The organism is Natranaerobius trueperi (genome assembly GCF_002216005.1).
GTDB classification, from domain to species: Bacteria; Bacillota; Natranaerobiia; order Natranaerobiales; family Natranaerobiaceae; genus Natranaerobius_A; species Natranaerobius_A trueperi.
Window position 1 is genome coordinate 1 of record NZ_NIQC01000014.1, and the last position, 57,671, is coordinate 57,671.

Annotated in this window: 58 protein-coding genes, 5 tRNA genes, 1 rRNA gene, 1 other RNA gene, 1 pseudogene and 1 other annotated feature (1 of these 67 running past the window's edge); of the genes and pseudogenes, 59 read left to right on the top strand and 7 right to left on the bottom strand. The window is 33.7% G+C overall.

Features of this window, described 5'->3' with window-relative positions; translation table 11 throughout:
* The first annotated feature begins 15 nt into the window (after positions 1-15).
* The 24 genes and pseudogenes from rrf (at position 16) to nifJ (ending at position 17,447) form a co-directional block, all read left to right on the top strand.
* Positions 16-132, top strand: a 5S ribosomal RNA gene (gene rrf / locus CDO51_RS07245).
* An 85-nt stretch (positions 133-217) separates the two neighbouring features.
* On the top strand, positions 218-1,807 hold the full coding sequence (locus tag CDO51_RS07250) for a putative polysaccharide biosynthesis protein (protein WP_089023636.1): 1,590 nt from the start codon (positions 218-220) through the stop codon (positions 1,805-1,807).
* A 172-nt stretch (positions 1,808-1,979) separates the two neighbouring features.
* Entirely contained in the window at positions 1,980-2,348 is a 369-nt protein-coding gene (locus tag CDO51_RS14205; protein ID WP_205842142.1) for a GTP-binding protein, read from the top strand.
* Positions 2,349-2,381: 33 nt separating this feature from the next.
* Positions 2,382-2,807, top strand: coding sequence for a hypothetical protein (locus CDO51_RS14210; protein WP_205842143.1), 426 nt, complete (start codon positions 2,382-2,384; stop codon positions 2,805-2,807).
* 509 nt (positions 2,808-3,316) lie between these two features.
* The gene (locus CDO51_RS14215; protein ID WP_205842144.1) at positions 3,317-3,508 is read left to right on the top strand and encodes a hypothetical protein; all 192 of its coding nucleotides are present in this window, start codon (positions 3,317-3,319) and stop codon (positions 3,506-3,508) included.
* A pseudogene (gene fusA / locus CDO51_RS14645) lies at positions 3,481-3,689 on the top strand (elongation factor G); the annotation flags it as partial. The gene CDO51_RS14215 and the pseudogene fusA, both read left to right, overlap by 28 nt.
* A gap of 114 nt (positions 3,690-3,803) precedes the next feature.
* Positions 3,804-4,046, top strand: a complete 243-nt coding sequence (locus tag CDO51_RS14650) for a hypothetical protein (protein ID WP_240503520.1) — start codon at positions 3,804-3,806, stop codon at positions 4,044-4,046.
* Between the two features lie 135 nt (positions 4,047-4,181).
* Positions 4,182-5,273: a D-alanine--D-alanine ligase family protein gene (locus CDO51_RS07260; protein WP_089023637.1), complete on the top strand. Its 1,092-nt coding sequence runs from the start codon at positions 4,182-4,184 to the stop codon at positions 5,271-5,273.
* A 103-nt stretch (positions 5,274-5,376) separates the two neighbouring features.
* The gene (pdxS, locus tag CDO51_RS07265) at positions 5,377-6,258 is read left to right on the top strand and encodes a pyridoxal 5'-phosphate synthase lyase subunit PdxS (RefSeq protein WP_089023638.1); all 882 of its coding nucleotides are present in this window, start codon (positions 5,377-5,379) and stop codon (positions 6,256-6,258) included.
* Between the two features lie 184 nt (positions 6,259-6,442).
* Positions 6,443-6,637: a type 1 glutamine amidotransferase family protein gene (locus CDO51_RS07270; RefSeq protein ID WP_089023639.1), complete on the top strand. Its 195-nt coding sequence runs from the start codon at positions 6,443-6,445 to the stop codon at positions 6,635-6,637.
* Positions 6,638-6,898: 261 nt separating this feature from the next.
* Positions 6,899-7,106, top strand: a binding site (T-box leader).
* Positions 7,107-7,173: 67 nt separating this feature from the next.
* Positions 7,174-8,436 (top strand): serine--tRNA ligase, encoded by a 1,263-nt coding sequence (gene serS, locus CDO51_RS07275; RefSeq protein WP_089023640.1) that lies wholly within the window; start codon positions 7,174-7,176, stop codon positions 8,434-8,436.
* A gap of 64 nt (positions 8,437-8,500) precedes the next feature.
* Positions 8,501-8,592: transfer RNA gene (locus CDO51_RS07280), tRNA-Ser, on the top strand.
* Between the two features lie 5 nt (positions 8,593-8,597).
* Positions 8,598-8,691: transfer RNA gene (locus CDO51_RS07285), tRNA-Ser, on the top strand.
* 6 nt (positions 8,692-8,697) lie between these two features.
* Positions 8,698-8,775, top strand: a tRNA-Arg gene (locus tag CDO51_RS07290).
* Positions 8,776-8,905: 130 nt separating this feature from the next.
* A complete protein-coding gene (locus CDO51_RS07295) occupies positions 8,906-9,367 on the top strand; it encodes a nucleoside deaminase (RefSeq protein ID WP_205842145.1) in 462 nt (153 codons plus the stop codon).
* Between the two features lie 17 nt (positions 9,368-9,384).
* A tRNA-Ser gene (locus CDO51_RS07300) sits at positions 9,385-9,476 on the top strand.
* A gap of 24 nt (positions 9,477-9,500) precedes the next feature.
* Positions 9,501-9,595: transfer RNA gene (locus CDO51_RS07305), tRNA-Ser, on the top strand.
* Between the two features lie 63 nt (positions 9,596-9,658).
* An RNA gene (gene ffs / locus CDO51_RS07310) (signal recognition particle sRNA large type) lies at positions 9,659-9,925 on the top strand.
* Positions 9,926-10,064: 139 nt separating this feature from the next.
* Positions 10,065-11,774 (top strand): DNA polymerase III subunit gamma/tau, encoded by a 1,710-nt coding sequence (gene dnaX / locus CDO51_RS07315; protein ID WP_089023641.1) that lies wholly within the window; start codon positions 10,065-10,067, stop codon positions 11,772-11,774.
* Between the two features lie 11 nt (positions 11,775-11,785).
* Positions 11,786-12,103 (top strand): YbaB/EbfC family nucleoid-associated protein, encoded by a 318-nt coding sequence (locus CDO51_RS07320; protein WP_089023642.1) that lies wholly within the window; start codon positions 11,786-11,788, stop codon positions 12,101-12,103.
* Entirely contained in the window at positions 12,104-12,703 is a 600-nt protein-coding gene (recR, locus tag CDO51_RS07325; protein ID WP_089023643.1) for a recombination mediator RecR, read from the top strand. It begins immediately after the preceding gene.
* 211 nt (positions 12,704-12,914) lie between these two features.
* Positions 12,915-13,271 carry a DUF2508 family protein gene (locus tag CDO51_RS07330; RefSeq protein WP_240503521.1) on the top strand — a complete coding sequence of 119 codons (357 nt, stop codon included), beginning with the start codon at positions 12,915-12,917 and terminating at the stop codon, positions 13,269-13,271.
* Between the two features lie 32 nt (positions 13,272-13,303).
* Complete coding sequence (locus CDO51_RS07335; protein ID WP_089023645.1) at positions 13,304-13,573, top strand: pro-sigmaK processing inhibitor BofA family protein; 270 nt, start codon at positions 13,304-13,306, stop codon at positions 13,571-13,573.
* A gap of 358 nt (positions 13,574-13,931) precedes the next feature.
* A complete protein-coding gene (gene nifJ, locus CDO51_RS07340) occupies positions 13,932-17,447 on the top strand; it encodes a pyruvate:ferredoxin (flavodoxin) oxidoreductase (protein ID WP_089023688.1) in 3,516 nt (1,171 codons plus the stop codon).
* A gap of 51 nt (positions 17,448-17,498) precedes the next feature.
* Here the strand turns inward: nifJ and CDO51_RS07345 are convergent, their stop codons facing one another.
* Entirely contained in the window at positions 17,499-18,809 is a 1,311-nt protein-coding gene (locus tag CDO51_RS07345; RefSeq protein ID WP_089023646.1) for a helix-turn-helix domain-containing protein, read from the bottom strand.
* A 714-nt stretch (positions 18,810-19,523) separates the two neighbouring features.
* On the opposite strand from CDO51_RS07345, the gene CDO51_RS14980 reads away from it, so the two are divergent.
* From CDO51_RS14980 to CDO51_RS07380, 8 genes are all read left to right on the top strand, one after another.
* Positions 19,524-19,658, top strand: coding sequence for a hypothetical protein (locus CDO51_RS14980; RefSeq protein WP_276207006.1), 135 nt, complete (start codon positions 19,524-19,526; stop codon positions 19,656-19,658).
* A gap of 261 nt (positions 19,659-19,919) precedes the next feature.
* Positions 19,920-21,377 carry an IMP dehydrogenase gene (gene guaB, locus CDO51_RS07350; RefSeq protein WP_089023647.1) on the top strand — a complete coding sequence of 486 codons (1,458 nt, stop codon included), beginning with the start codon at positions 19,920-19,922 and terminating at the stop codon, positions 21,375-21,377.
* A 193-nt stretch (positions 21,378-21,570) separates the two neighbouring features.
* Positions 21,571-22,923, top strand: coding sequence for a sodium-dependent transporter (locus tag CDO51_RS07355; RefSeq protein WP_089023648.1), 1,353 nt, complete (start codon positions 21,571-21,573; stop codon positions 22,921-22,923).
* A gap of 153 nt (positions 22,924-23,076) precedes the next feature.
* Positions 23,077-24,513, top strand: coding sequence for an aminotransferase class I/II-fold pyridoxal phosphate-dependent enzyme (locus tag CDO51_RS07360; protein ID WP_089023649.1), 1,437 nt, complete (start codon positions 23,077-23,079; stop codon positions 24,511-24,513).
* A 41-nt stretch (positions 24,514-24,554) separates the two neighbouring features.
* Complete coding sequence (locus tag CDO51_RS07365) at positions 24,555-25,919, top strand: AAA family ATPase (protein WP_240503519.1); 1,365 nt, start codon at positions 24,555-24,557, stop codon at positions 25,917-25,919.
* A complete protein-coding gene (gene tmk, locus CDO51_RS07370; protein ID WP_158212373.1) occupies positions 25,906-26,538 on the top strand; it encodes a dTMP kinase in 633 nt (210 codons plus the stop codon). The genes CDO51_RS07365 and tmk overlap by 14 nt, the downstream gene beginning before the upstream one ends.
* A gap of 1 nt (position 26,539) precedes the next feature.
* The gene (locus tag CDO51_RS07375; protein WP_089023651.1) at positions 26,540-26,869 is read left to right on the top strand and encodes a cyclic-di-AMP receptor; all 330 of its coding nucleotides are present in this window, start codon (positions 26,540-26,542) and stop codon (positions 26,867-26,869) included.
* A 2-nt stretch (positions 26,870-26,871) separates the two neighbouring features.
* The gene (locus tag CDO51_RS07380) at positions 26,872-27,348 is read left to right on the top strand and encodes a YaaR family protein (protein WP_089023652.1); all 477 of its coding nucleotides are present in this window, start codon (positions 26,872-26,874) and stop codon (positions 27,346-27,348) included.
* Between the two features lie 24 nt (positions 27,349-27,372).
* On the opposite strand, the gene CDO51_RS07385 is transcribed toward CDO51_RS07380, so the two are convergent.
* Entirely contained in the window at positions 27,373-28,116 is a 744-nt protein-coding gene (locus CDO51_RS07385; protein WP_089023653.1) for a ZIP family metal transporter, read from the bottom strand.
* 72 nt (positions 28,117-28,188) lie between these two features.
* Here CDO51_RS07385 and CDO51_RS07390 point away from each other — a divergent pair, with 72 nt between their 5' ends.
* From CDO51_RS07390 to CDO51_RS07400, 4 genes are all read left to right on the top strand, one after another.
* Positions 28,189-28,404, top strand: a complete 216-nt coding sequence (locus tag CDO51_RS07390; protein WP_089023654.1) for a hypothetical protein — start codon at positions 28,189-28,191, stop codon at positions 28,402-28,404.
* Positions 28,405-28,485: 81 nt separating this feature from the next.
* Positions 28,486-28,710 carry a hypothetical protein gene (locus CDO51_RS13790; protein ID WP_158212374.1) on the top strand — a complete coding sequence of 75 codons (225 nt, stop codon included), beginning with the start codon at positions 28,486-28,488 and terminating at the stop codon, positions 28,708-28,710.
* 101 nt (positions 28,711-28,811) lie between these two features.
* Positions 28,812-29,768 carry a DNA polymerase III subunit delta' gene (gene holB, locus CDO51_RS07395; protein WP_158212375.1) on the top strand — a complete coding sequence of 319 codons (957 nt, stop codon included), beginning with the start codon at positions 28,812-28,814 and terminating at the stop codon, positions 29,766-29,768.
* The gene (locus CDO51_RS07400; protein ID WP_089023656.1) at positions 29,761-30,666 is read left to right on the top strand and encodes a PSP1 domain-containing protein; all 906 of its coding nucleotides are present in this window, start codon (positions 29,761-29,763) and stop codon (positions 30,664-30,666) included. The genes holB and CDO51_RS07400 overlap by 8 nt, the downstream gene beginning before the upstream one ends.
* 2 nt (positions 30,667-30,668) lie before the next feature.
* Here CDO51_RS07400 and CDO51_RS07405 read toward each other — a convergent pair whose 3' ends face one another.
* A complete protein-coding gene (locus CDO51_RS07405) occupies positions 30,669-32,189 on the bottom strand; it encodes a Mur ligase family protein (protein WP_089023657.1) in 1,521 nt (506 codons plus the stop codon).
* Between the two features lie 94 nt (positions 32,190-32,283).
* Between CDO51_RS07405 and rsmI the strand changes: the two genes are divergently transcribed.
* Positions 32,284-33,150, top strand: a complete 867-nt coding sequence (rsmI, locus tag CDO51_RS07410; RefSeq protein ID WP_089023658.1) for a 16S rRNA (cytidine(1402)-2'-O)-methyltransferase — start codon at positions 32,284-32,286, stop codon at positions 33,148-33,150.
* Positions 33,151-33,255: 105 nt separating this feature from the next.
* Here rsmI and CDO51_RS14985 read toward each other — a convergent pair whose 3' ends face one another.
* Positions 33,256-33,504 carry an AbrB/MazE/SpoVT family DNA-binding domain-containing protein gene (locus CDO51_RS14985; RefSeq protein WP_089023659.1) on the bottom strand — a complete coding sequence of 83 codons (249 nt, stop codon included), beginning with the start codon at positions 33,502-33,504 and terminating at the stop codon, positions 33,256-33,258.
* Between the two features lie 287 nt (positions 33,505-33,791).
* Between CDO51_RS14985 and metG the strand changes: the two genes are divergently transcribed.
* The 6 genes from metG (at position 33,792) to CDO51_RS07445 (ending at position 39,140) form a co-directional block, all read left to right on the top strand.
* Positions 33,792-35,753, top strand: coding sequence for a methionine--tRNA ligase (metG, locus tag CDO51_RS07420; RefSeq protein WP_089023660.1), 1,962 nt, complete (start codon positions 33,792-33,794; stop codon positions 35,751-35,753).
* Positions 35,754-36,524 (top strand): TatD family hydrolase, encoded by a 771-nt coding sequence (locus CDO51_RS07425; RefSeq protein ID WP_089023661.1) that lies wholly within the window; start codon positions 35,754-35,756, stop codon positions 36,522-36,524. It begins immediately after the preceding gene.
* Between the two features lie 715 nt (positions 36,525-37,239).
* A complete protein-coding gene (locus CDO51_RS15365) occupies positions 37,240-37,305 on the top strand; it encodes a hypothetical protein (RefSeq protein WP_420811486.1) in 66 nt (21 codons plus the stop codon).
* Between the two features lie 99 nt (positions 37,306-37,404).
* Positions 37,405-38,268: a 16S rRNA (adenine(1518)-N(6)/adenine(1519)-N(6))-dimethyltransferase RsmA gene (gene rsmA / locus CDO51_RS07435; RefSeq protein WP_089023662.1), complete on the top strand. Its 864-nt coding sequence runs from the start codon at positions 37,405-37,407 to the stop codon at positions 38,266-38,268.
* Positions 38,269-38,296: 28 nt separating this feature from the next.
* Positions 38,297-38,773, top strand: coding sequence for a ribonuclease H-like YkuK family protein (locus CDO51_RS07440; protein WP_089023663.1), 477 nt, complete (start codon positions 38,297-38,299; stop codon positions 38,771-38,773).
* Between the two features lie 100 nt (positions 38,774-38,873).
* Positions 38,874-39,140, top strand: a complete 267-nt coding sequence (locus CDO51_RS07445) for a Veg family protein (protein ID WP_089023664.1) — start codon at positions 38,874-38,876, stop codon at positions 39,138-39,140.
* A gap of 8 nt (positions 39,141-39,148) precedes the next feature.
* On the opposite strand, the gene CDO51_RS07450 is transcribed toward CDO51_RS07445, so the two are convergent.
* Positions 39,149-39,610: a hypothetical protein gene (locus CDO51_RS07450; RefSeq protein WP_089023665.1), complete on the bottom strand. Its 462-nt coding sequence runs from the start codon at positions 39,608-39,610 to the stop codon at positions 39,149-39,151.
* Between the two features lie 210 nt (positions 39,611-39,820).
* Between CDO51_RS07450 and CDO51_RS07455 the strand changes: the two genes are divergently transcribed.
* Entirely contained in the window at positions 39,821-41,353 is a 1,533-nt protein-coding gene (locus CDO51_RS07455; RefSeq protein ID WP_089023666.1) for a DUF3794 and LysM peptidoglycan-binding domain-containing protein, read from the top strand.
* A gap of 75 nt (positions 41,354-41,428) precedes the next feature.
* On the opposite strand, the gene CDO51_RS07460 is transcribed toward CDO51_RS07455, so the two are convergent.
* Positions 41,429-41,701, bottom strand: coding sequence for a TMEM165/GDT1 family protein (locus CDO51_RS07460; RefSeq protein WP_089023667.1), 273 nt, complete (start codon positions 41,699-41,701; stop codon positions 41,429-41,431).
* A 132-nt stretch (positions 41,702-41,833) separates the two neighbouring features.
* Between CDO51_RS07460 and CDO51_RS07465 the strand changes: the two genes are divergently transcribed.
* From CDO51_RS07465 to CDO51_RS07525, 13 genes are all read left to right on the top strand, one after another.
* Positions 41,834-43,072: a D-alanyl-D-alanine carboxypeptidase family protein gene (locus CDO51_RS07465; protein ID WP_089023668.1), complete on the top strand. Its 1,239-nt coding sequence runs from the start codon at positions 41,834-41,836 to the stop codon at positions 43,070-43,072.
* A 36-nt stretch (positions 43,073-43,108) separates the two neighbouring features.
* Positions 43,109-44,149 carry a nicotinate phosphoribosyltransferase gene (locus tag CDO51_RS07470; RefSeq protein ID WP_089023669.1) on the top strand — a complete coding sequence of 347 codons (1,041 nt, stop codon included), beginning with the start codon at positions 43,109-43,111 and terminating at the stop codon, positions 44,147-44,149.
* A 109-nt stretch (positions 44,150-44,258) separates the two neighbouring features.
* Entirely contained in the window at positions 44,259-45,077 is an 819-nt protein-coding gene (locus CDO51_RS07475; protein ID WP_089023670.1) for a cyanophycinase, read from the top strand.
* Complete coding sequence (gene cphA, locus CDO51_RS07480; protein ID WP_089023671.1) at positions 45,077-47,758, top strand: cyanophycin synthetase; 2,682 nt, start codon at positions 45,077-45,079, stop codon at positions 47,756-47,758. Before CDO51_RS07475 ends, cphA begins: the two co-directional genes overlap by 1 nt.
* A 39-nt stretch (positions 47,759-47,797) precedes the next feature.
* A complete protein-coding gene (gene ispE, locus CDO51_RS07485; RefSeq protein ID WP_158212376.1) occupies positions 47,798-48,685 on the top strand; it encodes a 4-(cytidine 5'-diphospho)-2-C-methyl-D-erythritol kinase in 888 nt (295 codons plus the stop codon).
* 1 nt (position 48,686) lies between these two features.
* Complete coding sequence (locus CDO51_RS07490) at positions 48,687-49,469, top strand: nucleotidyltransferase family protein (RefSeq protein ID WP_158212377.1); 783 nt, start codon at positions 48,687-48,689, stop codon at positions 49,467-49,469.
* Between the two features lie 21 nt (positions 49,470-49,490).
* Positions 49,491-50,327, top strand: a complete 837-nt coding sequence (gene purR / locus CDO51_RS07495) for a pur operon repressor (RefSeq protein ID WP_089023674.1) — start codon at positions 49,491-49,493, stop codon at positions 50,325-50,327.
* Between the two features lie 65 nt (positions 50,328-50,392).
* Complete coding sequence (spoVG, locus tag CDO51_RS07500; protein ID WP_089023675.1) at positions 50,393-50,641, top strand: septation regulator SpoVG; 249 nt, start codon at positions 50,393-50,395, stop codon at positions 50,639-50,641.
* A 102-nt stretch (positions 50,642-50,743) separates the two neighbouring features.
* Complete coding sequence (gene glmU, locus CDO51_RS07505; RefSeq protein ID WP_089023676.1) at positions 50,744-52,120, top strand: bifunctional UDP-N-acetylglucosamine diphosphorylase/glucosamine-1-phosphate N-acetyltransferase GlmU; 1,377 nt, start codon at positions 50,744-50,746, stop codon at positions 52,118-52,120.
* A 14-nt stretch (positions 52,121-52,134) separates the two neighbouring features.
* Positions 52,135-53,082: a ribose-phosphate diphosphokinase gene (locus tag CDO51_RS07510; protein WP_089023677.1), complete on the top strand. Its 948-nt coding sequence runs from the start codon at positions 52,135-52,137 to the stop codon at positions 53,080-53,082.
* A 97-nt stretch (positions 53,083-53,179) separates the two neighbouring features.
* On the top strand, positions 53,180-53,797 hold the full coding sequence (locus tag CDO51_RS07515) for a 50S ribosomal protein L25 (RefSeq protein WP_089023678.1): 618 nt from the start codon (positions 53,180-53,182) through the stop codon (positions 53,795-53,797).
* A gap of 71 nt (positions 53,798-53,868) precedes the next feature.
* Positions 53,869-54,432 carry an aminoacyl-tRNA hydrolase gene (pth, locus tag CDO51_RS07520; protein ID WP_089023679.1) on the top strand — a complete coding sequence of 188 codons (564 nt, stop codon included), beginning with the start codon at positions 53,869-53,871 and terminating at the stop codon, positions 54,430-54,432.
* A gap of 104 nt (positions 54,433-54,536) precedes the next feature.
* On the top strand, positions 54,537-56,090 hold the full coding sequence (locus CDO51_RS07525; protein WP_089023680.1) for an AbgT family transporter: 1,554 nt from the start codon (positions 54,537-54,539) through the stop codon (positions 56,088-56,090).
* Positions 56,091-56,130: 40 nt separating this feature from the next.
* On the opposite strand, the gene CDO51_RS07530 is transcribed toward CDO51_RS07525, so the two are convergent.
* Complete coding sequence (locus CDO51_RS07530; protein ID WP_089023681.1) at positions 56,131-56,676, bottom strand: manganese efflux pump MntP; 546 nt, start codon at positions 56,674-56,676, stop codon at positions 56,131-56,133.
* Between the two features lie 128 nt (positions 56,677-56,804).
* On the opposite strand from CDO51_RS07530, the gene CDO51_RS07535 reads away from it, so the two are divergent.
* Both CDO51_RS07535 and mfd read left to right on the top strand, forming a co-directional pair.
* The gene (locus tag CDO51_RS07535) at positions 56,805-57,209 is read left to right on the top strand and encodes a hypothetical protein (RefSeq protein ID WP_089023682.1); all 405 of its coding nucleotides are present in this window, start codon (positions 56,805-56,807) and stop codon (positions 57,207-57,209) included.
* Positions 57,210-57,293: 84 nt separating this feature from the next.
* Positions 57,294-57,671, top strand: the 5' portion of a protein-coding gene (gene mfd, locus CDO51_RS07540) for a transcription-repair coupling factor (RefSeq protein WP_158212378.1). 3,204 nt of this gene lie beyond the right edge of the window; 378 of the gene's 3,582 nt are visible here — the first part of the coding sequence; it begins with the start codon at positions 57,294-57,296; its stop codon lies off the right edge, out of view.

Here is a 57,671-nt window from a genome sequence, read left to right on the forward strand (position 1 = left end):
ATATTTGATTTCTAGCCCGGTGAAAATAGCGGAGGGGATACACCTGTTACCATGCCGAACACAGCAGTTAAGCCCTCCTGCGCCTATGGTACTGGGAGCGAAAGCTCCTGGGAGAGTAGGTCTTCGCCGGGCTTTTTTTGTGTTTATAAACATGAGTAAAACAACTTTATTTTGGAATAATATTTTAAGTAAAAAACTTTTATAGTAGGTGAATTTAATGCAAAAAGATTCTTTAGTAAAAGGTACTGCAGCTTTAAGTGTAGGTATGTTAATTGCTAAAGTTTTTGGACTTATATATAGATTAATTTTACCCAATATGATTGGTACTAAAGCTATGGGTCTATATGGTATGGCTTATTCCGTTTATACTATACTCTTAACAGTATCTATGGCGGGTATTCCTGTTGCAATTTCAAAACTAATAAGTAATGAGATAGCTGTTAACAATTATAAGAATGCATTAAAAGTATTTAAAACAGCTTTTATAGCTATTTCATTAACTGGTTTGATTTTCTCTATAATATTATTTTTTGGAGCATCTTTTTTTGCCGAAAGAATCACTGGTGATTCTAGAGCTTATTTAAGTTTGAGGGCTGTAGCGCCGGCGATTTTATTAGTTTCATTGATGTCTTCAATTAGAGGGTACTTTCAAGGTTTAAGAAAGATGACTTATACTGCTGTCAGTCAGCTATTAGAACAATTATTTAGAGTTTTTGGTATAATACTATTTGCTTTTTTATTATTACCTTATGGTGAAACTTATGCTGCTGCGGGAGCAGCTTTTGGTAATGTTTTAGGTGCTTTTGTTGGATTACTTTATTTAAGTTGGAACTATTTTAATATTGAGTTTCCAAAAACTGATCAGTTGGTACCGAATTTTGGATCAAACCTTGAGATAATAAAACAGATTTTTTATTTATCTTTTCCAATAATAATTGGTAACTTAATAATGCCAATCATGAATCTTATTGACGCAACAGTAGTTGTAAATCGCCTTATTTATTCTGGTTTCAGTCAAGATCAAGCTACTACTATGTTTGCTCATCTTACTCAATATGCGAATCCTTTAATTATGTTTCCGGGGACTCTTGGTATGGCTCTTGCCATGAGTTTAGTACCTGTTGTTTCAGAAAATTATACACAAGGTGATGTGGATAAGTTAAATTTTATAGCAAACTTATCGTTACGCCTTTCTATTATAATTGGAGTTCCCTCTTTTATAGGACTATTATTTTTAGCAGGACCAATTGTAACCTTAATTTTCCCTAATGATCCAGAAGCATCAATTCCATTACGTTATCTATCTCCAGTAGTAGTATTTTTAATCATTAAGTTTGCTACGACTGGTATACTACAAGGATTAGAAAAAACCATGGTTCCTGTAAGGAATCTTTTCAAAGGTGCTATTTTTAAATTTATAATTACTTTTTTATTAACATCACTACCTGTACTAAATATCAGAGGTGCTGCTATCGGGACTTTAGTGTCATATATTGTCGCTACGGCTTTTAACCTAAAAGATGTACGTAAGTATATTCATTTTGGATTTTCGGTGAATAAAGATATTATAAAGCCTTTAATTGCTAGTATTATTATGGGATGTATATCATATTTTACTTATGAGTTTTTGATACAATTTATTGGAACAAGATTCTCCACCTTAATGGCAGTTATTATTGGTGTAATTACATATTCAATTTTAATGTTATCTTTAAAAGTAGTAACAACATCTGAAATAGAATTTATCCCTAAAGTAGGCCCAAAAATAGTACGATTATTGAATAAATTTAACTATTTTAAAACCTAATTAGGCATACCTATTTTAATTTGATCATATTGTAGTTTACCTGTGATAAAATCAAATTCTTAATTACTTAATTTTTCAGAAAATTATTTATATTTAAGAAAGATGCGTGGTTTTAGAGCGAATTTGTTTAGCGATAAGGTTTAATCTATTAAAAGTTGTTTAAGGGGGGGTCATGAAAAATTACCAACCTAACCAAATTCGAAATGTGGGAGTATGCTCTCATGGTGGGGCTGAAAGGACCTCTTTAACAGAAGCATTATTGTACTCTTCAGGAGAAATAAGCAGATTAGGCAAGGTAGAAGAGGGAACTACAACTACTGATTATGATAAAGAAGAAATAGAACCTAATATAACAATTCATACGTCGGTTGCTCCATGTACCTGGAAGGATAAAAAAATAAATATTGTGGATACCCCTGGGTATTATGATTTCATAGGAGATGTAAAGAGTTCACTTAGAATTGTAGATGGTGCACTGTTGGTTGTTTGTGCTGCTTCTGGGGTACAAGTAGGCACTGAACAGGTGGAAGTATGCAAATGATTTTGAATTACCTAGATTAGTATTTATAATAAAGTGGATAGAGAAAATGCTAAATTTGAGAAAGTACTAAATCAATTGCGTGAAAAGTATGGTGATCAAGTAACTCCAGTTATGACTCCCATTGGAAGTGAGGAAAACTTTGAAGGTATAATTAATTTAGTCACTATGAGAGCTATCTACCCAACTAGTAATGAAATAGGAAATAGTGAAAATGAGATATCAAGTGATTATAAAAAAAGAGCAGAAGAATATCGAGAGATATTAATGGAATTGGTAGCAGAATGTGATGATGAGATGTTAGAAAAATACTTAGAAAGTGAACCCTTAACTGAAGAAAAAGTAATAACAGGGGTTAAAAAGTTTACGAAATTAGGTGAACTTGTTCCAGTGCTTTGCGGTTCAGCTATACAATATAGGTATTTCACAATTATTGGATTGTTTAACTTATTATATACCTAGTCCGATCAAATCTGAAACATTTACTGGAACTGATGTTTCATCAGGTAAAGAGAAAAAAATCACATGTTCCCCAGATGAGCCATTCAGTGCTTTTTTTTAAGACTATAGCTGATCCATATGTAGGTAAATTAAATTACTTAAGAGTATATTCAGGACAACTATCAGATCATCAAGGCATCATAATTCTAACTCAAAAACTGAAGAACGTATTGGTAAACTTTATTATTTAAAAGGGAAAGAACAGATAACAGTTAATAAAGTTAACGTAGGTGATATTGCTGCTGTTAGCAAACTACAAAAAACTTCCACAGGTGAAACTCTATCAGCCCCCAAAACTCCTATACTCCTTCCTAAAACTGACCTTCCTGATCCAGTATATCTTTTTCATTAGTAACTCAAGACAAAGGAGAAGAAGGAAAGGTTAGAACTAGTTTAACTAACTTTTTAGAAGAGGATCCGATACTTAAGTTAGAAAAAATAGTGACACCAACGAAACACTGATATCTGGTATGGGGGAAGTGCAGTTAGAGTTTATAATAAGTAGAATGACTAAAAAATATGGAGTCGATGTTGAGTTAAAAACTCCTACAATCCCTTATAAAGAAACAATAACAAAACTGTTAATGCTGAAGAAAAGTATAAAAAACAGTCCGGTGGTAGAGGTCAATATGGCCATGTTTTCATTGAGTTTTCTCCATTAGAAGAAGGACAAAACTTTGAATTTGAGAATAACATAGTTGGAGTGTTATACCTAAACAATACATTCCTGCAGTTGAGAAAGGTGTTTTAGATGCAATGGAAACTGGGGTTTTAGCAGGATATCCTGTTATAGATGTCAAGGCCAACCTATATGATGGTTTCTATCATAGTGTTGATTCCTCGGAAAATGCATTTAAAATGGCTGGTAGTAATGCCCTTAAAAAAGGGATGCAAAAAGCAGAGCCAGTTCTACTTGAACCAGTATTAGAAATTGAAATTATAGTGTCAGAAAGGTTCATGGGTGATGTTATTGGAGATCTTGATAGTAAGCGAGGTAAGATATTAGGGATGGATCTTGTTGGTGAAAACCAGATTATTAAAGCTTATGTGCCTAAAGCTGAAGTACAAAGGTATGCAATCGATTTAAGATCAATTGCTCAAGGAAGAATAAAATTCAAAACTGAATTCAGCCATTATCAACAAGTACCTGAAGAAGTCCAAGAGCAAATTATTGAACAAATTTATGACTCGAAAGGATAATAGAAAAATTATTCCGGAGGTTATTACCTCCGGAATAATTTTTCTACAGGAATTTTTCAAGTTGAAGACGAAATCAAATATAGTAAATTGCATATGATAATTCAATAAAGGAGAATTCAATTGGAGGTGCAAACATTGCATAAAATAAAAATAGGTGTAATTTTTGGTGGAAAGTCAGGGGAACATGAGGTGAGCCTTAAATCTGCTAAATCAGTTATATACGCTTTAGACAAGAATAAGTTTGAGATTATTCCTATTGGGATAAAGAAAGACGGAACATGGATATCAGGTGAGAAACCTTTAGAGGAACTTGAAAAAGGGAAAAGTTTTGAAGAAAATTTTTCTGTGACAATGATGCCTGATCCAACAAAAAAAGGATTATGGAAGCTTGACCCTTTTGAAAAATTTGCAGATATAGATGTAGTTTTTCCAGTATTACATGGAACATATGGTGAAGATGGTACTCTTCAAGGTTTTTTAGAGTTGTGTGATATTCCATACGTTGGTTCTGGAGTATTAGGTTCTTCACTAGCTATGGATAAAGTGATGATGAAACAGGTTTTAAAAAATTATGGTTTAAAAGTAGCCAATTATCAATCTTTTTTTAGATTTGAATGGGAATCAAATCACATTAAGTTAATTCAACAAATTGAAAGTAGTATTAAATATCCTATGTTCGTTAAACCTGCTAATTTGGGATCGAGTGTAGGAATCTCAAAAGCAAATAAAAGGAGTGAACTGATTGAAGCTATCAATTTAGCAACTCGTTATGATATGAAATGTTTAGTTGAAGAGTATATACCTGGTAAAGAAATTGAGATTAGTATTTTAGGTAATCAATATCCCAAAGCCTCTATTACCGGGGAAATAATTCCTGCAAATGAATTCTATGATTATGAATCAAAGTATCTAAATGATCGTAGTGAGTTGTTAATACCTGCTTCAATATCAGAAAACTTAGCGTCTAGCTTACAAAAAGCAGGAATTGCTGCTTATCAAGCTCTCGAATGCCGTGGATTATGTAGAGTTGACTTTTTTGTATTAGAAGAGACGCAAGAAGTATATATCAACGAGTTAAACACTATGCCAGGTTTTACGGAGATAAGTATGTATCCAAAACTTTGGAAAAATTCAGGGATACCGTATTCTAAATTATTAAGTGAATTAGTAGAATTGGCAATTAATCATCAAAAAGAGAAGGATAAAAATTTAACGGAATTTCAGTAAGTTATCTTAAACTTGTGAAGGTATGATTATTGTAGTAAAATTTAAGTTGGAATCATCCTAAATCTATTATGCTAATAAGATTAGCATTGAAGGGGGATTAGATATGAAAAAAGGAAGTGAAACAGCAAAAAAAGGAATGGATCAAATGCAAAAGGGTGGGGTGATCATGGATGTTACAACACCTGAACAAGCTAAAATTGCGCAAGAAGCTGGGGCAGTAGCTGTTATGGCACTAGAAAAAGTACCAGCCGACATAAGAGCTGGTGGCGGTGTTGCTAGAATGGCAGATCCAGAAGTAATCAAGAATATAATTGATGTTGTAACGATTCCGGTTATGGCAAAAGCACGGATAGGTCATTTTGTTGAAGCTAGAATTTTAGAAAGTTTAGGCGTAGACTATATAGATGAAAGTGAAGTATTAACTCCTGCTGATGACTTTTATCATATTGACAAAAACAAATTTACTGTACCTTTTGTATGCGGAGCAAGAAATCTAGGGGAAGCCTTAAGAAGAATTGGAGAAGGTGCAAAAATGATGCGAACCAAAGGAGAAGCAGGAACAGGAAATGTAGTTGAAGCTGTTAAACATATGAGAACAGTAATGGATGATATAAGAAAGGTGAAAAATATGCCAGATGATGAGCTTATGACTGAAGCTAAAAATTTAGGAGCTCCATATGAGCTATTAAAAGAAGTGAAACAACTAGGAAGGTTACCTGTAGTTAATTTTGCAGCAGGTGGTGTAGCAACGCCCGCAGATGCAGCATTAATGATGCAACTAGGATCTGATGGTGTATTTGTAGGATCAGGTATTTTTAAATCTGGCGATCCTGAAAAAAGAGCGAAAGCAATTGTTGAAGCTACCTTGAATTATGATAACTATGATACTTTAGCGAAAGTATCTGCTGGTTTAGGGGAAGCAATGGTTGGAATTAATGTGTCTAATTTAGAGGGAAATGATAGACTTCAAGAACGTGGTTGGTAAAAATAACAGGAGTCGAAATAAATAATAGAAGTATACTTAGAATATAAGATGCACTTATTAAGCATATAGACATGCTCTCGAAATAAAATGTAAATCCAGTTAAACCAATTGAAGTGAAAAAAGAAATATTTTAACGGATTTTGATTAATTATACCCGAAGATAAATTGCTATTATTAGAAAATTATGTATAAACCTAATTTGGTAAAACATTTAGAAGAATGTGTTGCAGCAAATGAACCTATAATTGAGACTTGTTCGGGTAGGATCTCGTTGTCGCAGAAAATTTTGGAGATAGATCGGATAGTCGCCTCATTAGACCTTTTAAATATTGAAGATAATAGAAATGAATTTGGTAGTCAAGATGATAGCTGTAAGTAACTTGAAAGTTGGACAAAATGGGTGAGCTCTCTTATGGTGGATTGTTATTAGAGCTCTATATGTATTTGGTAAACTATCATGAAGTTGAAGTGTTAGGTAAAACATTGTAGCAGTACAAAGTAATAATATTATAGTTCCTTGTCATCTCTAACTAAGTCATGATGGTCGGTTACACGAATATTTTATTCTTTAGCAAAAAAGTTGATAAGACTTGATTTTTAGTTTTAAAATTTATATAATATATTATTAACAAGAATAAAATAAAACCCTATGATAGGGGAAAGTAATTGAGCAGAGATTTACAGAGAGTCGATGGTTGCTGGGAATCGATAATTTTTGCTTAACGAATCCTCCCTTGAGGGGGCCACCGAAATATAGTAAGTGGCATCGCTAACCTAGCGTTAACAGGTTTGAGTTGGAGTATTATTGCTCAACTAGGGTGGTAACGCGAGTAACCCTCGTCCCTATATAGGTGACGGGGGTTTTTGTATTTTTAAACTTAAAAAAGAAAAAATAAAGATAAAGGGGGATTTCTCATGTTAGATGTGAAGTATGTAAGGAATTACCCAGACCAAGTTAGGGAAGCATGTCGAGTAAAGGGTGAAGAAGATCAAGTAGATGAAGTGTTAAAGTTAGATGAAAGAAGAAGAGAAATTTTACAAGAAGTTGAGGTTCTTAAAAATAAACGTAATACTGTATCTAAAGAAATAGGAGAACTAAAAAAATCTGGGGAAGATGCTCAAAACAAAGTTGCTGAGATGAAAGAAGTTTCAGCTAAAATTAAAGAAATGGATGAAGAATTAAAAACAGTTGAAAAGAATATGAATTATTATTTACTTTGTCTACCTAATATTCCACATTCAGATGTCCCTATTGGAGCAGATGACGAAGAAAATGAAATTGTTAAACAAAAAGGTGAAGCAAGGAAAGAAAGTTATATGAAGCCTCACTGGGAAGTTGCTGAGAATTTAGGTATTATAGACTTTCAAAGGGCAGGAAAAATAACAGGAACAAGATTTGTTAATTACATAGGAGCTGGTGCTAGACTTGAAAGAGCTCTAATTAATTTCATGATAGATATTCATGTAGAAGAACATGGGTATCAAGAAATGCTGCCTCCTTTTATAGTTAATCGAGATTCTATGACAGGAACAGGGCAACTTCCGAAGTTTGAAAATGATATGTATAAGTTAGAGGATTTAGAGTATTTCTTAATACCAACTGCTGAAGTTCCATTGACAAATTTATATCGTGATGAGATTATGTCTAAAGAAGAAGTACCTAAATATCTAGTAGCTTTCACACCATGCTTTAGAAAAGAAGCAGGAGCACATGGTAGAGACACTCGTGGTTTAATAAGACAACATCAATTTAATAAAGTTGAACTTATTAAATTTGTAGCTCCAGACAATTCTTATAATGAGTTAGATGCTTTAGTTTCGAATGCAGAAAAGGTTTTAAAGATGCTAGAACTTCCATACCAGGTTTCTTTAATGTGTTCAGGAGATCTAGGTTTTGCAGCAGCAAAAAAATATGATATAGAAGTGTGGCTTCCGAGTTATGATACATATAGAGAAATTTCCTCGTGTAGTAACTTTGAAGACTTCCAAGCAAGAAGAGCTAATATTAGATACCGAGATGAATCAGGGCAGACTAAATACGTTCATACACTAAATGGTAGTGGGTTAGCTATAGGTAGAACAGTAGCAGCTATATTAGAAAATTATCAAAATCAAGATGGTACAGTAACGATACCAGAAGCGCTTAGACCATATTTTGGCAAACAAATCATTTCGTGATATTTTGTTGACAGCTATATTTTATTGTGTTATACTTTTTATTGTCCTGACAACAGAAGGAAATGGAGGGGTGGCCGAGTCCGGCTGAAGGCGCTGGACTTGAAATCCAGTGACACTCTCTGAGTGCCGGGGGTTCGAATCCCTCCCCCTCCGCCATATATGGAGAGATGGCCGAGTTTGGCTGAAGGCGCTCGCCTGCTAAGCGAGTAGACGGTCTAAACCGTCTCGAGGGTTCAAATCCCTCTCTCTCCGCCATTTTTTGCGCCCGTAGCTCAGTCCGGATAGAGTAGCTGACTACGAATCAGAAGGTCGGAGGTTCGAATCCTCCCGGGCGCGCCATACATAGGTGAGATTATAAGCCACAAATTGTGGCTTCATTTTTTTAAAAGAACTTTACAATCTCATATATGTATGTTACAGTATTATAGTGCAAAACTCATAAACTGTTTTGCAAAGTGGGTTGTAAGTAATGACTAAAAACAAAGAACTTTTTTGGATGAAAGAGGCGTTGAAACAAGCTAAAGAAGCGTTTGTTATTGGAGAAGTTCCTATTGGTGCAGTTATCGTAAAAGATAATGAGTTAATTGCATCAGGTCACAATAAAAGGGAAAGAGAACAAAATGCTATAGATCACGCTGAAATAATTGCTATAAAAAAAGCGTGTAACACACTGAATAGCTGGAGATTGAATAATTGTGAATTATATGTCACAGTAGAACCCTGTCCAATGTGTGCAGGCGCAATTATTCAATCAAGAATCAGTAGAGTTATCTTTGGTACTCCAGATCCTAAAGCGTGGGGTGACCTTGAAATAGAACAAGTCTTAAAAAATCCAAACCTCAATCATAGAGTTGAGTTAGTATCAGGAATATATAAAGAAGAATCAAGAGAATTATTACGCAGTTTTTTTAAGAGATTGAGAAACAAATAATCTTCCTTAATAATGGCGGAGAGATGGCCGAGTCTGGCTGAAGGCGCTCGACTCGAAATCGAGTAGGCAGTTATCTGCCTCGTGAGTTCAAATCTCACTCTCTCCGCCATTATTAGGGGGTAACTTAAAACATGGAGAGATGGCCGAGTCCGGCTGAAGGCGCTCGCCTGGAAAGCGAGTAGACGGGCAAACCCCGTCTCGAGGGTTCGAATCCCTCTCTCTCCGCCATTTTAAAAAACTAAATGATGGTATTTGAAATAAATTTTCAGTATGTTATAATGAAAACACTGGCCGTGCTAGACGGGGAGGTAGCGGTGCCCTGAACCTGCAATCCGCTATAGCAGGGTTGAATTCTCGGGCTGAGGCTCTGTTCGGTCAGAGTCTGGCCTGGATAAGTGGTGTTGAAGGCCGGGTCCTATGCGACGCAGACCCATGAATTCCGTCAGGTCCGGAAGGAAGCAGCGGTAAGTGGGCTTCTTGCGGGTGCCATGGGGTCACCTGGCCGGAGCTAACTGTTCGGGTAACGTCTGACCGAAAGAGTCGATGCCGAGTGCACGGCCTTTATATTTAGATAACTATAATAACCCATTCAAGGGTTATTTTTTTTACCAAATAACTATAGATACCTTAAATTCAATTAACTTTATGATATAATGAATTATATAATTTTGTTCTAACTAAGGAGATTGAGAGGGATATGGGATATCAAGCATTATATCGAGAATGGAGACCAAAGTCTTTTGATGATTTAGTAGGTCAAGAACATATAGTAACTACTCTCAAAAATGCTGTTAACTTGGATCGTATAGCTCATGCTTACCTATTTTCAGGTCCTAGAGGAACTGGGAAAACTAGTGTAGCAAAGGTATTTGCTAAATCCTTGAATTGTGAATATGGACCTACAGATAAACCATGTGGCGAATGTACTCGGTGCAATGAGCATGACAAAGGTCAATTTATGGATTTAATGGAGATTGATGCAGCGTCAAATAGGGGTATAGATGAAATTAGAGAATTACGCGATAATGTTGCCTATCCTCCTTCTGAGGGTAGATATAAAGTTTATATTGTAGATGAAGTGCATATGTTAACCACAGAAGCTTTTAATGCCCTTTTAAAAACTCTAGAAGAACCACCTCGAAATGTAATATTTGTTTTAGCAACTACTGAGCCACATAAACTCCCTATGACAGTCCTATCAAGATGTCAAAGGTTTGATTTTAATAGAATTTCTATCTCTGATATTGAAAATAGGCTTAGTGAAGTTGTTGAAAATAAAGAAATGGATGCTACACAAGAAAGCTTATTTATAATTGCAAAAAAATCCGATGGCGGCATGCGAGATGCGCTTAGTTTACTAGATCAATGTTTATCTTTTGTTAAGCCAGGTGAAACTTTGAAACAAGATCATGTACTTGAAGTCACTGGATCAGTTTCAGAAGAAATTTATAAAGAATTAATGTCTGCAGTGCAAAACGCAGATTTAAATAATATACTGAAAATAACCCAGAAAATCTCTGATGATGGAAAAGATTGGGGGCAGTTTCTTAATGATCTGATTCTATATATGAGAGACCTATTACTGGTTACGATTGATAATGCAACTGATCATCTGTTATTAGGATCTAGACAAACTTTAGAGAGTTTAGCAAATGAGTTTGAAAAATATGAGGTACTTTCTATGATTGATTTTTTATCAGAAAAACAAAATGAACTAAAATGGTCTCAAAATCATCGATTAGTGGTAGAAATGTCTCTGTATCGTCTAGTTAAAAGAGAAGGTATCTATCAGAAATTAGAAGATAGAATAAGTCATTTAGAAAAACTTCTTCAAGAAGGAAAATATACTAATATTCAAAAACCAAAAGAAATAGTTCGTAGTAAACACCAAGACAATAACTCTGAAAAAGAAATTGAATCTTATAGAGATCAAAATACTTACCAAGATCAGAATAATGATGTGAGTACTAAAAAAAATGCTCTTTCTAATGAAAAAGAGGAAACTGAAGAAGGTAGTCAAAAAGATGAAAAAAAATTAAGTTTTGAGCAAATAGAAAAACATTGGGATGAAATATTAGCTAAACTAAAAAAGAAAAAAATAACTGCTCATGCTTTTATTGTTGAGGGAAATCCTATTAAAGTTGAAGAAAATATATTATATTTAGGTTTTAATAAAACTCACAGATTGCATAAAGAGCGGGTGGAACAAAAGGAAAGATCTGTTTTACAGGAAGTTCTGGCTGAGTTTTTTGGTGATATTAAAGTTAAGTGCTTAATAATTGAAGAAAGTGAAGCTAATGTTCCATCTGCTTCAAAAAAAAAATCTAATAAACAGCAAAATGACCTAATAGGGATAGCTGAAAGTGAGTTTGGTCCTGAAAAGGTCGAAGTACGTAAAAATATCTAGGAGGGATTTAAATGGGTGGCAAAATGCAAAAAATGATGAAACAAGTACAAAAAATGCAAACACAAATGTCTAAAGTCCAGGAAGAACTAAAAGATAAGACTATGGAAGGAACTGCAGGGGGAGGAGCAGTAAAAGCTACTGTAAATGGTCATAAAGAAGTTGTCGACATATCCATTGACCCAGATGTAATAGACCCTGATGACAATGAGATGTTAGAAGACTTAATTATGGCTGCTGTAAATGATTCACTTAAAAATGTTGATGAAATGGTTAATAGTGAAATGAAGAAAGTTACCGGGGGAATGGATCTCCCACCGGGGATGTTCTAAATGTCTAGTTATCCCAAACCAATTAATCAATTAATTGAATCACTTAGCTATCTACCTGGAATTGGACCAAAAACAGCTGAAAGGTTAGCATTTTATATTATAACAATGTCTGGTAACAAAGTAGATCATCTCATAACAGCACTACAAAATGCTAAAAACAAAGTATTTAACTGTAGTGTTTGTAATAACTTAACTGATAGAGATCCTTGTTTGATCTGTCAAGATGAGAGAAGAGAATCTGGATTGATTTGTGTTGTGCAAGACCCTAAAGATGTAATCGCTATAGAAAAGGTAAGAGATTTTCAAGGAAGATATCATGTTTTACAGGGAGTAATTTCTCCTATGGAAGGTATAGGACCTGATGATTTAAATATGAAAGAACTGTTAGAGAGAATAAATTCAGAAAACATAAAAGAAATTTTAATTGCTACTGACCCAACAGTTGAAGGTGAAGCAACAGCTATGTATTTAACTAAACTAGTTAAACCAATGGGTGTAAAAGTTACTCGTCTAGCCTACGGTCTTCCAATGGGCGGAGATCTCGAGTATGCTGATGAAATGACTTTACAGCAAGCTTTTGAAGGTAGAAAAGAAATGTGATTAGACAAAGTATGGTCATTTAATAAGTAGTCCTTTTTAGGGCTACTTTTTTTATACTTTGAAAAGTTTAGCTACGACTGAATTCATATAACTTCGTATTTTTTGAATAGCTTTCATTTAGAGAAATGGAGACCCTCTAGTCTATGGATAAAATTGTAAAAAAAGGGAACCCTAATTGTTAAAATATTAGGGGGTGGACATAGTGTTGAATATGCATATTTCTGAGATAATCGATAAAGTTAAACTAATTAAGAAAAAACTAGTGTTATACATAATGAAAGTTTATCGATATTTGGATTTTGAGGATGGGACAAAAGAACTAAATCCTGAAGAAAAGTTGCTTTTAGAGCTTCAAAAGACTAAAAAAGAAATAAAAGATGCTGAAAACTACTTTAATAATGTTACTGATCCTAGACTTATAGAACACGCAGCATACTTAAGAAAAGCCAATGAAAAGAAGTTTAGATATTTGTTGGAATTAGCCAAAAGATATGGCCTGCGTAGTTATGTTAATGAAAATTATAAGCATAACTTGTCTAATGAGTATATAAATATTAATAAAGAATGATTGTTATTTAGTGGGTAAGGGGGCGAGGAGTCATGGGTGAACTTAATTTTTGGTTTTCTATGATTTTTGGTATTGTATTATTGTACTTACTGACAAAGATCATGATCAAGCCTGCTAGGATTTGCTTTATATTACTAGGGAAAGCTTTTATAGGTGCTCTAATTCTTTTAGCACTTAATACAATGGTAAATTTCTTTTTTGACTTTCAAATAGCTATTAATTTTATAACAGCTCTAACAGTGGGTTTTTTAGGACTGCCTGGAATTATCATGATAACTGCTGTTATGGTACTCTTGATTTAACTTATTGCTTAATAATAAAAATTCTGTTATACTCACAATAAGAAAGGTTGTTGTATTATAAAGTCCGTCAAAACAGCATAGTTTCAACTTGTTATAATACCACTTAATAATTGTTATGTAACAGCGTGATGACCTACCACCTTTGAGTACAAGCCTTTTCTAAACATAACGTCCTTATAAATAGTTGTAAAAATCTGTATTAATAGACCCATTTAAGTATCTTATAAAGATGGGTCTATCGATAATTTAACAAATAATAAAAATATTGAAACATTTTCAGGCGTGGTTTATAGCAGTTTTCTACTTTTTTTAGTTAAAATATTACAAGGGAGTGAGTGAGTTGACTAATGATAAGCAAATGAAAACAATGGATGGGAATACCGCTGCCGCCTATGTCTCTTATGCTTTAACTGATGTAGCTGCTATTTATCCCATTACACCTTCATCCGATATGGCAGAACGAGTTGATGAATGGAGTGCATATGGTAAGAAAAACATTTTTGATCAAGAAGTACTTGTTACAGAAATGCAATCTGAGGCGGGTGCCGCAGGCGCAGTACACGGATCTTTAGCTGCTGGTGCGTTAACCACAACTTACACTGCGTCTCAAGGTTTATTGTTAATGGTACCTAATATGTACAAGATTGCAGGTGAACTGTTACCAGGGGTGTTTCATGTAAGTGCTAGAGCTTTATCTGCTCATGCACTATCTATTTTTGGTGACCATCAAGATGTTATGGCAGCACGACAAACAGGATTTGCTTTCCTTGCTTCTGGAAGTGTTCAGGAAGTTATGGATCTTGGAGGAATAGCTCACTTAGCCTCTATTAAATCTAGAGTTCCGTTTGTCCACTTTTTTGATGGATTTAGAACTTCTCATGAAGTTCAAAAGATTGAGGTACTAGATTACGATGTGTTGAAAGAGCTAGTAGATGAAGATGCTATCCAAGAGTTTAGAGAACGTGCATTAAACCCAGAAACACCTGTACTTAGAGGATCAGCTCAAAACCCTGATATTTACTTCCAAGCAAGAGAATCTGTTAATCCTTTTTACGAGCAGGTTCCAGATATCGTTGCTGATTATATGAAAGAAATTAGTAAAATTACGGGAAGAGATTATAAACCATTTAATTACTATGGTGACCCTGATGCAAAAAGAATTATAGTAGCTATGGGCTCTGTAACTGAAGCACTTGAAGAAACTGTTGATTACTTGAATTCTCAAGGTGAAAAAGTTGGAATAATTAAAGTACGCTTATATAGACCGTTCTCTGAAAAGTACTTCTTAGATGTACTTCCAGATTCAGTTGAGCGTATTGCTGTACTAGACAGGACTAAAGAACCTGGTGCTGTAGGGGAACCACTATATGAAGATGTTCGAACGTTATTCCAAGGTAAGGAAAACTCTCCAATGATAATTGGGGGACGCTATGGTTTAGGTTCGAAGGATGTTAATCCATCCCACCTAAAAGCTGTATTTGATAATTTAAAAGCAGATGTTCCTAAAAATAGATTTACTGTTGGTATTGAAGACGATGTAACTAATACTAGCCTCCCTATAAAAAATGAAATTGATACTAGTGATGAAAGCATTACAAGATGTAAATTTTGGGGTTTTGGTTCTGATGGGACTGTTGGTGCAAATAAAGAAGCTATTAAAATTATTGGTGATAATACTAATATGTATGCCCAAGGTTATTTTTCCTATGATTCTAAAAAATCTGGTGGGGTAACTGTTTCACACTTACGTTTTGGTAACAATCCAATTCGCTCCACATACTTAATTGATAAGTCTGACTATGTTGCATGTCATAAACCATCTTATGTATATCAGTTTGATTTACTTGAGGGTCTTAAACCTGGAGGTACATTCTTATTAAACTGTAGCTGGTCTATCAACGAATTAGATGATAAATTACCAACGAATATTAAAAAATACATTGCTGAAAATGATATTAATTTCTATATCATAAATGCTGTTGATATAGCATCTAAGATTGGTTTAGGTGGACGAATAAATATGATTACTCAAGCAGCATTTTTTAAGCTATCAGAGGTTATTCCATATGAAGATGCTGTAAAGTATATGAAAGATGCTATACAAAAGGCATATGGTAAAAAAGGTGAAAAAGTAGTTAAAATGAACTGGGAAGCTGTAGATAAAGCTACAGAAGCTCTTCAAAAAGTTGAAATACCAGACCATTGGGCTAATTTAGAAAAAGAAGAAGTTGCTGCAACTTCAGAGGAACTGCCTGAATTTGTTGAAAGAGTTGCAAATCCAATGCACAATCATGAAGGTGACAAACTTCCGGTAAGTGCCTTTAAAAGTAGAGAAGATGGTACTTTTCCACAGGGGACTGCCGCTTATGAGAAACGAGCTATTGCCTTTGATGTACCAGAATGGAAAATAGATAATTGTATTCAGTGTAACCAATGTTCACTTGTTTGTCCTCATGCAGCTATTAGACCGTTCTTATTAGATGAAAGTGAAGTTGAAAAAGCTCCGCAAGGATTTGAAACTAAAAAAGCATTAGGGAAGGATCTATCAGGTCTACAATATCGAATTCAGGTAAGTCCGTTGGATTGTGCGGGCTGTGGAAATTGTGCTGATATTTGTCCTGCAAAAGAACCGGCATTAGAAATGAAACCAATTGGAGAACAAATTGATAAAGAAGCAGATAACTGGAATTATGCAGTTAATGAAGTGTCAATAAAAGATGATAAAATGAGTGTGACTAACCTTAAAGGAAGTCAATTTGCTCAACCATTACTTGAATTCTCAGGAGCGTGTGCTGGTTGTGGTGAAACACCGTATGCTAAACTTATTACTCAGCTATTCGGAGATCGAATGTTAATTGCGAATGCAACCGGTTGTTCTTCCATCTGGGGAGGATCAGCACCTAGTACACCTTATTGTAAAAATAAAGATGGTAAAGGTCCAGCATGGGCAAGTTCATTATTTGAAGATAACGCAGAATTTGGTTATGGAATGCTCTTAGCTAATAAAAAGATAAGAGAAAAATTAGCTCAATTAATGAAGAAAGCTTTAGAAGAAAATATTTCACAAGAATTAAAAGAAGCTTTCAAAGAATGGTTAGATAACAAAGAAGATGGCGAAGGCTCTAAAAAAGCTACGAAAAAGATGCTGCCTTTACTAGAATCTGAAGATAATTTAATTGTAAATGAAATTGCAAAACGAAGAAAGTTTCTTGTTAAACAGTCACAATGGGTTTTTGGTGGCGACGGTTGGGCTTATGATATTGGCTATGCTGGTCTAGATCATGTACTTGCTAGTGGAGAAGATATTAATATGTTTGTGTTTGATACAGAAGTTTATTCAAATACAGGTGGGCAGTCTTCAAAATCTACGCCAATGGCAGCTATAGCTAAATTTGCAGCTGCAGGTAAAGGTACTAAGAAAAAAGATTTAGGATTAATGCAAGCAACTTATGGTAATGTATATGTAGCTCAAGTAGCTCTAGGAGCGAATATGAATCAAACATTGAAAGCAATAGAAGAGGCAGAAGCACATCCCGGACCTTCACTAATAATTGCTTATGCTCCTTGTATAAATCATGGAATAAAAGATGGAATGGGAGCAGCTATGAATGAAATGAAAAAGGCAGTGGACTCTGGATACTGGAATTTATGGAGATATAACCCAGCACAAAAAGAAGAAGGTAAAAATCCATTCATTCTTGATTCAAAAAAACCAACCAAATCTTTTCAAGACTTTTTACTAGGAGAAGTACGTTATGCAGCACTTGCTAAAGAATTCCCAGAAATAGCGGAGGATTTATTTAATAAACTAGAGAAAGATGCTAAAGAAAAACGTAAAACATATGAAAAAATGGCGGAAGATAATTTGTTTTAAATTGTAATTAAAAATTGTAATTAAAAAGAGGGTGCTTTAAGCGCCCTCTTTTTATTGTTCTTCAGTTTTTCGCAATAAAGAGTTAGTTTGTTTTAGGCACTTCTTACCAATATATAAGTAATCATAGTAAAGGTAGATGTGAGCCATCCAACTATAATAAAATATCAAATCCTTAACCGCAATAACATTTTTTCGTTTCACATCCATAAGCATTTTATTAAGTCCATTCAATTGAATGAGGCAGTTTTCTTGATACCCACATTCGTGGTATACTTTTGTTAGATGATATGATAAAGTAATTTTCGTTGTAGTGGATTCTACGAACTCAAGTTTATAAGGAGCAAAATTTAAAATGTTATCTTTATCATCTTTTTTTAGAAAAAGATTTAAAAGTTCAAGCTTGGTTTTTTCTATTTCTATTGTAGAATTAAGTTCCTTAAACTCTTCATAAGCTTTTAAAAAATATCTACAAGCTAATTCTATATTTTTCTTTTGTTTTTCAATTTCTGCTAAGGCAAAGAGTGATTTTCCCGTGTAATAATAGTTATTAAATATCACAAATTGATCTATAGCAGTTTCAAAGGCCTGTTTTGATTTAGTAAAATTATCAATTCCTTTGTAACAGCAACCAAGTAAATAGTTTAATTCACCATAATTATAATAATTGTTACTATGATTTGAGAGGGGGAGAGCTTCATCTATAGTAGAAATAGCAGTGTTATAATCTTTTTCTCCTAAATATGATGCTGCTAAATTGTAGTATATATTTAGAGTTAATATTGTATCTAAGACAAAGTGATCTTCTATTGTCCTCATGGCATGTTGTAAGATGTGGATAGCATAATCATATTGTTCAATTTGATTGTTAATATATCCCATTAAGTTAAGTGTAGCACTTAACTCATGATGATATTTGTAATCACTGAATATGATTTGAGCTTTTTTTAGTGAAGATAGGGACTTTTTAATCTCACTTTCTTCAAAAAATAATTGTCCTTGTAATTTTAGTAGTAGACCAGCATATTTAGGAGAAATATCTTGTAACTTTAATGTTTTTGATAATATTTCATGTGCCTTTTCTAAGTTCTGTTGTTCAAATAAATGTTTGGCTTCTCGAAGTGCAATTATGGCATCTCCATCATCCTTATCTGGATCTTCAGGTTCACAAAAATAACTGACTGGTAAATTTAGACGTTCAGCTATAATCGATAAAACTCTATCTGATGGCTTAACTAAACCTTTTTCAATTTGACTTAAAAAACTTCTATTAAAATCTTTATTGGCTAACTCTTCTTGTGTCATTTTTTTTTCAATACGTGCTTTTCTGATTTTTTGACCGATATTATTTCCAACTGTACCCAAAGATCCCTACCTCCTTTGTTATAAAACTTCTTGTTATTAGCTTATCATAAAAACTAAAAATCAAGAAATATCCTTGAAAAAAATAGTGCTTATGACGTAAAAAATGTTACACTGTTTCTAATAACAATCGGTAACTAGCTTTAAAGGGAGAGGTTTAGTATTTCACACTGAGAAATATGTACGATGGTCAAATTCATGATATCGATGAAGTAGCTAACGTTGTCTTTGAAAAAACCGCTTTAGGAAAATGTTTAGGATAAAATCATATTATGCATTTATTGAAGCTGCTTGTAGTCTCTAAACTGAAAGAGCTTAATTAAAGAATTGATCCGGAAGATTGTACATGCTTTTGAATTACATGGTATACAATCCTAAAGAAACTTTAAAAATACGTATGTCAGAAAACTATTATGAAGACACTAATCATCACTGTGTCGGTCATTCAGTAATTAATTACTAAACAACCATTCTATAAGTAACTTATTTGGTCAGAAAGTAGGAAAATAAGGCCTGAAGTTATAGCTACATTTTTACCGCAAACTGTAATAGATGGATTTGAAGGCGTAATGAAACAAGTCGGGTTATCTATTCAGATTTAACATTAGAACCAATAGCTGCTATCAATTTAGTGATTTCTGAACATATCCGTATGCTAAATATTGCACTAGTGGGTATTAGAGCAGATACATTAGATATTGCGGTAGTAGTTATCAAATGGTACCTATAGCAGGTGATGAAATTACTGATAAAATCTGTAAAGAGTTATTAATAGATTATCATACAGGTGAAACAAACAAGGGTTTCTTTCAAAAAGTAAGAAAGATACAACTAACTATAGTGATATTTTAGGTAATGAAAATAGCCTTAGTAAACAAGAAAAGCTAATTTGAACTACGATATGACTGATCAGGAAATTTTAAATGCTATACTAAATTCTAAGGACCGAGTTTAATACTTGGCCTACCTCCCTGGGGGGGTGACATTTCTCTGAACATTTTTTTAGGTGACATTTTCAAGGAACACTGATATAAATTGAAATCTTTAATTGACATTAATACAGTAGTCTGCTAAACTACTGCTTAATATCAAGTAAAATACGGAGGTGTAGATATGGATTTTGAAGATAAAATAATAAAAGAAGGACTAACTTTTGATGATGTACTACTTGTACCTTCAAAATCTCAAGTTGTACCAAAAGAGGTAGATACAAAGACTCAACTAACCAAGAAAATTCGACTAAATATCCCTTTGATGAGTGCTGGAATGGATACTGTTACTGAGTCTAGGTTAGCTGTTGCAATGGCTCGAGAAGGTGGTATAGGAGTCATTCATAAAAATATGACTGTTGAACAACAAGCTTTAGAGGTAGATAGAGTAAAACGTTCTGAACATGGTGTTATTACAAATCCATTTCACCTTTCTAAAGACCATCAAATCGATGATGCTGCTACACTGATGGAACGTTATAAAATTTCTGGAGTGCCAATCACGGATGAAGGGAAACTAGTTGGTATAATTACTAACAGAGATATGAGGTTCGTTGAAGATTTTAATAAACCTATCAAGGATGTAATGACAGGTGAGAATCTTATAACTGCACCTGAAGGAACTACACTTGATGAGGCACAGAAGATCTTACAAAAGCATAAGGTTGAAAAATTACCTATCGTAGATAAAGAAGGCAACTTAAAAGGTTTAATTACGATCAAAGATATAGAGAAAGCTATTAAGTTTCCAAATGCATCCAAGGATGCATCAGGCCGACTTATTGTAGGTGCTGCTGTAGGAATTGGTCCAGACCTAGAAGAGAGAGTAAAAGCATTAGTAGATGCAAAGACTGATGTACTAGTAATTGATACGGCTCATGGACACTCTCAAAATGTTATAAAATCAGTGAGACATATAAAAGAATCATATCCAGAGGTTGAATTAATAGCAGGAAATGTAGCTACCCCAGAGGGTACAAAAGACCTAATAGATGCAGGGGCTGATGCCGTTAAAATAGGGGTTGGACCCGGATCTATTTGTACGACTAGGGTTGTTTGTGGTGTTGGCGTACCGCAAATTACCGCAGTAATGGATGCTGCTAAAGTAGCCCAAGAGAAAGGAGTTCCTGTAATTTCTGATGGAGGAGTAAAATATTCTGGAGATATAGTAAAAGCTATTGCTTCTGGTGCTAATGTAGTGATGATAGGAAGTCTATTTGCAGGAACGGAAGAAAGTCCAGGTGAATTTGAAATCTATCAAGGAAGAAGTTATAAAGTTTATCGAGGTATGGGATCTGAAACCTCAATGAAACTAGGAAGCAAAGATAGGTATTTTCAAGAAGGTAAGAGAAAGTTTGTTCCTGAAGGTATTGAAGGAAGGGTTCCTTACCGTGGGGTATTACAAGACACTGTGTACCAGTTAATAGGTGGACTTAAATCAGGCATGGGATATAGTGGAAGTCCAGATATAGAAAGTCTACAAAGAGAAGCGAAATTAGTTAAAATAACTGGAGCAGGCTTAAAAGAAAGTCACCCTCATGATATACAAATTACTAAAGAAGCACCCAATTATACAGTATAATTGGGTGCTCTGCACTTCTACAGGAAGACTGTAAATATGTATTACTACAAGGATTTTATTAAACCCATTTGAAACACAAAAATAATAGAGCGACAATTCAGTAAATTCTAAAACATCATAAAAACCAGGGGAAGATTTAGAATAAATTACTATTTGATTAAGTAGAAAAACTGTTAAAAAAAGGGGGATTATAATGGAGAATAATTCTCGTGAACAATGGGGATCTAAACTTGGATTTGTCCTTGCTGCAGCAGGGTCTGCTGTAGGACTTGGAAACGTTTGGCGTTTTCCCTTTGCAACCGGAGAGCACGGTGGTGCCGCATTTTTATTTTTATATTTAATTGCAGTTGTATTAATAGGTTATCCTTTAATGGTCACAGAGATTTCATTAGGCAGAAAATCTAGAAAAAATCCAATCGGAACTTATAAGAATCTTGCACCTGATACCCCGTGGTGGTTAGTAGGTGGACTAGGTGTTATAACTGGTTTTGTTTTACTAAGTTATTATTCTGTTATCGCTGGGTGGTCGTTATCTTATATTTTTAGATCTTTAGGTGGATTTCCAGAGGGCATAGATGCTGCAAATATTATGTTTGAAACTCATATTTCAGGATTATTAGAACCTATATTATATCATTTGATTTTTATGGTGATAACTGTTGGAGTTATTTCTGCTGGTGTTGTTAAAGGTATTCAAAAAGTTGTAGAAATGTTAATGCCTGTTTTAGCAATACTGTTGGTGGCTGTAGTATTTAGATCTGTAACACTTGAAGGCGCTAGAGAAGGAATTTCATTCCTCTTTCGTCCGGATTTTAGTGCTGTTACCGCAAAAACTTTTTTAAGTGTTATTGGCCAATCATTCTTTACTTTAAGTTTAGGTATGGGTGCAATTATAACTTATGGTAGTTATCTTTCTAATAAAGATGATATTCCTACAAGTTCAATTCAAATTATCGGTGCTGATACTTTGCTAGCTATAATATCAGGACTTGCAATTTTTCCAGCGGTATTTGCACTTGGATTTGACCCAGGAGAAGGACCAGGACTGGTATTTGTAACTCTACCAGCGGTATTTGCTGAAATGCCTTTGGGTGGCATTTTTGGGGTTTTATTCTTTATTCTTTTAACTATAGCTGCGTTAACTTCTGCTATTTCATTACTTGAGGTGGTTGTTGCATATGTTATAGATGAAAAGAATTGGCCAAGAGAAAAGGCTGCATTAACTGTCGGGGGTGTTATATTCTTAATAGGATTACCACCAATCTTAGGTTATAGTGTTTGGTCAGAAGCAACTACTTTTGCTGGTAATATTTTAGATACGTATGACTTTATTGCAAATAGTGTTATGTTACCTCTTGGAGGTGCACTAACTTCAATATTTGCAGGACATGCTTTGGGCAGTAAAAATATTGTAGAAGAAGCTAATAAAGGGGCTACATCAGTCAAGATTGGTAATTGGGTAGCACCACTATTAAGATATGTGATTCCGATAAGTGTTTTAGTTGTTATGTTATTTGGGATTTATCAAACAATTACTGGGGAATAATTAAAGGACGAGGGGTGTTCTAAACAGAACTCCCCTTTTTCAATATGCAAGTTCATAGCTTGACAAATAAAGGATTATTTTTATGTTATCACGAATAATATATTTGCTACTAACACTAATTTTAAAAAATTGCTACTTGAAGGAGTAATTTATATGAGTGAAACACCTATTTTAGATGAAATAGATAAATACATAAATCAAGGCATTGATCGCTATCACACCCCAGGTCATAATGGAATAGAGAAGGTATATAAGAACGAATCTTTTTTGGGTTCTACAATTTTTCAAAAAGACTTAACAGAAGTTCCTGGTCTTGATGACTTACATTCCCCTGAATCAGTTATAAAAAAGTCACAAGAATTAGCTGCAGAATATTACGGATCAGATTTTTGTCACTATCTTGTCAACGGTTCATCAGCAGGTATTATAGCAATGGTAATGGCAACTGTAGGTCCAGGAGATAGAGTATTGATACCAAGAAACGCGCATAAATCTTTGTATAGTGCTTTGATTTTAAATGGAGCTAAACCTGTGTACAGTCAAATGAAATTAGGGTTACATAATACATTGCCTTTAAATTTAGATATCGAGAAACTTGAACAAATAATAAATCAAGAACAAGATTTGAAAGCAATCTTCATTACAAACCCCAGTTATTATGGTGTGACAGTAGATTTAACTAGAATAAGATCTATTACGGATCGTCCGCTTTTAATTGATGAAGCTCATGGAGCCCATTTTAATTTAGCCACGGATTTTCCTATCAGTGCATCAGAATATGGAGCTGATATATGGGTTCAAAGCACTCATAAAACATTGAACTCTTTAACACAAAGTTCGATTTTACACGGGAAGAAGGGAAGAGTTTCTAAAGAAGAAATTGCATTTATGTTACAATTAATTCAAACAACGAGTCCTTCCTACTTACTTATGGCGTCAATAGAAATGGCTCGTATATATAATCAGAAAAACAAACCTACATGGCGTAATTTTCTTGACAACAAACTATATCCGATGAGAGCTACATTGGATTCTATACCTGGTATTAAGCTTTTATCAAAAGATTATACTCGCAATCAAGGATTTCAATTAGATCCTACAAAAATCACTGTATTATTAGATGAGCTAAAGATTAATGGTTATCAACTTTCCGATATCTTAAGAAAAGAATATAATATACAGGTTGAATTGGCTGAAGAAAATCAAATATTACTCCTAGTAACTCCTCAACACACAAAAGAACAAATAGAAAGATTGGAAGCGAGTTTCAGAAAGATATCTAAAGATTATAGTATTAAAGGTAAAAAAGAGATTAAAAAATATAAATATGAGCTACCCAAAAGACCAGTTCAAAAGCTCACACCAAGGGAAGCAACATTTAGAAAAGGACGGTACTTAAAACTATCAGATTCCATAGGAATGGTAGCAAAGGAATTTGTTATACCCTATCCTCCTGGTATACCATTATTAGTACCAGGGGAAGTTATAACCGAGGAAGTCTATGAATTTTTGGATTACTTAACAAAGACTAAAGTTCACTGCCAAGGCTTTAGCTATAAAGATTCTGGAATGATTTTAGTAACAGAATAAAATAGATTAAACTAGATAAAGCAATAGTGAGGGTGATTATTATGTCAGAATTTCAAATGAGTGATTTCAAAAAAGAACTCAGCAAGCTTTTAGAAGTATTTCCAACTCATATAAGGGAAGAAATTGAGAAAAGGGATGATCTTGATAGATTAGTTGAAGTTGTTATTGATCTAGGCAAGCGTCCTGAAGCTAGATATCCAAGAGAGTTTTTTTATTTAACTGATGATGTTGTAACAGAACAAGATTTAGAATATGTATGTAATAGAGTAGGGCCCTTTGGTGACGATAATAGGGCAGGAATAGAGAAGACGTTACATAGAATTTCTGCAATTAAGAATAGAAGAGAAAGAATTATTGGTTTAACTTGTCGTGTCGGAAAAGCCATTTATGGAACCTCTGATATCATAAGAGACATTGTCGAAAATGAAGATAAACTTCTATTATTAGGTCGTCCTGGTGTAGGAAAAACTACAATTTTAAGAGAAACGGCAAGGATTTTAGCAGATGAATTTAAAAAAAGAGTAATTATAGTAGACACATCTAATGAAATTGCAGGTGATGGTGATATTCCTCATCCTGCTATAGGGCATGCTAGGAGAATGCAAGTAAAAACTCCTGACAAACAACATGATGTGATGATAGAGGCAGTTGAAAATCATATGCCAGAAGTAATAATAATTGATGAAATCGGAAGCTATCAAGAAGCAGAAGCGGCTAGAACCATTGCTGAACGTGGTGTTCAATTGATTGCAACAGCACATGGAAACACATTAGAAAATTTAATATTAAATCCAACCTTATCTGAACTATTAGGTGGTATAGATTCAGTAATTCTAGGAGACGAAGAGGCTAAGCGAAGAAATAGTCAAAAAACTGTTTTAGAACGCAAGGCACCTCCGACGTTTGATTCAGTTATTGAAATTTTTGATAAAAACACACTTAAAGTACATAACCCGTTAGAAAAAGTTGTGGATTATATCTTACGAGGAGGAACTCCTCGACCGGAAATTAGGATCAGAAATGAACACGGGGAAACTGAAGTTATTCAGAATTCAAACTTAAAGGAAGATCTTTCTAAGGAAAGTAAAGAAGATAACTTAAAAAACACATCAAATGGGGTTCAAAAAATATACCCTTACGCAGTCAGTAAAGATACTGTTAAACGTTTAATAAAAGAACTTAAAGTACCTGCTGAACTTACTAGACACATGAAAGAAGCCGATTTAATGCTAACGGTTAAAGCACAAAAGCGTAAAGGTGCGCAAAAAATTAAAAAAGCCTATGAAGAAAATATTCCTGTCCATATCATAAGAAAAAATAAAGTAGCACAGGTAGAAAAAGCATTACGACATATTTTTCAACAAAATGATCGGGACGAGAGTGAGGGGAACAATGATGTGCTTTAAAACAGGAAAGTTTATTACTTTTGAAGGGATAGATGGCTGTGGGAAGAGTACACAATTATTATATTTTAAGGAATACTTAAATAAACAAGGTGAAGATGTGATTACAACTAGGGAGCCAGGTGGTACTAATGTTGGAGATGCAATTAGAAGTATCTTGTTAGATAGAAAATACAGTGATATGACAATGGAGGCAGAAGCGCTTTTATATGCTGCTTCAAGAGTTCAACACGTAACCCAAGTTATATTACCGAATGCTTCAGCTGGGAAAGTTGTCTTATGTGATCGTTTTATTGATTCGAGCATTGCTTACCAAGGGGGAGGTGATCCATTAACTTCTCAAGATGTTAGAAATATTAATAGTTTGACATTAGACAAAATACGTCCAGATATTACTTTTCTAATAGATATAGACCCTGAACAAGCCTTCAAAAGGCTGAATCGTGGTAGAGATAGAATTGAAAATAGAGGGTTACAATATCAAGAAAAAGTTAGAAAAAACTACTTAAAAATAGCAAGCAAAGAGCCCGATCGAATCATTATAATAGATGGCAATAGAAGTAAGGATGAAGTTTTTTGGGACATATGTGATCAATTCAAAAGAGCGAGTGAGGTGGACTAATATGAAACTTGTAATAGTAATTTTACAAGATAAAGATGCCCCACTGTTATTAGATGCTTTAAATGAAAAAGGAGTACAAGCAACTAAACTAGCAAGTAGCGGTGGGTTTCTAAGGTCAGGGAATACCACTTTATTAATAGGAGTATCAAAAGAAAAAGTACATGAAGTTATAGATTCAGTTAAAGAACATTGTAGTTCTCGAAAGCAAATGGTTAATCCAGTTTCCCCAGTTGGAGGGACAACAGATTCTTATCTACCATTTCCAGTTGAAGTAACAGTTGGAGGGGCAACTATTTTCGTAGTTGATGTAGAAAACTTTGAACAAGTTTAGTAGTGGAAAGGGTGAGACCAGTGCCAAGAATTTCTGAGATAGGAAATGGTAGAAGAGAAGGACATGGAAAAGTAATCGGTAAAGCTAAAAATAAAAAAGTGTCTAAAAAAATCACGAACTTTCAAACACAGTTTTCAAAAGCTAAGTCTAAAGAAATGACTGATGAACTAGATGAACTTTGGCAAGATATTAAAAATAAAGGTGAACAATTAGCTGATAATATGAGTTGGGATAGTTTTATAGCTTATAGAGATAGTATAAAAAACTTTATGAAAACTTTTTTAGGAGAAGCGTATCAAGTATTAGGATCTAGGGGTAGGACTAGATTCGGTAATCAAAAGATATATATACATATTAAAAAAATTGATGAAAAACTTGTTGAACTAGGCGAAGATGTTATAAAGGGAGAAAAAGATAAAGTTGATCTAATATCTAAAATTGATGAAATAAGAGGGCTCCTGTTAGATCTTTATCAATAAAGTTCTACAGGAGCTTTTAAGAGTTTAGACAATTAGGAATCCTAAAATAAAACCCATAATAAATCCAGTGTTAGCAGTATGATTATGGTAACCATGAGACATAGGCATGAGTTCATCGCTTACAATATAAACCATTGCTCCTGCAGCAAAAGCAAGACCTAGCCCTACAAATATAGAGGAAATGCCAAAAATGGTTAGACCAATCGCTGCACCAACAGGGGTCATTAAACCAGCGAAAAGTGTTAACATGAAAACTTTAAACCAACTAATACCCCCTGATCGAAGAGGTCCTGCTACAGCCATTCCTTCAGGAATATTGTGTAAGGCAATTGCAACAGCGATAGCAAAACCCAATTCAGGATTTGATTCTAGCCCTGCACCAATAGCTAAACCTTCGGGTAGATTGTGTAATGCAATTCCCAAAAAAATGAGATAACCTGTTTTTAATACGCTTTTTTCGTTTGAATTGGTACTAACTCCCTCTGTGACAACCTCATCACCACCGGGTAGATGTGTATGGGGTATTAGTTTATCAAGTAAATACATCATAGCAGCTCCTAATATAAACCCTATTACTGCAGAATATGTTGAAGAAATTTCTTCTGCTTCAGGAATCAACTTAAAAGCAGAAATTGCTATCATTATCCCTCCAGCGAAACCAAGTAGACCAGAAAGTACTTTTTGTCCTGGGCGACCAATTAAAGCAATTATTATAGCACCAATAGCTGTAGAAGCACCAGCAATGAAGCTATAGAGTAGACTTTCCATAAGGGCCCTCCTTTTTATTATAATAATATATTAGCTCCCTGCAAAACTTAAAAAGTCTGCCATAAGAAGATTTTGCAAAAAGACCTGCATGAATTAATTGCCAAAACTATTAGTAAAATGCCTAAACGTTCTAAAGCTGAGCCCAAGGCTAAACTTTCTTACACCAATGGTCATTTTGCTTACGCTTTTACTGGTGCTGTATTGACAGATGGGTTTGGTGTTATTAGAGATATTGAACTTTTTGAGGGTCAGAAAGATTCTACTACTTTAAAACCCCATAATGAATAGCGTTAAGAAACGTCATGATATTCAAAAATACAATTTTTTACAGATGATGCCGGCTTTGATAGTACTGAAAATTTTCGCTTTTTGATAGAAGAATGTTCTTTAAAGCCAGTAATTAGTAAAAATCGTAGAAACTCTAAAAAACTAGGTGAAAATTTTAATGAAATTGGTATTCCTGTTTGCCCTAAAGATAGTAGCCTTACTTTCAAATATGATGGTTATTGTAATTCACGCAAAAGAATCAAATGGGTTTGCCCTTTAAATAGAAAGCAAGGGACTAATTCTAATTATAATAATAACTTTTACTGATTTCATTATAACATATATTGTAAATAGAATGTTTAGTTGTCTTTTATTTTTATAAACTGATATAATAAGGAAAGCTAGAAGTTAATTATTTATTTTAGAAAGTGGTGAAATACATGGATGTTTGTGACTTTTCTCAGTTTGTTGGACAAAAAAATATAATAGATAGCCTTAGAAGTCAACTTGTAAAGAATGAAATAGGTCATGCATATCTATTTTTTGGTCCTGAAGGTCAAGGGAAATCAACTTTATCTCAAGTGTTTGCATCATCCATACTATGCAAAAATTTTGATAATAATAAAGGTCCATGTGGAGTTTGTTTATCTTGTCAAAAAGTGCTCAAAGGAATTCATCCAGATTTAATATATATAGGTGAAAAAGATAAATCTATAAAGATTGAAGATATTAGAAAAATTAAACATTCTGTTTCCTACCAACCAACAGAAAGTGATAAAAAGATCTTTTTGATAAATAATGTAGAAAATATGACAAGGGAAAGTGCTAATAGTATATTAAAAGTATTAGAAGAACCCCCTGAATATGTAATATTTTTACTAACAGCAAATGAACTCCAAAGATTACTATCTACAGTAACTTCTCGGTGTGAAACTTATCATCTTACTTCATTAAAAGAGTTTGAAGTCAGAGAGGTATTGAATAGACAAGTTGATGTAGAGGAAGAAGAACTTAAACTAGCTGTATCCTTATCTAATGGACTAGTAGGTAGGGGGCTAGCAATCTTAAAAGATGAAAGTTATCAGAAGATGATAGATAATGCCAGAAAAATAACTGAAGATCTTTCAAGGTTCAGTAGAATGGATGCCTTAAAATGGGCAGAAGAAATAGACAACTCGGATAGACCTGAAGAGTTTCTTGAGCTTATAAATATTTTATTAAAGGAAAAGTTTTTTGATGATCAAAAAGTTATTTCCCGGGACATGTTATATAGCATAATTGAAATTATTTTGCATACGAAGGGGAAACTATTAACAAATGTTAATAGGCTATTAACATTAGAAGCCATGTTTTTAGAAATTAAGGAGGTAATTAATAATGAGTGAATATAGAGTTATAGGGGTCAGGTTTAAACCTGCGGGAAAGATATATTTTTTTGACCCCAATGAAATAGATCTAGAACTTGAAGATAATGTTATTGTGGAAACAGCTAGAGGCCTAGAATTTGGTCAGGTTGTGATAGGCCCTAAAATGGTTGGAGAAGAAGAAATTGTGGCCCCACTAAAAACAGTTATTCGAAAAGCTACAGATGAAGACAAACAAAAAAATAAAGAAATTAAACAAAGAGAAGAAGAAGCGTTTAATATTTGCTTAGATAAGATATCAAAACATGGGTTAGAAATGAAACTTGTTGATGTAGAACAGAGTTTTGATGACAGTAAAATCATATTCTATTTTACAGCAGATGGAAGGGTAGATTTTAGAGATCTTGTAAAGGATTTAGCTGGTGTTTTCAAAAAAAGAATAGAGTTACGACAGATAGGAGTAAGAGATGAAGCAAAAATGCTTGGTGGAATTGGTCCTTGTGGTAGAGAAATATGTTGTGCATCTTTTTTAGGAGATTTTGATCCAGTGTCAATAAAAATGGCTAAAGATCAAAACTTAGCTTTAAACCCAAATAAAATTTCAGGTATTTGTGGTCGTTTGATGTGCTGCCTTCGATATGAGTCAGAAGTATATGAAAAAGCACAAGAGGAATTTCCTCAAGTTGGTGATACAGTAACTACAGAAGAAGGACAAGGTGAAGTTCAAGACTTTAATATTATTGAAGGGACGGTTCAAATAAAATTAGACGATACAAACCAAATACAAGAATATCAGTTAGATACTATTTCAGGGATAAGAAAAGGTTGTAAAAAACATTCGTGTAGTAATCATCAGTGTTTTACAAAAGAACAAGAGAATGATGAAATAGATGAGGACTTAAGGGAATTAGAAGATTAAATTTAAACAAAATTCTGTGCTTTATCCATAGCATACGGTCCAAGAATTAGCACAAGATCACCTGTTTCTGCTGAATTAACACTACACTTGATAGATTTCTTAAGATCTGATATTAGTTCATATGGAAACTTATTTTTCTGAATTGGTTCTAAAAAAGCTTCTAGTTCTTGTTTTTGAACTTGATCTTTGGGTGCAGCATGAGATTCACTTGTTGTTATTACTAATTTTTTAACAGGGAGTTTTTGAATCCACTTAGATAAAATAGAGCTGTTTTCTTTGTTTGTTTCTTTACCCCTATTTCCTCTAACACCTATTACAATTATCAAATTTTCAAAGGGGAGTTCTGAAATAGTATTAAATACTGCTTCCATGCTAGCTACATTATGTGCACAATCATCAAGTACTGTATAGGGCTTTTTTTTGAGAACCTGAAGCCTTCTAAATATTCCAGGGAAATTGCTGATATTTTTGATAACCTCATCTATATCAAAACCTGCTACAATACAACTAGTTAAGGCAAGTAAACCGTTATAAATATTGTGACGACCAGGAACTGGAATTATGACTTCCTTAGTTACTGGATCAATCGGTTTATTTCCTAGAGTTGGTAATTCTTCGGATAACTTAAGTGTAAATCTACTTTGGAAGTTATTAAATTTAATGTTTTTAGCTTTTATCATAGCTCTAGGTGTTTCTATTCCATAAGTTATAATTTTACTGAGGGTTTTATCAGCGAAAGTAGCAAAATGATTGTCATCTGCATTTATAATAGAGATACTTTCAGGTGAGAGCATTTGAAAAAATTTAGCTTTACTTTTGACATAGTCATCCCAAGAATCATGAAAATCCATATGATCCCGGCTAATATTGGTAAAACCAGCTATGTCAAAATTGATAGCGGATACACGATCTTGCTTTAGTCCATGGGAAGAAACTTCAGAAGTTAAATATTCAACCTCATTTTCGACCATATTTTCTAGTATTTTGTATAAATCTTTTGCCTGAGGAGTGGTAAGCTCCGCAGGCATTTTTATACCATTTATTGAATAATGGACTGTTCCTAAAAGCCCGGAGTTTTTATTTTGGCTTCTAATGATATGATTAATCATTGCCGTGGTTGTTGTTTTCCCATTCGTTCCTGTTACTCCTATTACCTTTAACTTATCTCCCGGGTGATTATGAACTGAAGATGCTAATTTAGCTAGGGCTTTACGCCCATTATTAACTTTAATTATAGGTACATCTTTTGGAGGTTGCTCTTTTTCTACAACAATGCTAGAAGCACCTCTTTCAATAGCTTCATCAATAAATTGATGAGCATCATGTCTTTCTCCATGATAAGCCACAAAAACATTACCCGGATAAACTTCTTTTGAATTATCTGTGACACCAGTTATTTCAACGTCACTATTAGGTATGCTTCCTATATCTGCAAACTCAGTTGAGATTTCAGGTAAAGAATTCTTTAATAGGTCTTTAAGAGTGATTTTTTGAGACTTAGAAGTAAAATTTTTAGATATCATTTCATGATGCTCCTTTTAAATTATTGTTGTAAGATTAGTTTTACACTTGTTTTATTGTTTATTCTTTGGGAAAAAGTAGAAGAGAGGTGGTAAAATGGATAGTAATAACAAAGGTAAATTATATATTTGTCCAACGCCAATAGGAAATTTAAAGGACATTACATTAAGAGTAATTGATTGTTTGAAAAATGTTAATATTATAGCTTGTGAGGATACTAGAAGAACTAAAAAACTTCTTAATCATTTAGATATTTATCATCAGAACCTTATAAGTTATCACAAATTTAATCAGGAGAAAAAAGGTGAAAACTTGGTACATAAACTAAATCAAGGATTCGATGTAGCTTTGGTTTCAGATGCAGGGACACCTTCTATATCAGATCCAGGAAAATACTTAGTAAGAGAAGCTATTGATAATTCTTTGACAGTAATTTCATTACCTGGTCCATCAGCTGTAATAACAGGATTGGCAGCTTCGGGATTAGATACCGGTTCTTTTCTTTTTTTGGGATTCATACCTGGAAAAGGTGCTCAAAGAAAACAATTTTTAAATAAAATAATTTCTAGTGAAAGTACCGTTGTACTTTATGAGAATTCATCTAGGATGTTAAATACCTTAAGAGAGTTAGAGCCACATTTAACTGATAGGGAGATTGTAATCGCAAGAGAACTTACTAAGATACATGAAGAATTTATACGTGGTACTGCTAATGACCTAATTTCTAAGTTAGAAAGTAGAAATTTTAAAGGAGAAATCACCTTACTAGTTGAGGGAATCGATAATGCGGGAGTGGAAAACTATTTTTCGAAACTAACGACTGAAGAACATTTACATGAAGTAATAGGAGAAGGTTTCTCAAAAAAAGATGCAATAAAGTTAGTGAGTAAGTTAAGAGATGAACCTAAACGAGAAGTTTATAAAAAAGCTTTGAAATTAGAAAAAGAAAAAAACGATCAGTAATGTTGATGGATAATAAAATGCTCCCCTTAAGTAACAGATTAAATATTTAAATCTGTTACTTAAGGGGAGCATAGACTATTGTGGTATTTTGTTAAATGCTTGTCCTTAACTATTAGATAATTCTTTAGCACATGTTCTACAAATGTTTTTACCTTTATGATGAATCATTTCCCCATCTTGAGCAGTACCACAAAAAATACAGGCAGGTTCGTATTTCTTAAGTATAATATTTTCACCTTCAATGTAGATCTCTAGTGAATCTCGTTGTTCAATACCTAAGTTACGTCTTAATTCAATGGGTATAACAATTCTGCCTAATTCATCAACTTTTCTAACTAAACCAGTAGATTTCATTATATTCCCTCCTTTTTTGACAACTTTCGACAACCATATACTTACAGTATACCAAAAAAGTTAAGAAATTAAAAGAAAAAAATACAATTTTAGTAAAAATATACAGCTGAAGTTTGGTTTTCTTGTAACGTCATAATTTATTTGTTATAATTTTGATAAATTCTAGCAGTGTATCATATCTATGAACTTTGTCTTGTAATTTGATAAAGTGTAATGGATAAACTAAAAAAGCCTTCTTTTAAACGTGAAGGCTTTTCGTCTTTAATAATGCAGAGGAGGTAAAAACGATGGCAGAGAAAGGTACTTTTTATATTACAACCCCTATCTATTATCCTAGTGATAAATTGCACATTGGTCACTCGTATACTACTGTAGCAGCTGATTGTATGGCGCGGTATAAGAGCTTAACAGGGTATGACGTAATGTTTTTAACGGGGACGGATGAACATGGTCAAAAAATAGAAAGAAAGGCCAAAGAACAAAATAAAAGTCCACAGGAGTTTGTTGATGAAATTGTGGATATGACTAAAGATTTATGGAATACGTTAGATATAAACTATGATGACTTTATTCGTACAACTGAAGAGAGGCACAAAAAAATCGTTCAAAAGATCTTTCAAAAATTCTATGATCAAGGAGATATCTACAAAGATAAATATGAAGGATGGTATTGTACTCCTTGTGAGTCATTTTGGTTGAGTAGACAGTTAGATAATGAACAAGTTTGTCCTGATTGTGGTCGTAAGGTTGAATGGGTAAAAGAAGAAAGTTACTTTTTTAGAATGAGTAAATATGCAGACAGATTATTAGAGCATATTGAAAATAACCCAGAATTTATTCAGCCAGAATCAAGAAAAAAAGAAATGATAAACAACTTTTTGAAACCTGGTCTTGAAGATTTATGTGTTTCAAGGACTACTTTTAAGTGGGGAATAGAAGTTCCCATGGATACTGATCATGTAGTCTATGTTTGGTTAGATGCGCTAACTAATTACTTGACAGCATTAGGTTATTTATCAGAGGATGATTCTTTATATAAGAGATATTGGCCTTGTGATGTACATTTAGTAGGTAAAGAAATTGTAAGATTCCATACGATTTACTGGCCTATTTTCTTAATGGCGCTAAACCTACCCCTTCCAAAGCAAGTATTTGGACATGGTTGGTTATTACTTAATGATGGTAAAATGAGTAAATCAAAGGGTAATGTTGTAGATCCTGAAGTACTGGCTGAAAGATATGGTTCTGATGCGATTAGATATTATTTATTAAGAGAAATACCTTTTGGTTCTGATGGGGTTTTTACATTGGAAGCATTAGTACAAAGAATTAACTATGACTTGGCTAATGATCTTGGTAACCTACTAAATAGAACTATAGCTATGATTGATAAATATTTCGATGGTATGATTCCGGAACCAGCAGAACAAAACGAAATAGATAAAGCTTTAATAGCTAAGGCTAAAGAAGTTCCTGATAAGATTGACAAACATATGAATGGGTTAGATTTTTCTGAAGCGTTGAAAGTTCTTTGGGAGTTTGTAGGGAGATCAAATAAATATATTGATGAAACTGAACCATGGAATCTAGGAAAAGACCCTCACAAAAAAGAGCGATTAGGTACAGTTTTATATAATTTAGCTGAATCATTAAGACATATAGCTATTTACTTATCTCCTTTTATGCCTAGAACACCTAAGAAAATATGGGAACAACTTGGAATAAGTGAAGATGCTAGCTTACACAAATACGAAAGTATTTTAGACTGGGGGCATATCTCGACAAATATAAAAGTTTCCAAAGGGAAACCTTTGTTTCCTAGATTAGATATCTCTCAAGAGGTCGAATCTTTTGTAACAAACCAAGATGAAGATAATGAAACTTCAGAAAATGAAGATGCTTATTTACCAGTAAAACAACAAACTGATATTGAAACTTTCAAAGAACTTGATTTAAGGGTAGCTACAATTACGTCTGTTGAAAGTATTCAAGGAGCAGATAAACTCTGGAAACTACAAGTAGATTTAGGGTTCGAAAAAAGACAAGTAGTAGCTGGTATAAAGGAACACTATACTGAAGAGGACCTGGTTGGCCGCCAAGTGATGATGGTTGTAAACTTAAAACCAGTAAAAATAAAAGGGGTTAAATCAGAAGGTATGATTTTAGCTGCTACTGATGATAAAACTGGTGATACTATACTTTCAGGATTTCCGGATAAAGAAATAAAAAATGGAAGTCAGGTGAACTAAATGGTACTAATAGATACACATGCTCATTTAGACTCAAAAAAATTAGCCCCAGATTTAGATAGAGTAGTTTCTAGGGCTAAACAAAAAGGGGTATCTAGGATAATTAATGTAGGTATTACTTTGGAGTCTTCACAAAAATCTATTGAATTTGCCAAAAGATATCCGGAAATTTTTGCAAGTGTTGGTATTCACCCTCATGATACAGAAGAGTTACCAGATAATTATATTGAAGAGATAAAGAAACTTGTGCAAGATAACCGAGAATATGTTGTTGCACTAGGTGAGATGGGTTTAGATTATTACCGGAACTACTCGCCTAAAAAGAACCAAAAAGAAACGTTTATAAAACAGCTTGAACTAGCTAACGAGTTACAACTACCTGTTATTATACATGACAGAGCAGCTCATGAAGATACGTTAGAGATTTTAGAAGAGTTTAAAAATGAAGTATTCGGAGTTTTTCATTGTTTTGCAGGAGATGAGAAAATTGCTGATAAGGCTTTGGATCTAGGTTACTTTATCTCTTTTACAGGAAATATTACTTTTAAGAAGGCTGAAGAATTACGAAAAGTTGTAAAACAAGTGCCGTTATCAAGATTAATGGTAGAAACTGATTGCCCTTACTTATCCCCTGAGCCCTTTAGAGGAAAGATAAATGAACCGGCTTATGTAAGACTAGTAGCAGAAGCTATAGCAGAAATAAAGAACGTTGACTTTCAAGAGGTAGTATCTATAACAGGGGAAAATGCTTCAAACCTGTTTAAAATTTAAGGAGAAATTTAGTGAAAAAAGTTTGGATATATTTAAGATAGTATTATTTCTAATTGTGTTTTTCTTATTGCAGTATTTGGAGTAAATATTGCGTTAATGATGGATTCGGATGTTATTGTAGTTTTTGATGAGAAAAGGATAAAGAATTAGAATATATAAAAAACTACAAAAAGAAGATGTTAAAAAAGATCTAGACTTAGAATTTAGAGACAAAAATGAAATCGAACTTGTTTCAGAATTAAACTCTGAAACAAGTTCGATGTATTTAAAAATAAATAGGTGGTATACTGATATTAAAGAAAAAATGAAGTGTTGTCATTTGACAAAGAGAAAATTAAAACAGATGATATGTTAAAAGGAGAGAAAGAAATTATATTATACAAGAAGGTCAGAATGGTTTTCTTAAGAACGGATTAAAGTGATCTATTTAGGCGAAGAATTTATATCAAAAGAAAAACAGTTTAATATCAAAAAGAACCAGTTGATAAAATAATCAAAGGCCTAGGAACCTCATAATTTAGTTATATTGAAGATGTCGACGGGGTTGATTTATAGAGACAGAAACCGAAGAAGCATCATGATGGTATGGATCTAAATTTCATGGGCAAATAGCTTATAGTGGACAAGAATACGATATGTACTACTTGACAATTACCCACTCTAGCTTACCTATGGGGTCTATAGTACAAGTTACATTCTTAATACTGAAAAAAGAGTGATAGTTAAAATAAACGATAGAGGTCCATTTGTTGAAGGAAGAGTTATCGATCTATCGAAATAAATCTGCTAAAGATCGGTTTTGCACCTTATGGTGTAGGAGATGTTAATCTAGAAGTTATAAGTTATGGTGATAAAAGTTTTTAACCTAGGAGTGAATTAGATGAACTTATATTCCCCCAAAAGAGTAGCAGAACTATTAGGCAATTTTGGTATTCATCCAAAAAAAAGTTTCGGTCAAAATTTTCTAGTAGATCAGAATATCATTAAAAAGATTATAGCTACTGCTGAATTAAAAAATCATGATAAAGTTGTAGAGATTGGTCCTGGATTAGGAACAATGACAGTACAAATGGCTGAAGTTTCAAAAAAAGTAATAGCAATTGAGTTAGACAATAGACTAATACCTATTTTAGAGAAGAATTTAGAGAGGTATGATAATACTGATATAATTATAGGTGATGCATTAAAAGTTGATTTTAATAATATAATAAAGAATGAGGATGAAAAGCAATTAAAAGTGGTAGCTAATTTACCATATTATATAACTACCCCGCTAGTGATGAAATTAGCTAGAGAACGCCAACCTATAGATCGTATGGTCCTTATGGTTCAAAAAGAAGTAGCAGAACGGTTTACAGCTATTCCAGGAAGTAAAAATTATGGTGCAATTTCTGTGATTTTAGACTTTTACTTTAAGGCCCAATTAGCATTTGATGTACCCAATAATGTTTTTTACCCTAAACCAAAAGTTTCCTCTTCAGTAGTCAATCTTAAAAAAAGAGATGAACCCAAAATACCTGTACAAGATGAACAAGTATTTATCAACTTTATAAACAAGTCTTTTTCTAGTAGAAGAAAAACATTTGTAAATAATATCGTAAGTATTTATGAAGGTAGTAAATCTGAATTGATTGAGTTTCTAGCACAAACTAATGTAGCCAAAGATGCTAGAGCTGAGGAGCTTTCAACTGAAAAGTTTGGTGAAATTTTTGAGACAATTTATAATAATCTTAAAGTAAGATAGAATCTTAGAAAGGTAGTGGTAAAAAAATATGTACCGAAGTCCTTCGCGCGGTTCACTAAATCTTACAGAGGTTTATTGGGATATTGTTGATTGTATCGTTAATAATCCTAAAGATAAATTCAATCTAATAATAGGAACAGATTCACAGAACATTCAGGACCGTTGCTGTTTTGTAACAGCTATTATAGTGCATAAGGAAGGTAAAGGTGCTAGGTATTTTTTTACCAAGAAGTATGAAGATAATATTACATCTTTACGACATAAAATATTTTTCGAAACCTCTTTAAGTGTTGAAATAGCAGGGGAAATATTTAAAAAACTCAAAGATTCTAGTATTAAAGAAGAAAACTTTAACCTAGAAATTCATTTAGATGTTGGGGAAAGCGGTGACACTAAAGATTTAATACGAGAGGTTGTCGGCATGGTTATTGGAAGTGGTTTTTCACCCAAGATAAAACCAAATTCCTTTGGAGCGTCAAAAGTTGCAGATAAATATACTAAGTAGCTAATTTTCCCTTGACAAGAACAAGAATTACTTGCTACAATTAAGTGATACATTTGACATTTTACCTCTGTTATGTTACATTAGTATAGGGGTGAAAAAAATGCCAGCAAAAAACTCACTGGGTGAAATCAAAGATTCCCTCGACCAATGTGTTGGAAAGAAAATAAAATTAAAAGCAAATGGTGGCAGAAAAAAAGTTATTGAAAAAGAAGGTGTCTTAGAAAGTACCTATCCATCATTATTCATAATAAGAGTTGACGAATCATCTTATAGCCAAAGATTTACTTTTAATTATGCAGATGTGTTAACAAAAGCTGTTGAATTGACTTTAATAGATGACAAGCCATGGAATTTAGCTGCCAAATAAAAAAGGTCCTAATCAGGACCTTTTTTATTTGGTTTTCTCTTTAAGTTTAGTTGAAATGCTTTATTTCTAATAGCATTCATAGATCTTTGAAACCTTTCTTCTAATTGGTTTTTATTTGTCTTTGGATATATTTTTTTTAATGTTTTGATTTCTTCTTGGGTCCAAGGTTTTGAAGAAGAGTTTTTATTTTCTTTTCTTAAACTTAATCGACTTGCCTTATTTCTAATACTTGCGATACTTCTATCTAGTAAATTTGATAACTCAGAATCAGAAAGTTTTGGGTAATATTTTTTTAACAACTCTTCTTCTTTCTTAGTCCAATACTTTTGTCTTTTTAAGTTCAAACTATTAGCTTTAAAAGTTACTGCAGCCATACTACGGTTAAAAGTTTGTTCTAATGTTTTTCTATCTTCATGTGGATACATTTTTTTTAGCAATTGTATTTCTTTATTAGTCCATTTTTTTGCCATATCTCTTCCCTCCTTTAAGCCCTAATCCTTAATAAGCAGTTCATATTGTTTTTTGGGAGTTAGTACAATATATGAGTCCTAAACTACACCTGTTCGAATTATTTGTTTTGTTATTTCTCTTAAAGATAAACACAAAACAAGAATTTATTTCATACTTATATAATAGATTCTAAGAGAAAGTATTTTTGATTTATAAGGAGGAGGGCGGAGATGGCTGATCATAAGAAAGCTTTAGAGAAAGAACGTTTAAAACTTGACAGCTTAATCGGTAAGGCAGGGCGTATTACTAAGATTACAGAGGAAATTCAATTTGACTCTGAAGTTTCAGAAATAATGGAACTTAGAGATAAGCAGCTAAGTAATATTAATAGTGAAGCTAATTATGATAAAGTTGATGTATCAGGTCAATTAGAACTAACTATAAATTACATTGATTCATTAGGTGAGAACAAGGAAAAACCTGTGAGTTTGAACTTTATGTGTGATGTAAATATTCCAGGTGCGTTGAAACATCATAAAGTTAAAACTTGGGCTAGAATAGAAACTGTAGACATAGAAAAACATTATGACGAAGAGTCAGATAGAGATAGAAGATATACATTAGTAGCTAAAATAGAAGTTTTTAGTGTAGTTATAGATCAACTAAACTTAGAGATTGCTACCGACATGAAAGAAGAGGAACAGGGAGTAACAAAAGATACTATTAGTATAGATCGGTTTGTATCATTAGAAACTACTACATCTTCATTCGAATATTCATTACCTCTGTCGAATTTAACGGATCAAATTGAATCATTAGATGTTCAAATTGATAATGTGGAAACAAAAATAGATAATAATGAAATATTAGTTAGAGGAACTTTAACTAAACTATGTAAATATATCGATATGGAAACTGATGAACTCCAAAGCGAAACTTTCACAAAGGAATTTGAAGAATCCATTGAGATTACTGGTATTACACCTGAAATGAATGTGGATGAACTTGTGAGAATTAATGATATTGAGTATAATTTATCTAAAGAAGATAATCAATTAAATACTTATATAACAATAGACTTTTTTGCCGTTGTTCGAAAAAAAATTGAAAAAACAATAGTCTCTGATCTAGAGGTAGGAGAGGGATATATTGATTCAGATAAGATAACTACTTCTGTTGTAAAGGGAAGAACATCTGAGAAAATTAATCTTTTAGAAGATATACAGTTAGATAATCCTTTATCAGAGTTGGTTAGCGTTGATTTTGATATTGACTATGAAATTATAGAACAAAAAGATGATAGAGTGAAACTTGAGACGATATTTTTTATGAGTTTTAAGTATCAATTAGAAACTGGAGACATAGAGGAATCTAGTAAAGAAATTACTTCTCAAAAAACATTTAAAATAGCTGGAATAAATGAAAACAGTAATATATTTTATCTACCTAGATTAGATTTTATTAAAACAGAAGTAGAGAAAGAAGATCCATCAGTAATTAATATGAGAGCAGTTATCCAAGCTTTAGTAGAAGTAGTTGATACAGAAAGTGTAGAAGTTGTAGTAGCAATAAGAGAAAAGAAAGACAGAGGGGAAAAGAGAAAAAAACCATCTCTAAAAGTATATATTGTACAAAAAGGTGAAACGCTCTATGATATAGCCCATAAGTTCAATGTTGATGTAAACGAGTTGGCTGAGGCCAATAGTATAAAAGATATTGACCTTATTTTTGAGGGACAAAAATTATTTATAAATCAAAAATAATTTTAGTAGCCGTAAAGGCTACTTTTTTTGCATAAATTAGAGTCCCTTAGGTGGACCCTAATTTATGCAATTAGATTAACCTTTTGGTGCCCACAATAAGAAAACACCAATGACTATAAAAGAAATACCGGCTCCAATCTTGAGAATATGTTCAGGTACCAATTTAGATAAATAATGTCCAAGAGTAACACCAATTAATGCAGAAAGTACTAAAGCAGTTGAAGCTCCGATAAAAACACCTATAGCAGATTTTTTTTGTGTGGCAAGTAACATAGTGGCTAGTTGAGTTTTATCACCCAATTCAGCTAAAAATACTAATAAAAAAGTGACAAAAATACTTTCGAACATTAGTCCTCTCCTCCCTATAAAAAAGCTTAATTATAATTATTGCAATAAAGGGCCACCTATTCCTGACATACTATTGAAAGTTAGTTATCAATTCCGTTATAATAGAACAGACGGCTAAAAGGGGGGGCTTTTTTGAAAAATTCTAAAAACTTCATTACAGTAATTATCTATTTTTTTATTATAATTATATTTTTAACAACTAGTAATTCAAAAAGTTTTGCTAGACATCAAGATCAACCCGAGATTACGTCAGAAACAGCTGTTTTAATGGAAATGGATTCTGGAAAGGTTCTTTTTGATAAAGATAAACATAGAAAAATGCATCCTGCTAGTACGACTAAAATAATGACCTCTCTTTTATTAATGGAAAACTGTTCATTAAGAGAAATAGTAGAGGTAAGTCCTAAAGCTTACGGAACACCGGGTTCTTCCATGTATTTAGGGCTTGATGATAAAATAAGTGTCAGAAATTTGTTATATGGTATAATGGTTCAGTCAGCTAATGATGGAGCAATAGCTGCAGCGGAGCATGTTTCCGGTTCTGTAGAGGAGTTTGCTAACAAAATGAATGAACGTGCAAAAGAATTAGGTGCTATTAATACAAGCTATAAAAATCCACATGGACTGACAGAGAAAGGGCATAAGACTAGTGCTTTTGATTTAGCTGTAATTACCAGAGAAGCATTACAGAACCCTAAATTTCGTAAAATAGCTAAAACTAACAATATAACTATACCCTGGCCTGATAAAGAAGAGGAAAGAATGCTCGTAAGTAGAAATCAATTATTAAATAATTATGAAGGAGCTATAGGTGTAAAAACTGGTTACACACGAGCTGCTAATCGTACTTTTGTAGCTGCTGCTGAACGAGATGATATGACCTTGATTGCTGTACTAATGTCTGCTACAGGTGATGTGATATTTGAAGATGCTAAAACTCTTTTGGATTATGGCTTTGATAATTACCTTAACACAAAGTTAATGGAAAAAGACGATATATTAAAAGAGGTTAGTATAATAAATGGGGCACAGAAATCTCCCTTAATTGTTAAAGAAGATGTGAAACTTCCTATATCTAAAAGTCGTACAGAAGTAAAACAAGAATTGGAGCTAAAAAAATCAATAAAAGCACCAATTGAACAAGGAAAGAAAGCAGGAACGGTTAAGTGGATTGCTGATGGCGAAGAACTAATAAGTACTTCTGTTTATTTTGGAGAGGATATTAACCAGGCAATAAATACTAGATGGTGGTTTAGAGCTAGTTTAGGTGGAATTGTACTTATGGTTAGTTATATAACCATTGAAAAAGTTAAAAAGAAAAAATCATCAAAAAGACAGAAAGAACGATTCAAAAGAAAATATCGATATTAACAATTAAGTTAAAGTTTTTGGAAAGGGGTTGAGTAGATGGAGAGAATGAATTCATTGAACAATGTTAATAATTGGAGTATAAACAGCGACCGACGGCTTTACTCAGCAAATCATGATGAGATACTAAAAGGTGGTACCACAGATATATATTTTGTACGGACCCAAGAAATTCTCAATTACATGGATTTAGTAGATAAAGAGGTTACTGTTGAAATCTTTGCATCTAAGCCTGGATTAATGGCTGGGACAGAGGAAGCTATGGGGCTGTTGGCTGATGACAATAATCTGAAGGTATGGGCTTTGCCTGAAGGAGAATCCTTTGAAGCTAAAGAGGCTGTAATGAGAATAACAGGTCCTTATAGCCAAGTAGGAATTTACGAAACGCCTTTATTAGGGATATTAGCATCTTCAGCTGGCTGGGCTAAAGCAGCGAAAGAATGTCGCGACGCTGCGGGTCCTGATAAAAAGTTGATTTGTTTTGGAGCTAGACATCTCCACCCAGCTGTAGCTCCTGTGATGGAAAGATCAGCACTGGTAGCTGGATTTGATGGTTGTAGTTGTATACTTGGTGCAAAACTTATGGGAAAACAACCTACAGGTACAGTACCACATGCAGTGTTCTTGATAGTCGGGGATACTTTGAAAGTTGCTAGGGCTTATCATGAATCTATGCCGAGTGGTGATCCACGTATTGTGTTAGTTGATACATTTAAAGATGAAGCCGAAGAATCTTTAAGGTTAGCTAGATCATTATCAGAAAACTTAAATGGTGTAAGATTAGATACCCCTTCAGAACGAGGTGGTGTAACGTCAGGCTTAGTACGTGAAGTACGAGCGCGCCTTAACCAGGAAGGTTATTCACATGTTAACATACTGGCTTCAGGTGGTATTACACCTGAACGAATAACAGAATTAAAAGATGAAGGCGTTGATGCTTTTGGGGTAGGAAGTTATATTGCAGGATCAAGAGCTAATGATATGACAATGGATATTAAAGAAGTTGAAGGCGAACCTGTAGCCAAGAGAGGTAGGATCCCCGGGCTTTCAAAAACTGATAGAATCATACGTTATAAATAAATACTTAATTGGGCACTCCTAGTAGGAGTGCCTTTTTTTGTTTTTGTATAGAACCCAACTTATTTGGAAAAAATATCTATATGTGATTAAAGATAGGAGGAATTTTTGCATGGGAGAAAAGTCAGTAGGTAATTTAGTTATAATTGGAGGTAATGAAGATAAGGAAGAGGACTGCTTGATTCTTAAAAAAATAGTTGATCTTGCTGGTGGTAAAGATAGTGAGATAGCAGTGATCCCGACTGCAACATTATATCCTCAAGAAGCTGGCTTACAGTACCAAGATATATTTTATGACCTAGGTGCATCAAAAGTTGAAGTGCTAGATATACAGACAAGAGAACATGCAAATTCACCTGATATAAGTGAAAAATTAAACAAGTTTACAGGTGTATTTTTTACTGGTGGTGATCAGTTAAGAATTACAAGTATATTAGGAGGAACAAAGTTTGATGGTGTCCTTCATGAGTGTTATAGATCCGGAACCGTTATTGCAGGCACCAGTGCAGGTGCGGCTGCTATTACAGATACTATGATTGTAGAAGGTATAGATGAAACTTCCCCTGCAAAAAATTCTGTTGCATTATCTCATGGATTAGGTTTTTTAAAAGAAGCTGCTATAGATCAACATTTTGCACAACGAGGTCGAATAGGACGCTTATTATCAGCTGTAGCACAAAACCCATTTATAATTGGTTTAGGGATTGATGAGGATACAGCTGTAGTAGTGAATGATAAAAGTCAAATGAGTGTTGAGGGAAGTGGAACTGTAACTGTAATCGATGGTCAAACTATCGCTAATACAAATGTATCAGAAGAAGCAGATAACCAACCGTTAGCTTTAACTAATTTGACACTTCATGTGTTACCAGCAAACTATTCATTTGACTTATATCATCGGAAATCACTTCTAAATAAGGAGGAAGGATAATGGAAATTAGAAGTGTTAAAAAAATACAGGGAAAAAATATTTATAGTCACCATCCTGTATTAATAGCTAATTTACACCTTGGTGAATTAAAGGATGTTACATCAGATCAGTTTTTATGGATACATAATAGATTAAAAGAGATATTGCCTGATATACGAGAGCATAGATGCTCTAGAGGTTATCCTGGTGGCTTTTTAGAGCGTGTAAGAGAAGGAACATTAGCAGGTCATATTGTAGAACATGTAACTTTAGAATTAATGAATTTAGCAGGTATAGGGACATATTATGGTACAACGCGTAGAGGTGATGAACCTGGGGTATATAAAGTGGTTATAGAACAAGTGAATGAAGCTGGAGCAGAATTAGCGCTTCGGTGTGCAGTAGAAGTAGTAGAAAAAATGATTAATGGAGAAAAGATTGAGATTGAAAAGATCATATGTGAAATAAAAGAAGAAGTAAATGAAACAAAACTAGGTCCTAGTACAGAAGCGATTTTAAATGCTGCTAAAGAGAAAAATATTCCTTACATAAGTTTAGACGATGCTAGTATGTACCAATTAGGAACTGGTATATACCAAAAAAGAATTCAAGCAACTGTGACAGATAAATCTTCTGTTATTGGAGTTGATGTTGCTTGTGATAAAACTCAAACTAATAAAGTTTTAGACGATTTAGGAATTCCAGTACCATATGGAAAAGTAGCGAGGGAAGAAGATGAAGCTGTTAAGGTATGTGAAGAAATAGGATACCCAACAGTTATTAAGCCTAGAGATGGGAATCAAGGTAAAGGAGTTACTCTAAATATTACAACTGAGAAAGAAGCAAGAACTGCTTTTAAAGTTGCATTAGGATATGGAGATGAAGTTATAGTAGAACAACACATAGAAGGAAAGCATTACAGGTTGCTAGTAGTAGGAGATAAGTTAGTAGCAGGAGCTCAAAGAATTCCAGCCCATGTTATAGGTGACGGAGAGCATTCTATCAGAGAACTTGTGGATCTAGAAAATAGAAATCCTTTACGGGGAGCTGGTCATGAAAAACCATTATCAAAAATCCAATTAGATCCTGTAGTGAATATGGTTTTAGCTCGAAATAACATGACAATGAATTATGTTCCAAAACTAGAAGAAACAGTGTATCTTAGAGAGAGTGCTAATTTGAGTACTGGTGGTACGAGTATAGATGTAACAGATATAATTCCTGAAGAGACTAAAGAAACTGCGATTAGAGCGGTAAAAGTTATAGGGCTTGATATTGGTGGTGTTGATTTAGTTACGAAAGATATTTCTAAACCAATGGAGTCCGAGAACAGTGCAATAATTGAGATTAATGCAGCCCCTGGAATAAGAATGCATGAACATCCCACTGAAGGTAAACCACGTCCTACAGGGAAGTATATTATTGATCACCTTTTTCCTGATCAAAAAGATGTTAGAGCTCCTATTATTTCAGTGACCGGTACTAATGGTAAAACAACAACTGTTAGGGCAATAGATTATATTTTAAGAAGTGCAGGGAAAAAAGTTGGTACAACAACTACTGAAGGAATCTACATTAACGGAAAACAGATAATTTCTGGAGATACAACTGGACCTAAAAGTGCTAAAACTATTTTAAAAGATCCTCAAGTTGAGGCCTGTGTATTTGAAACTGCTCGAGGAGGATTAGCAAGAGAAGGTTTAGGTTATTTAGATGCAAAAGTAGCAATAGTAACTAATATAGACTCGGATCATATTGGACAAGACGGAATTGAAACTATTAATGATTTAATATATGTAAAAAGCCTTGTAGTAGAAGCTGTAGAAAAAGAAGGTAAAGTAATTTTAAATGCCGATGACAAATACGTGAAGCATTTTCTAGAAAGAGCTCGTGCTGAAGTAATTTTCTTTTCTAAGGAATCGAACAACTATTATATTAGAAAACATTTAAGTATTGGCGGAAAAGCCTTATTTATCAAGAATGGGGACATTATATTTGCTTACGGTAATGTTGAAAATCGACTTGGAAAATTAGAAGAATTACCTTTAACTCTTGGAGGAATAGCCGAGCATAATGTTGAAAATGCTTTAGCTTCTCTAGCAAGTGTGATAGGTTTTGGTTTGAAATCGCAAGATGCTTATGAGTACTTACAAGAATTATCCCCGTCTTATGATAACACTCCGGGGAGATGCAATATTTTTAGATGTGAGAACAAACTGATTCTTGTTGACTACGGTCATAACCCTGCAGGGATAGAAAAAGTCATGAATTTAGCCAAAAATATATCTAAAGACAGGTTGGTAAGTGTAGTAGGAGTACCTGGAGACAGAAATAATGATTTAATAAAAGAAACTGGAGAAGTTGTAAAAGGTTATAGAGATTGTTTAAAAAAAGTGATAGTAAAGGAGGACGAAGACCTTCGAGGAAGGAAAGCAGGTGAAGTGGCAGACTTACTAGTAACTTCTCTTGAAACTGAAATGTCAGAAGAGTTATTAATTGAGAAAAAATTATGTGAAACAGAAGCTATTAAGAAAGCCGTGCAGGAGGCTAGCGAGCAAGAATTGGTTGTAGTTTTTTATGAAAAGTTGGATAGTTTTTTTGAAGCTGCCAAAGAATTAGGAATTGAACCAACTCCAGTACCGATAGATCAAGTATACTCGAACAAGGAAGAATATAAAAAGGTTTTACCCTCGTCTAGTTAATGTTATGATAGAACAAAAGTATATAAAGAGGTGTTTAGGGTGAGGGATAAAACTATTAAGGTAGAGGCTCCTGCTAAAATCAACCTATACTTAGATGTGTTAGAAAAAAGATTTGATGGGTATCATGAAGTGAAAATGGTTATGCAAACAGTTTCTCTTTGTGATAGACTAACCATATCAGTGGATAAAAGTTTAGAGGATGTGCAATTAGAAGTTATAAATGCTGATATTCCTGAAAATGACGATAATCTTATTATTAAGTCAATTAGGTTATTACAAGAATACTATCAAATACCACCACTAAAGATTGTAGTTGACAAAGAGATTCCTGTAGCTGCAGGATTAGCGGGTGGTAGTAGTGATGCTGCTGCTACCATTTGGGGGATAGCAGAATTATTAGAACTTCAGATAAAACAAGAACAATTAGCTTATCTAGCCTCTGAAATTGGTTCTGATGTACCTTTCTGTTTATTAGGGGGAACAAGCTTGGCTGAAGGACGTGGTGAAAAGTTGACTAATGCTTCAACTCTTCCACAGTGCTATATTCTACTTGTAAAACCACCGTTTGGTGTTAGTACAGGACAAGTATATAAAGCGGTTAACCCAACTGATGAAGCGGATTCTAGAGCTGACAAAATTATTTCAGCCTTGTCAAAAGGGAGTCTGTATAAAGTTATAGAAAACATGTATAATAAAATGGAGAATGTCGTTTTCGGGTGGCACCCTGAATTGTTAGATTTAACTAAGCGTCTATTAGACTTTGGTGCTTTAACTGTAAGAATGAGTGGAAGTGGTCCAACTATTTTTGGTGTGTTCGAAAGTTATTTAGATGCATATAATGTTAAAAAAAGCTTACTTAAGGAAATGCCTGAACACGAGATATTTCTCACGACACCACGCGACAAGGGCGTGGGAAAGGAGCATTGATATGGTGAAATGTGTAGTGCTTGCAGGAAGCTCCGAATCTTCAAAAGAGATAGCATTAATTTCAAGTACATCTGAATATGTGACTAATAAAGCCTTTCTTGAGATTAATGGAAAACCAATGATTCGTTACATTATTTCAGCTCTAGAAGAATCGGAGTATGTAAAAGAAATTGTAGTTGTAGGACCAGTAGATAGTTTAAATAATTGTCTTTCTAATTTTACTGGTACTGTAGTAGAGGAACATGAGTCAGGAAAAGTATTAGATAATGTAATAAAAGGAATACAAAAAATTAACGCAACAGAAAATATTTTGGTAGTAACCTCTGATATTCCACTAATTACTTCAAAAGCAATAGATGATTTTGTCCGTTCCTGTAATAATAAATTTGATTTATTTTATCCTGTTATTCCAAAAGAACAGAATAATCTGAGATTTCCTGGTGTTGAAAGAACTTATGTAAACTTAATAGATGGTAATTTTACTGGAGGAAATATATTTTATTTAAATCCTCAAAAAATTAGACCTTGTTATGAATCAGTAGATAGATTAATAGGACAAAGGAAAAACCCATTTCGATTAGCTATGAACTTTGGTGTTGGCTTTTTAACCCAATTTTTATTAGGAAAGTTATCATTAAATCAGGCTGAACAAAAAATTTCTCAGATTTTAAATATTAAAGTAAAAGTTATAGTTTCTACACATCCAGAGTTAGGTATAGATATTGATAAAATTAGTGATTTGAAACTTGCTCAGGAAATCATTTCTGACGAAGCTTGTGTTTAGCTAGATGAAAGAGGTGGCAAAATGACAAGTATAAAGCAATCAAAGACGAAAAGAATATTTTTTATGACACAAAAGCTTATGTCTAATCCAGGTAAAACCATTTCATTGAAGTATTTCGTAGACAACCTTGGTGCAGCTAAATCAACTATTAGTGAGGACTTGGCCCAAATAAAGAACTACTTAGAAGAATCAGGTGAAGGAACATTGTATACTCTTGCAGGAAAGCATGGTGGAATTAAATTTATACCAAGACAGTCAAGTGAAACTATAGCAAATACTCTCTCCGAATTAGAAAATAGATTAACAGACCAAAAACGTATTTTACCTGGTGGATATTTGTACATGAGTGATATAGTCTCTGATCCTGACTTGCTTAAAAAGGTAGGGGGAATCTTTGCGGGATACTTTATAAATGATCAACCAGATATTGTTTTAACAATTGAAACAAAGGGTATTTTATTAGCAGGTGTTACAGCAGATTATCTAGGGATCCCTTTAGCTATAGCTAGAAATAATAGTCGAGTGACAGAGGGTGCTGTTATTTCTATTAATTATATTTCCGGTTCTAGTAATAAAATTCAAACTATGTCACTTCCTACACGGGCCATTGAAAAGAATAGTAGAGTGTTGCTTATCGATGATTTTATGAAACAAGGTGGAACACTAAAAGGCTTGAAGAATTTAACGAAAGAATTTGAAAGTAAGGTGGTTGGTAAAGGCGTATTATTAGAACGGGGACAAGCTCAAGATAAATTGATTACAGACTACTTATCTTTTGGGATAATTAATAAAATTGATGAAGAATACAAAGATATTGATTTGCGAATGAATTTACCTGAAAAATTTATTAGAAATTAAAAGGTATTATATAAAAAATGTCGAATAGTTATTAAAATTTATTATTATAGGTGGTGAAAGGGTCAGTGGAGATTTCTGATGTTAAAATCTATCCTATGCAAAAAGATGGCAAAGTTAAAGCACTAGTGTCAATTATTCTTGCAGATTCTTTAGCTATACATGGAATAAAAATAATAGAAGGCAAGAATGGTTTATTTGTAGCAATGCCTAGTAGAAAGACTAAAAATGATGAATACAAGGACATAGTACATCCTACGAATAACGAATTAAGGCAAAAAATACAATCAAAAATATTAGAAGCCTATCAGGGATAAGTTGAAATAATTAGCTAGCGAGGAGCTGATATCAGCTCCTCTTTTGGTTACAGTACACTTATGATATAATAATCAAGAACATAGTTAGGATGGAGGGATTGGGTGACTGCTGTGAGTGCAATTATTTTAGCTGCGGGTAAGGGAACAAGGATGAAGTCTGAAACCCCAAAAGTGCTTCATAATGTTTGTAATAAACCTATGTTGTGGTATATACTTTCAGTTGCTCGAAAAGTTACTGCTGATCAAAAAGTAGTTGTTGGTCATGGTAAAAATCAGGTTGAACAATTTCTTAAAGAAAATTTTAATTATAAAGATGTTACTACAACGGTACAAGAAAAACAATTAGGTACCGGGCATGCTGTTTTATGTACAAAAAATAATAATTTTAAAAAGAATACCCTGATTTTATTAGGGGATACTCCTATGATAACAGAAGAAGAGCTAGAAGCAATTATTAATTATCACAATAAAAATAACTCTGTATGCACTGTTTTAACAGTTGAAGAAAAAGACCCTACTGGGTATGGTAGAATAATTAGAGCTGAGTCAAATAAAATAAAAAAAATAGTAGAGGAAGCAGATGCTAATAGTCAACAAAAGGGTATTTCTGAGATAAATACAGGGATTATGTTATTTAATACTGCAGAATTATTTACTGCCTTAGATGGATTAGGTACTGGTAATAATCAAGGAGAGTATTATTTAACTGATGTTATAGAAAATTTATATAATCAAGGAAAACAAGTATTAGGATTTCAGATAGAAAACGCTTATAGAACTATGGGGATAAATGATCGTGTTGACCTATCTCATGCAGAAAGACTCATGCGTAAAGAAATTAATGAATTTCATATGCAACAAGGTGTTACTATTGTTGATTCGGATAGAACTTATATAGATCCAGAAGTTACTATAGGTCAAGATTCTGTTATTTATCCAAACACTATTCTTCGGAATAATTCACAAATTTCCTCGTTTTGTACAATAGGGCCAGAAACTGATATTTCTAATTCTATAATAAAAGAGTCATGTTCAATTGAAAAATCTAAGATTATAGATAGTGAAATTCATAGTAATGTTAACATTGGCCCTTATGCTCAAATTAGGCCTGGTTCAGTATTATATCGAAATGTTAAGGTTGGAAACTTTGTAGAGATTAAAAACTCAACTCTTAGAGAAGGTAGTAAAGCCAATCATTTAGCGTATATAGGTGATGCTGATATTGGTAAGAAAGTTAATTTAGGAGCTGGTAGTATAATTGTAAACTACGATGGTGAAAAAAAACATCGTACTACAATTAATGATGGAGCATTTATTGGTTGTAATTCTAACTTAGTTGCACCAGTAACTATTAAAGAAAACGCTTTCGTAGCTGCCGGAAGTACTATTACTGATGAAGTTCCAAAGGAAAGTTTAGCTATTGCCCGGTCAAGACAAACCATCAAAGAAGATTGGGTAAAAAATAATCGAACAAACTAATGGGAGGTATAATTATGGCTGAAACAGGAAGTATTAAAATTTTCACTGGAAATGCAAACCCAGCACTTACTAAAGAAATCACTGAATATTTAGGAGTGGATATGGGGCAAGCAAAACCGGTTCGGTTTAGTGATGGTGAAATTGATGTTATTATTGAAGAAAGTGTTAGAGGTTCAGACGTTTTTGTAGTTCAACCAATATGTTATCCTTCTAATGAAAATGTTATGGAATTATTAATAATGTTAGATGCTTTTAAACGGGCTTCGGCTCAAAACATAAATGTAGTTGTTCCTTACTATGGTTACGCTAGAAAGGATCGAAAAGCTCGTGCACGTGATCCAATAACAGCCAAATTACTTGCAGATTTATTAGAAACTGCTGGAGCAGATAGAGTGATTACTATGGACCTCCATGCTCAACAAATACAAGGTTTTTTTGATATACCTGTTGACCACCTACTTGGAGGACCTATTTTAGGTGATTACTTTAAAGAAAAAGGAATGGATGACTTGGTTGTTGTTTCGCCGGATATGGGCGGTGTACCACGAGCAAGGGCATTAGCAGAAGTCCTAAATTGTCCAATAGCTATTATAGATAAGAGGCGCCCTGATGCAAACGTAGCAGAAATAATGAATGTAGTGGGAGAAGTTGAAAATAGAACTGCAATCATGATTGATGACATAATCGATACCGCAGGGACTATGGCTCTTGCATCAGAAGCACTTTTAGAACATGGAGCTAATAAGGTTTATGCATGTTGTACTCATCCAGTATTAAGTGGCCCAGCTGTCGAAAGGTTAGCTAAAGCTCCAATTGAAGAAATTGTGGTAACTAATAGTATTCCACTTCCTAAAGAAAAACAGTTAGACAAAATAAAGGTATTATCTGTAGCTCCATTAATTGGAGAAGCTATCCTTAGAGTTCATAATCGAATGTCTGTTAGTAAATTGTTTGAACAATAAGATATGTTTGACTAAATATCTAAAAATAGATATACTAGTGCTGGTATGTTTTTGAAATAGATAATTAATAGGGTAAACACAGAAAGGGGTATTATAGATGGAAAGGAAAGAACTTGCTGTAAAAGTGAGAGAAGTGACAAGAAAAAGTGAAGTGAAAAAGTTACGAGAACAGGATCAAATTCCAGGTGTGCTATATGGAAGAGAAACAGGTAGCACAAAAATCCAGGTTAACAGAAGAGAACTATTTGATGCATTATCCACCGCAGCTGGAGATAATGTTTTGCTTGATCTGAAATTAGACAATGGTGAAACTTATCCTGTCGTTTTCAAAGAAATCCAAAAAGATCCGATTAAAGGATTTTACTTACACGTTGATTTCCATACTATTGACTTAAAAGAAAAGATTCAGGTCAATGTACCTATTAACATTGAAGGAGAACCTAAAGGTGTAGAAGCTGGTGGGGTTGCACAATATCAGCTAAGAGAAGTAGAGATTGAATGTCTTCCTACCCAAATTCCAGATGATATTGTAGTAGATGTAAGTGAAGTTGATTTGAACGGAAGCATAAATGTAGGAGACCTTCCTTTACCAGAAGGATCAGAGCTTATCACTCATCCTGATGAAACTATTATGTCAGTAGTAGCTCCTGAAGAAGAATCTACTGATGAAGAATCAGAAGAAGCTGAAGAAGACGAGGAAGAAGGTTCTGAATAATAATATTTTGAAAGGAAGGGCGCAATTTTAGGTTGCGCCCTTTAATTTTGAATACTTGTAGGAGGGATTACATGAAATTAATAGTCGGACTAGGCAATCCAGGAAAAAAATATCAATGGAATAGACACAATATCGGTTTTATGGCTGTTGATAGACTAGGAGAGGACCGCAATGTTTCCATCACAAAACTCAAATTTCAATCTTTCTGGAATGAGATATTTTTAAATGGTGAGAAGTTAATTGCGGTTAAGCCATTAACATATATGAATAGAAGTGGGCATGCTGTTAAGTTATGGCAAGATTATTTTAACATTAAAAACGAGGACATTCTAGTTATATATGATGATATGGATCTACAACTTGGAGAACTAAAGTTGCGTCCAACTGGTGGTACAGGTGGGCATAATGGTTTGAAGTCTATAGTTGAAAATCTTGGAGATAAGAGTTTTTCTAGACTACGATGTGGCATTGGACGTCCACATTCAGGAGAGAATCCAGCTTCTTATGTTATGGGTAATTTTACAAAGGAGCAGTATAAAATAGTTGAATCCCAACTAAATGAAGCTGCAAGAACAGTCGAGCTATTCGTAGAACATGGCATCAATATAGCGATGAACCAAGTAAACAGTAAATAAATATTTTTTTTGGTATCAATTGTAAGTTGACACAGGAATATTACTTTGGTTTAATAAATAATGTATACAAATAAAATTTTTATCATTTGGAGGGAGGAGAAGCAATGAGTAAAAGTGAAACGAGCTCACCGCAAGCGCCTCAAAATCCAGAAAAAAGTGGCATCATTGATAAAATTCTGAATTTTATAGAAAATGTAGGTAACAAATTACCGCATCCCATTATTTTATTCTTCATTCTTGCTGGGCTAGCTTTAGTTGCGTCAGCGGTAGTTGCAGCTGCGGGAGTTGAAGTTGAGCACCCTGGAACAGGTGAAACTGTCGAGGCTTTTAATTTACTCTCTGAAGAAGGTATTCAAAGAGTGTTTTCAGAGGCCGTAGATAATTTCACAGGATTCGCCCCACTCGGTGTTGTTTTGGTGGCAATGCTTGGTGTGGGGGTAGCAGATAAGTCTGGACTAATAAGTTCTGTATTGAAAAGTCTAATTTTAAACGCCCCTACTAAGTTATTAACTGCTGCTGTAGTGTTTGTAGGTATTTTATCAAACGTTGCTTCTGATGCTGGCTATGTGGTTTTAGTCCCCCTAGGTGCAATCATATTTGCAGCTAAAGGGCGTCACCCACTAGTAGGTCTTGCAGCAGCATTTGCTGGTGTTTCTGGTGGATTTAGTGCAAATATAGTTCTTGGAACATTAGATCCAATGCTTGCAGGTATAACTGCAGAAGCAGCTGAATTCGTTGAAGAAGGATATTCAGTGGCTCCTTCGGTTAACTACTTCTTTATGTTTATATCAACATTTGTAGTAACTATTGTTGGTACACTTGTTACTGAGTTAGTGGTTGCACCAAGATTTGGTGAATATACAGGTGATTATAAGGAAGACTTACAAGAACTAACTGGAACTGAGAAAAAAGGTTTACGTTCAGCAATTATAGCATTGCTTATAGCAGTAACAGTCTTCCTATATTGGACTGTTCCGTCTGATGCTATTTTAAGGGATGCAGATGGCGAGCTTTTAACTGCAGATGCAGCTTTTATGGGTGGAATGGTACCAATAATAGCAATCTTATTTTTATTTCCAGGAATTGCTTATGGTCTTAGTGCGAAGAGCATTAAAGGAAGTGGCGATGTAGCCAAATACATGTCGGATTCAATGTCTGATATGGGTGGTTATATAGCTCTTGCCTTTGCAGCAGGGCAGTTTGTCGCATATTTTGAATGGTCTAATATCGGTACTATTTTAGCCGTTGCTGGGGCAGAGTTTTTAGAGGTCGTTGGCTTTACAGGTTTACCTCTAATTGTGGCTTTTGTTGTAGTAGCTGGACTTATAAACTTATTCGTAGGAAGTGCTTCTGCTAAATGGGCAATCATGGCTCCGGTATTTGTTCCTATGTTGATGTATTTAGGTTATTCTCCAGAGTTTACTCAAATGGCTTACAGAATTGGTGATTCTGTTACAAACATCATTTCACCACTTATGCCTTATTTCGCTGTAATTATAGCTTTTGCTAAAAAATATGATCCAAAGGTTGGAATTGGTACACTAATTTCAACTATGCTTCCGTATTCTGTGGCATTTTTAATTGCTTGGACTTTAATGTTAGTAGTTTGGTTTGTACTTGGATTACCAATTGGGCCAGGTGGAACTGTCTTCTATTAAAACAACTACAGGGACTTCGTATAGAAGTCCCTGTAGTTGTTTAGAATATTATAAAGTAAAGGCCAATTAAGATGATTAAAGATCCACCTATTAACTCTCCCTTACCTTTCAAAATTCCTTGTAGATGTTGTCCTAAGAATAAACCTAAACCCGTCATTACTAAAGCTACAACCCCAAATATAATTGCAGTCACAATAGATGCTGCCCCTGCAAGACCTAGAGTAAAACCAGCCGTTAAAGCATCAATACTTACAGATACTGCGAAAATCAATAGACCAGTACCTTTAGTAAAGTCCATTGTAGACTCTTCTTCTTCCGTATTGAAATGCTCACGAATCATACGATAGCCAATAAACAATAACAGGGCACCACCTAAAATTTCTCCTATCTCTTCTAAATAGCCAGCCATAAAATCTCCAAGATAAAGCCCAATCAAGGGCATAATAACGTGAAAAGTAGCTACAGTTATAGAAACGATTCCAACTCGTGAGTAACTTATTGATTTTGTACCTATACCTAGAGATACTGAAAAAGCATCTGAGGCAATAGCCATTGCTATAAATGTGGTTACTAATAAATTAGGCATTTCTGACCTCCTGCTAATTTTGAGCTAATATATTTACTAATAGTATGCCCAAACTTAGAGACTTTATATTTAATTAGATAAGAATATATTACTAAATTATATTAAATAATATACTCAGGGGTGTTTAAGTGAACTTTTTTAAGTCAATTATAGTATCATTTTTTGTAATCTATTTTTATAATAAATTTGTATTGAAATTTAGTGTAGTTAATAAGGAAAAAATTTTTTTAATCGAATTTTTAGCACCTTTGATTGAAGAAAGTACTAAAACTACAATGGCTATTATATTTAATACACCAATTTTATTAACACATGTCGGTATAGGGGTCATTGAAGCTATAAGGGATTATATTTTTTTAAGGTCACTTGGGGGCGCATTAAGCTCCCTTGCAGGACACACTTTTTTTGGCTTTATAACTGTACTAGTATATATAGTGACAGACTATTTAATTATAGGAATAGGTGTTAGTGTTTTAGCCCATATTTCATGGAATTTTTTTATCATCAAAGTTTCTCAAACTAAAAATAGTTGACACAAAATAATGTTAAGAATATAATTTTTTAGAAGTGTAATAAAATTAAGTTAAAATATGCGCCATTGTGGTGGGGGGAAAGTAATGAGTTTTTTAACACAGTTAATCAAAGAAAATAAAATATTTCAAAAGATTTTACCTGATCAAAATAAGTTAAGAGATAACAGACTTGTTTCTGGTTTGTCTGGAAGTGAGACAGCTCTATTAATAGCTGGAACATTTAAAAAAATTGACAATCCAGTTGTTGTACTGACATATAATAATTCGCGTGGGGAACAACTATATGGGGACTTAAAAAATCTCTTAAAACACGAAGAAGTTTTTTATTACTCTGACCATCAAGTCTATCCTTTTGAACTAACTTGGCATAGTAAAGATGTTAATATTCAGCGTTCAAGGACTATGAAAGCCTTATTAAATAAAAAACCAGCTATATATGTATTTCCTTTAAAAGCAGCTCAA

Coding starts and splice junctions, on each gene's coding strand:
- CDO51_RS07250 (WP_089023636.1), top strand. CDS start 218: ATGCAAAAAGATTCTTTAGTAAAAGGTACTGCAGCTTTAAGTGTAGGT.
- CDO51_RS14205 (WP_205842142.1), top strand. CDS start 1,980: ATGAAAAATTACCAACCTAACCAAATTCGAAATGTGGGAGTATGCTCT.
- CDO51_RS14215 (WP_205842144.1), top strand. CDS start 3,317: ATGGGGGAAGTGCAGTTAGAGTTTATAATAAGTAGAATGACTAAAAAA.
- CDO51_RS14650 (WP_240503520.1), top strand. CDS start 3,804: ATGGGTGATGTTATTGGAGATCTTGATAGTAAGCGAGGTAAGATATTA.
- pdxS (WP_089023638.1), top strand. CDS start 5,377: ATGAAAAAAGGAAGTGAAACAGCAAAAAAAGGAATGGATCAAATGCAA.
- CDO51_RS07270 (WP_089023639.1), top strand. CDS start 6,443: ATGTATAAACCTAATTTGGTAAAACATTTAGAAGAATGTGTTGCAGCA.
- serS (WP_089023640.1), top strand. CDS start 7,174: ATGTTAGATGTGAAGTATGTAAGGAATTACCCAGACCAAGTTAGGGAA.
- CDO51_RS07295 (WP_205842145.1), top strand. CDS start 8,906: ATGACTAAAAACAAAGAACTTTTTTGGATGAAAGAGGCGTTGAAACAA.
- dnaX (WP_089023641.1), top strand. CDS start 10,065: ATGGGATATCAAGCATTATATCGAGAATGGAGACCAAAGTCTTTTGAT.
- CDO51_RS07320 (WP_089023642.1), top strand. CDS start 11,786: ATGGGTGGCAAAATGCAAAAAATGATGAAACAAGTACAAAAAATGCAA.
- recR (WP_089023643.1), top strand. CDS start 12,104: ATGTCTAGTTATCCCAAACCAATTAATCAATTAATTGAATCACTTAGC.
- CDO51_RS07330 (WP_240503521.1), top strand. CDS start 12,915: ATGCATATTTCTGAGATAATCGATAAAGTTAAACTAATTAAGAAAAAA.
- CDO51_RS07335 (WP_089023645.1), top strand. CDS start 13,304: ATGGGTGAACTTAATTTTTGGTTTTCTATGATTTTTGGTATTGTATTA.
- nifJ (WP_089023688.1), top strand. CDS start 13,932: ATGAAAACAATGGATGGGAATACCGCTGCCGCCTATGTCTCTTATGCT.
- CDO51_RS14980 (WP_276207006.1), top strand. CDS start 19,524: ATGGTACCTATAGCAGGTGATGAAATTACTGATAAAATCTGTAAAGAG.
- guaB (WP_089023647.1), top strand. CDS start 19,920: ATGGATTTTGAAGATAAAATAATAAAAGAAGGACTAACTTTTGATGAT.
- CDO51_RS07355 (WP_089023648.1), top strand. CDS start 21,571: ATGGAGAATAATTCTCGTGAACAATGGGGATCTAAACTTGGATTTGTC.
- CDO51_RS07360 (WP_089023649.1), top strand. CDS start 23,077: ATGAGTGAAACACCTATTTTAGATGAAATAGATAAATACATAAATCAA.
- CDO51_RS07365 (WP_240503519.1), top strand. CDS start 24,555: ATGTCAGAATTTCAAATGAGTGATTTCAAAAAAGAACTCAGCAAGCTT.
- tmk (WP_158212373.1), top strand. CDS start 25,906: ATGATGTGCTTTAAAACAGGAAAGTTTATTACTTTTGAAGGGATAGAT.
- CDO51_RS07375 (WP_089023651.1), top strand. CDS start 26,540: ATGAAACTTGTAATAGTAATTTTACAAGATAAAGATGCCCCACTGTTA.
- CDO51_RS07385 (WP_089023653.1), bottom strand. CDS start 28,116: ATGGAAAGTCTACTCTATAGCTTCATTGCTGGTGCTTCTACAGCTATT.
- CDO51_RS07400 (WP_089023656.1), top strand. CDS start 29,761: ATGAGTGAATATAGAGTTATAGGGGTCAGGTTTAAACCTGCGGGAAAG.
- CDO51_RS07405 (WP_089023657.1), bottom strand. CDS start 32,189: ATGATATCTAAAAATTTTACTTCTAAGTCTCAAAAAATCACTCTTAAA.
- rsmI (WP_089023658.1), top strand. CDS start 32,284: ATGGATAGTAATAACAAAGGTAAATTATATATTTGTCCAACGCCAATA.
- CDO51_RS14985 (WP_089023659.1), bottom strand. CDS start 33,504: ATGAAATCTACTGGTTTAGTTAGAAAAGTTGATGAATTAGGCAGAATT.
- metG (WP_089023660.1), top strand. CDS start 33,792: ATGGCAGAGAAAGGTACTTTTTATATTACAACCCCTATCTATTATCCT.
- CDO51_RS07425 (WP_089023661.1), top strand. CDS start 35,754: ATGGTACTAATAGATACACATGCTCATTTAGACTCAAAAAAATTAGCC.
- rsmA (WP_089023662.1), top strand. CDS start 37,405: ATGAACTTATATTCCCCCAAAAGAGTAGCAGAACTATTAGGCAATTTT.
- CDO51_RS07440 (WP_089023663.1), top strand. CDS start 38,297: ATGTACCGAAGTCCTTCGCGCGGTTCACTAAATCTTACAGAGGTTTAT.
- CDO51_RS07445 (WP_089023664.1), top strand. CDS start 38,874: ATGCCAGCAAAAAACTCACTGGGTGAAATCAAAGATTCCCTCGACCAA.
- CDO51_RS07450 (WP_089023665.1), bottom strand. CDS start 39,610: ATGGCAAAAAAATGGACTAATAAAGAAATACAATTGCTAAAAAAAATG.
- CDO51_RS07455 (WP_089023666.1), top strand. CDS start 39,821: ATGGCTGATCATAAGAAAGCTTTAGAGAAAGAACGTTTAAAACTTGAC.
- CDO51_RS07460 (WP_089023667.1), bottom strand. CDS start 41,701: ATGTTCGAAAGTATTTTTGTCACTTTTTTATTAGTATTTTTAGCTGAA.
- CDO51_RS07470 (WP_089023669.1), top strand. CDS start 43,109: ATGGAGAGAATGAATTCATTGAACAATGTTAATAATTGGAGTATAAAC.
- CDO51_RS07475 (WP_089023670.1), top strand. CDS start 44,259: ATGGGAGAAAAGTCAGTAGGTAATTTAGTTATAATTGGAGGTAATGAA.
- cphA (WP_089023671.1), top strand. CDS start 45,077: ATGGAAATTAGAAGTGTTAAAAAAATACAGGGAAAAAATATTTATAGT.
- CDO51_RS07490 (WP_158212377.1), top strand. CDS start 48,687: ATGGTGAAATGTGTAGTGCTTGCAGGAAGCTCCGAATCTTCAAAAGAG.
- purR (WP_089023674.1), top strand. CDS start 49,491: ATGACAAGTATAAAGCAATCAAAGACGAAAAGAATATTTTTTATGACA.
- CDO51_RS07510 (WP_089023677.1), top strand. CDS start 52,135: ATGGCTGAAACAGGAAGTATTAAAATTTTCACTGGAAATGCAAACCCA.
- CDO51_RS07515 (WP_089023678.1), top strand. CDS start 53,180: ATGGAAAGGAAAGAACTTGCTGTAAAAGTGAGAGAAGTGACAAGAAAA.
- pth (WP_089023679.1), top strand. CDS start 53,869: ATGAAATTAATAGTCGGACTAGGCAATCCAGGAAAAAAATATCAATGG.
- CDO51_RS07525 (WP_089023680.1), top strand. CDS start 54,537: ATGAGTAAAAGTGAAACGAGCTCACCGCAAGCGCCTCAAAATCCAGAA.
- CDO51_RS07530 (WP_089023681.1), bottom strand. CDS start 56,676: ATGCCTAATTTATTAGTAACCACATTTATAGCAATGGCTATTGCCTCA.